Below are 57,671 nucleotides of genomic sequence, written 5' to 3'. Positions count from 1 at the left end.
TCTTGGCTACTCATGGGGCTCTCTGGCGAAGAGGTTGCCAACTCACTGCCGTTGTGGCTGTATTTTTACGTTGTTACGGCTTCCACCGTGGGCTATGGGGACTTCTCGCCGAGTTCAACTGCTGGGCAACTGATCGCTGTGTTTTACCTGATCCCAGGCGGTATTTCGCTATTTGCTGCCCTGATTGGCAAGGCAACCGTCACGGTGGGCAACTTTTGGAGGCAGCAAATGCAAGGAAAAGGCGATTACAGCGACCTTACTGGCCACACGGTGGTGCTAGGCTGGCATGGAGAAACCACTGAAAAGATCATTGATATTCTCAAAGCTGACCGGCAGCTCCCTGATGAAATCGTGCTGTGTGTCACCAAAGACATCAACAACCCACGTCCGGGCGACTTAAAATTCGTCAAGGGTGATAGCTTCGCCAACATGGAGCTTCTCAAGCGCGCCGGCGTTGAAAACGCCAGCCGTATTATTATCTATGACGGCAGCGATGAACGCGTGGCGACTGTGGCGCTTTCCGCTTATAGCCTAAAGTCTCCTGGCTGCCATATCGTTGCCCACTGCGAAAACCCTAATACCGCAGCGATGTTGCGCCGAACATTGCCGGGCATCGAATGCACCGAGGCCCTGGCACTGGAAATGCTAGTGCGTTCAGCCACCGATGCAGGCATTAGTCGCGTCGTGAATGAGCTGCTCGCCGTAAATCATGGTGCCACTCAATATCAAACGCGGCTGCAAGATATTCCTAAAGGCAGCACATTTGGCCAATTATTCGCCCTAGCCAAGGAAGCGCATAATGCCACCTTGCTCGGCGTCACTTCCGTTAGTGGCGAGGCGAATATGCTCAACCCGCCCTCCACCCGTGAGCTAAGCGACGGCGATGTGCTGTATTACATGGCCTATGATCGTCTGACGCCGGCACATTTTTCATCGCTGCTGGCATGACATCCTACCGTTTCATGGAGGTTCATCACCATGCTTGGTTCACTTAAATCACTGTTTCGTGCCAACAGTAAAGGCGTGCAGCAAAAGCATGCCAGCGAAACCGCCCAACGCTCTAGCGGCCTACCCGTCGGAATGACCCCAGACGACTTCAACGGTCTTCGACTTGGCGGTATGGTGTCACTCAATATGCTATCGCTGAAGGCGTTCGACAGCCTGAATTTTGATGCCAGTTGGAGTGGCGCAGCGCAGGAAATAGCCGCGATTGGCGTCGTCGAACTTGGCCAGGGCGAACAGCTCGCGCGCTTTTATCTGGAAAACGACACCTGGATTCAAGCCTCCATTGCTAACGGCAAGGTGTTTGAATACAAACTGTTCGATTTCCTGTCGTCACAACATGTTTCTAATCTTGAATTTGATGGTCTGATCAATCAGCCGGATAGCCAGGCACCCGCTCATCCACTCGGCCAGAGCAGCTTTACGCTGGAAGCAGACGACGACATTCCAGACGACCTTAAACGCTATCAACGCGTATGGGGCGCTGAAAGCAGCGCATGGTCAGCCCCGGTAGTGCTTGAGGAAACGGTGACTCGCGCTAATGGCAGCGGAATTTCCCAAGTCACGCACCACTGCATGCTCTATGAGCGCCAAGATCAGGCCTCAGAGCGCTTTGAATATATCCTACTCAGTGCTGAAGCCGATGAGCTGGAAGGCAGTTATCAATTAGTCACCAGCCTGGGAATCGATATCAGCGCAGTGATTATCGAAGCGCATTGATGGTCACCTGAAAGACTCACTGATCACTATTCCCAGCTTCTGCTCACCACGTACGATTTACCACTCACGATTAACGACTAAAAAAGGAAACGATAATGGGCAATATCGGTATGTACTTGGCAGGCCTGCCAGCGTTTTTCGCCTACCTGATCACCGCCGCCATCCTACTGGTAGCGTTCATGGTCGCGTACAGCAAGATTACCCCGCATCATGAATGGAAACTGATCCAGGAAGGCAACGCCGCAGCGGCAACCGCTTTTGGCGGCGCTACCTTAGGCTTTACCATACCGCTCTATAGCGCTATGGCGAACAGCGTGAGTTTCATTGATTTTATCGCCTGGGGCATCATCGCCTTTATCGTGCAGATCGTTACCTTCTTTGCCATCAAGCTGGTGTTGAAAAGCAAAGGGCAGAGCCTTTCCGGACATATTACCGATGGCCACGTCGCATACGGTATTTTCGCGGCAACTATCGCTATCGCGGTTGGCCTGCTCAACGCAGCGTCCATGATCTGGTAAGGGGAGACTTTCATGCAATCATCTAACCAGCCACCGCGCCGCAAGCGCAGTTCTCGGCTAACCCTGGCCTTGATGGGCGCGGCCGGTACAGCCGCGTTAGCCGGCTGTGGGCAGTCATCTCCGCCGCAGGACACTCTATCGGACGTCAACTTCTCCGAACCTAAGGCCTACCAGAACATAGACGAGTGCGTAGCAGACGAGCTTTACACGCGTACCGCCTGTGAAGCGGCGTTTACGGCAGCCGTTGAAGCGGTTCCGCGCTTTGACTCCTTAGAAGCTTGCGAACAGGTACATGGCGAAGGTGCCTGTGAGCCCCCTCCCCAATCAGCTCAACAGGGGCAAGGTGGCAGTTGGTTTGGTCCCGCGCTGATGGGCTATATGGTTGGCAACATGATGGCCAACCGCAATGGCGCACGGGTACAAAGCCTGTATCAGGAACCGGTCTACCGTACCCGCCAGAATCGCGGCGACTGGAATGCTGCGTCGTCCTCTGCTTCTACACGGGTGGACCAACGTAACCAGGCCTTCCGCTCATCGGTTATGCAGTCCAACCAACGGGCAACTCAACGCTCTGGGTTCGGTTCGCGCTCCAGCGCACGGGGTGGATTTGGCTCCTAAGCTAACCTCCGTTCGCTTACTATCTTTCGACGCACTCACCTGCGCCAGCAAGGAGCCGTTTTATGTTGCGCGTTGCCATTACTGAACGCCCTCAATGGCGCGAACTGGCGCACCAGCTAGGGTTTCACTTCCATACCATAGAAGGGGAGCCCTACTGGACCGAGGATGCCTATTACCAGTTTACGCTGGCCCAGATCGAACAAGACATTGAAGATCCCACCGAGGCGCTACACGAGATGTGTATGGATGCCGTTGACCGGGTCTGCCAGTCTGATGCCCTGCTTCACCAGTTAAATATCCCTGAACAGATGTGGGGTGTTATTCGTGCCTCCTGGCGTAATGGCCAGCCCCACCTCTATGGGCGGATGGATTTTGCCTATAGCGGTAATGGGCCTGCCAAACTGCTAGAGCTTAACTACGATACGCCCACCAGTATTTACGAGGCGGGCTTCTTTCAGTGGCTGTGGCTTGAACAGGTGATCGAACAGCGCCTGCTGCCTGCCCACGCCGATCAATTCAATTCGATTCAAGAACGCATGATTGCTGCTCTCGTCCACATCGGGCAGCGCCTTGAACGCGATCCACCAGCCTCTCCGGCACTGCACTTCGCCTCCATCAAAGCCCATGAGGAAGATCGCGCCACTGTTGCTTACCTGCAGGACTGTGCCCTACAGGCGGGACTGAATGCCCCCTTTATCCATATCGAAGACATCGGCTATCAACCCAACACCGACCACGGCTGTTTTGTTGACCTGGAAAACCGGCCCATCCGCGCACTGTTTAAGCTCTACCCCTGGGAAGAAATGAGCGATGACGCTTTCGGTGAGCTGCTGCCCATGATGCAAACCCACTGGTTCGAGCCTCCGTGGAAAGCCATCCTCAGCAATAAGGGCATCCTGCCGTTGCTATGGCAGTGGCATGAAGGCCATCCCAACCTGTTACCGGCGTATTTTGACACCAGTGATGGCACGTCGCTGACACCCGGCTGGGTGCGCAAACCATTTTTCTCTCGGGAAGGTAGCAATATTGAGCTGATAACCACGAGTGGCCAGTACGAAGCCGTTGATGGCCCCTATACCGACAACCCGCGTATTTTGCAGGCCTACCACCCGCTGCCGCGCTTTGGCGAGCGGCATGCCCTGATCGGCAGTTGGGTAGTCGGTGACAAGGCGTGCGGCATTGGTATTCGTGAAGACGTTGGCAAAATCACCAAAGACTCCAGTTGCTTCGTACCGCACGCAATTGTCTAGAGCTTGTCAGCGTTACTCGCTGGCTTCGGGGCGCATCGCTGGGAACAGCAGTACGTCCCGAATAGAGGGGCTGTCGGTAAACAGCATTACTAAACGGTCAATACCAATTCCTTCACCCGCCGTTGGCGGTAAGCCATACTCCAACGCGCGCACGTAGTCGGCGTCAAAATACATCGCTTCCAGATCACCGGCATCTTTTTCGGCGGCCTGTTCGCGGAAACGTTCAGCCTGATCTTCGGCGTCATTAAGCTCCGAGAAGCCGTTGGCAATTTCTCGGCCACCGACAAAGAACTCAAAACGGTCGGTAACAAACGGGTTAGCATCGTTACGACGCGCCAGCGGGCTAACTTCTGCGGGGTATTCAGTAATGAACGTCGGCTGGTCCAGCTTGTGCTCGGCCACTTCTTCGAAGATCTCGGTCTGAACTTTACCCAGCCCCCAGCTCTCCTTCACTTTAATGCCCAGCTTTTCTGCAACCGCTTGTGCGGCTTCCAGCGTATCCAAATCCGCATCGGTGATGCCGTCGCCATGATCAAGAATCGCTTGGCGTAGTGTTAGGCGTTGGAACGGCTTCCCGAAGTCATAGCTAGCGCCTTGGTACTCGATCGTCGTGGTGCCCAGCACTTCTTGGGCCGCCGTGCGCAGCATGGCTTCGGTCATATCGAGCAGATCACGATAATCCGCGTAGGCCCAATAGAATTCGACCATGGTGAACTCAGGGTTATGTCGCGTAGATAACCCTTCGTTACGGAAATTACGGTTGATTTCAAACACCTTCTCGAAACCACCCACCACCAGACGCTTGAGGTAAAGCTCTGGTGCAATACGCAGATACATATCAATATCCAGCGCATTATGGTGAGTAATAAATGGCCGCGCTGCCGCACCGCCGGGGATCGGCTGCAGCATCGGCGTTTCAACTTCCATAAAGCCGCGAGCTTCAAAGAAGCGGCGCATGGAGCTGATTACCGCCGCGCGAGTTTCAAATACCTTACGCGACTGCGGGTTCATGATCAGGTCTACGTAGCGCTGGCGATAACGCGCTTCCTGATCGGTCAGGCCGTGGAACTTATCCGGCAGTGGACGCAGGCTCTTGGTCAACAGCTGCGCTTCTACCATCATCACGTACAGGTCGCCCTTACCCGACTTGTGTACTGGGCCACGGGCAGCGACGATATCACCGATATCCCACCCTTTGATGTCCTCAAGCACGTCAGCAGGCAAGCCCTTTTTATCTACGTAGAGCTGGATTTGGCCGGCCACATCTTGGATCACGATAAACGGGCCACGCTTACGCATGACGCGACCAGCCACCGATGCTTGATGATCAAGCGTTTCAAGCTCCGCTTTATCCTTTTCGCCCAGCAGGTTGTGTAGCTCAACCGTGAGGCTGTCACGGCGAAAATCGTTCGGGAAAGCACTCTTACCTTGCTCAGCGGCGCGCTCACGGCGAGCCGCAAGCTTGGCACGGCGCTCGGCGATTAGGTGGTTTTCGTTATCGAGAGAAGACGCGTCTTGGTTAGCCATCGGGCACCCTGTTCAATGTTCAAACGCTAAAAAGATGACGAACCCCCTGATTAACTATTGCGCTTGGCCATACTGCGTTAAAAATCGCCTCAAAATGCTCATTTACAACCCGTAAACTGCGCTTTTTCGTTGATTTTTGCCTTGTCTGGTCTGCGCTCATCACATTAATCAGAGGCTTCTTACAAACCCTGCTTCAGGCTGGCGACGATAAACTGATCTAAATCGCCGTCGAGCACTTTGTCGCAGTTGCTAGACTGAACGCCGGTGCGCAGGTCTTTGATGCGTTGATCGTCCAGTACATACGAGCGAATTTGGCTGCCCCAGCCGATATCGGCTTTAGAGTCTTCCGCTTCCTGCTTGGCCGCATTGCGCTTTTGCATTTCGTGTTCCCACAACTTGGCCTTCAACTGCTTCATGGCGAAGTCGCGGTTGGCATGCTGGCTGCGTTGATTCTGACACGCCACCACAATGCCGGTCGGCTCGTGGGTGATCCGTACTGCTGAGTCGGTGGTGTTAACGTGCTGGCCACCCGCACCGCTAGAGCGATAGGTGTCTACCCGCAGGTCAGAGGGATTAATTTCAACCTCAAAGCTGTCGTCAATTTCCGGCGACAAAAATACCGATGCAAACGACGTATGACGGCGGCCGCCGGAATCAAACGGGCTTTTACGCACTAGACGGTGCACACCAGTTTCAGTGCGCAACCAGCCAAAAGCATAGTCACCTTGAATATGCAGCGACGCCGATTTAATGCCTGCTACTTCACCAGCAGAAATTTCGATAATCTCTGCTTTGAAACCGTGGCTCTCCGCCCAGCGTAAGTACATACGCAGCAGGATATTCGCCCAGTCTTGAGCTTCGGTACCGCCCGACCCAGACTGAATATCCAGATAGGCATTATTCTCGTCCATTTCACCGGAAAACATGCGGCGAAACTCAAGCTTTTCCAGTGCCGCTTGCAGACCATCGAGCTCTTTGCGCACTTCATCGACGGTGCCTTCGTCATCTTCCATTTCCGCAAGCTCAAGCAAGTCGCGGCTATCAGCCAAGCCTTGGTCGAGCTCATCGATGGTGGCCACGATGGCTTCAAGCGATGCCCGCTCTTTACCCAGCTTTTGAGCATAGTCTGGATCGTTCCAGACATTAGGGTCTTCAAGTTCGCGGGAGACTTCTTCTAGCCGATCTTTGCGTTCGGCATAGTCAAAGATACCCCCTAAGAACGTCTGTCCGCTCAGACAGGTCCTTGATCTGGTTATGTATCGGATTTGTTTCCAACATGGACGTCTCGGCTAACTTTGCGGTGGAAAAGTCGCACAGTGTAGCGAAATTGGCCGCTAACAGCCATCAACAACGACGCTATCGAAACCCCGTATAGCTGCATGCGTAATTTCTGATGGACGCTCTCTTTCTCTCAATGCTAGTACTTAATTAGGAGGCTTTCACCTAAGTAATAGTTGTGAGTCGCAAATAGCAGCATGAAAATAATAATGGAGTCATTTACATGCAACGTTCCCGCACTCTCGCCATCCCGATGGCACTGGCGTTTACCATTGGCATTACTGCCCCACTTCAGGCGGATACACTCCGCATCGCCATCATGGGCGAGCCAGCCTCTCTTGATCCACATAAAATTAGTGGCACTTGGGAAAATGACGTTGTCGGCGATCTTTTTGAAGGACTTGTGACTGAAGCAGCCGACGGCACACGCATCCCCGGCGCTGCAGAGTCGTGGGAAATATCCGATGACGGCACGGTGTACACTTTCACATTGAGAGACGATGCAAAATGGTCTGATGGCGAACCTGTCACCGCCGATGACTTTACGTTTGCCTTTCAGCGTATTTTAACGCCAGCCACTGCCGCGGATTACGCTTACCTGCTTTATCCGATTAAAAATGCCGAAGCCGTCTATACTGGCGAAGCTGATCCCAGCAGCTTGGGTGTGGAAGCCCTAACCCCCTCGACCTTGCAGATTACGCTTGAGCGCTCAACGCCTTACTTCTTAGACCAGCTTTCTCACTACACCGCCTACCCAGTCCCTAGTCATGTAGTCGAGGCATACGGAAACGAGTGGTCTCGCCCTAGTAACATGGTGTCCAACGGTGCTTTCCAGCTACAAGAGTGGCAGTCGCAAACGCGCATCACAGCAACGCGCAACCCCTACTTCCACGACGCTGATAACGTAGCGCTGGACGAAGTTGTCTATCTTCCAATCGAAGAACGCAACACGGCATTAAACCGCTTTCGAGCGGGTGAGATCCATATTGCCCGGGACTTCCCTACTCATCAGTATGGCTGGCTGATGGATAACCTCCCAGAGGCTGTTCAGGTCGCTCCCTATCTCGGCATCTATTACTACGCGTTTAATGCCCGTGATGGGCATGCAACGGCTGACCCACGTGTCCGAGAAGCCCTCAGTCTAGCGGTTCGTCGCGACGTCATTACCGATCAAATTCTGGGCACCGGCGAGCAACCTGCTTACAGCTTCGTTCCACCAAGCGTTAACCACTATTCAGCACCGACTGCCAGCTTTACCGAGCTTTCCCAGGAGGAGCGTCTACAGCGAGCACATGAACTGCTTCAAGAGGCAGGCTACGGTCCCGATAACCCGTTAGAACTCATGCTGCGCTATAACACTAGCGAAGATCACCGCAAAGTGGCCATCGCCATTGCTGCCATGTGGAAGCCACTCGGCGTAGAGGTGGATCTCTACAACGCAGAGGTTGCGGTTCATTACTCTGACATCCGTCAGGGAGACTTTGACGTCGCTCGGGCAGGCTGGATCGGCGACTATAACGACGCCCAAAACTTTTTGAGCTTATTGGAAAGCGATGTATCGAATAACTACGGCGCTTACAGCTCGCCCGAATTTGATACTTTGATGAATGAAGCCGCCAATACCCAGGACATGGATGCTCGCGCTGAGCTGATGGCCGAAGCGGAGGCTATTGTTTTAGAGGACAGTGCAACGCTGCCCATCTACTACTACGTATCGCGCAACCTAGTCAGCCCCGACCTAGTCGGCTGGGAAAGCACGATTGAAGATATCCATCGCTCACGCTGGATTCGCTTCGACCATTAATTCCCTTCTAATCGGCGCTTTATTAACCACGACTTAATGCCGTTACTTCCTCGGGCTGCGTGCCCGAGGAGCGAGGCCCAATCATGCTCAGCTATACCCTAAAACGCATACTTCAGGCGATCCCTACCCTGTGGGTCGTGATCACCCTCTCTTTCTTTTTAATGCATCTGGCTCCAGGTGGCCCTTTCGACGGCGAGCGCCAGCTTCCCCCGGAAATAGAAGCCAACCTGATGGCCTCATATGGCCTGGACAAACCCGTCTGGGAGCAGTATTTCACCTACATGGGAAACCTACTGCAAGGAGACCTTGGCCCTTCATTTAAATACAAAGACTTCTCGGTCACCGAGCTAGTTGCCCAAGGGTTTCCTGTTAGCCTTGAGCTAGGCCTATGGGCAATTAGCCTGGCGCTCCTAATAGGCATTCCTTTGGGTGTTATCGCGGCGCTAAAGCGCAACTCATCCGTTGACTACATGGTGATGGGCACAGCGCTGGCTGGTGTCGCCATCCCCAACTTTGTCATTGCCCCCATGCTGGCGCTGGTGTTCGGTGTATTTCTAGCCTGGTTACCGGTCGGCGGCTGGAATGATGGTCACTGGAAAAACCTGGTTCTTCCCATTGTGGCGCTCTCAATTCAGCAGATTGCTTACATCGCACGGATGATGCGCGCCAGCATGATCGAAGTGCTGGGCAGCCATTTCATCCGCACAGCCCGTGCCAAGGGGCTCAGTGAGAGCGAGGTGATCTTTCGTCACGCCCTGCGTCCGGCAATGCTCCCCGTGATCTCCTATTTAGGGCCCGCCATTGCCGGCATCATTACCGGTTCGGTGGTGATTGAGCAGATCTTCGGCATTCCTGGCATTGGACGCTACTTTGTCCAAGCTGCGCTCAATCGTGACTACACCTTGGTGATGGGCACCGTGGTTTTTTATGGCGGCCTGATTGTGCTTTTTAACCTAATCGTCGACTTACTCTACTCGGCCCTGGATCCGCAGATTCGCTATGATAATGAATAACACAACGCTGACAGCTCCCGCCGTCGGCAACAGTCTAGCGCGTGACGCTTGGCGACGGCTTCGCCAAAACGGTGCAGCGACAGTCAGCCTCGTGCTCCTCGCCGTCATTTCCTTAGTCTGCTTCGTGGGCCCCTGGCTAACGCCTTGGGCATTGGACGAAGTCGATTGGAACGCTTTTTTGGCGCCACCCAGCATAGAAAGCGGCCACTACGCAGGCACTGACTCTAATGGTCGTGACCTCCTGACTCGCGTTTTCTATGGGGGGCAAATTTCACTCTCCGTCGCTTTGGTTGCCACCCTTGTATCCCTGGTGATCGGTGTGCTTTACGGAGCGATTGCGGGCTACTTCGGCGGTCGCATCGACAACCTAATGATGCGGTTTGTCGACATCATGTACTCACTGCCATTTATGTTTATGGTAATCCTGCTGATGGTGGTGTTTGGGCGCAACATTCTGCTGATCTACGCGGCTATTGGTGCCGTTGAGTGGCTCGACATGTCGCGCATCGTGCGCGGACAAGTGCTCGCCTTAAAGCGCCGTGAGTTTGTTGAAGCTGCCCATGCATTAGGCGTAAGTAGCTTCAAAATCGTCACGCGCCATCTGATTCCCAATGCCATCGGACCGGTGATCATCTATGTCACCCTAACGGTGCCCAAGGTCATTTTGCTGGAAAGCTTTCTCTCTTTTCTGGGGCTAGGCGTTCAAGAACCGTTGACCAGCTGGGGTGTGCTGATTAGCGAAGGCAAAGACATGATGGAAACGGCCCCGTGGATGCTTATTGTACCCTCTGCGTTTCTCGCTATCACACTGTTGTGCTTAAACTTTCTAGGGGACGGTCTGCGTGACGCCCTGGACCCTAAGACGCGCTAGGAAAATGCACGGAGGCTTCATGTCCCAACCACTACTGGAGTTTGACCGTTTACGAGTCGACTTCGACCTCCCCGATGGTACCGTTACCGCCGTCAACGACGTTAGCTTTACCATTTATCAGGGCGAGACACTTGCTTTAGTCGGTGAATCTGGCTCCGGCAAGTCGATCACATCAACCGCCGCCATGGGGCTGCTGCCCGAATTGGCGCGCGCCTCAGGCTGTATTCGCTGGCATGGCGGCGCTGGCGATGAAGACTTGCTAGCGGTCAGCCGCCAGCGCCTGCGGGCCATCCGTGGCAATGAGATCTCGATGATCTTCCAAGAGCCCATGACATCGCTCAACCCAATGCACCGCATTGGGAGGCAAATCCGTGAAGTGCTGCATAAACACACAGCCTTGCGGGGAAGAAGCTCTCACCAGCGGGTACTTGAACTCCTCGCACAGGTGGGCATTCCGGAGCCGGAACGCCGCATCGAGAGCTATCCCCATGAGCTGTCAGGAGGCCAGCGCCAGCGGGTGATGATTGCCATGGCACTGGCCTGCGAGCCCAAACTGCTGATTGCCGACGAACCGACCACCGCCCTTGATGTCACTGTGCAAGCACAGATTCTTGCGCTCCTTAAAGACCTTCAAGCTCGCTACGGCATGGCTATTCTGTTCATCACCCACGACCTTGGTGTTGTCAGACATTTAGCAGATAGCGTTTGCGTGATGCAGCAAGGCAAAATAGTAGAAGCGGGAAAAACTGACACGCTATTTCAATCGCCCCAGCACTCTTACACCCAAATGCTTATCGCCGCCAATCCAAGCGGACGAAAAGAAGCTGTCCCAAACTCAGCCCCCGTGCTTCTGAAAGCGCAAAACATTCATGTTCGCTTTCCTATCAAAAAGCGCCTTTTTGGCCCCAACCGCTATTTCGAAGCAGTGAAAAATATCGACCTAACACTGCGGCGAGGGCAAACCCTAGGCATTGTTGGCGAATCGGGTTCAGGAAAAACTACGTTAGGCCGTGCGCTTCTTCGGCTGGTGAAAAGTAGCGGCGATATCTGCTTCGATGACATCGACGTAGCTCGCCTTGACCGCGCTGGAATGCGGCCGCTAAGGTCGCGTATGCAGGTGGTTTTCCAAGACCCCTTTGGCTCGCTTTCACCCCGTATGACCATAGGTGACGTTATTGGCGAAGGATTACGTGTTCACCAACCGCTGTTACGCCGAGCCGAACGCGATACCCTCGTTATCCAAGCCTTAGAGGAAGTCGCTCTAGACCCTGCCCACCGACACCGTTACCCACATGAGTTCTCGGGTGGACAGCGCCAAAGGATTGCAATCGCCCGAGCCCTGGTCGTCAAACCCGAGTTCCTGCTGCTTGACGAACCCACCTCTGCTCTAGACCGCTCGGTTCAAATGACCGTCATTCAGCTACTACGTGACTTGCAACAACGTCACGGGCTGACTTACCTGTTCATTAGCCATGACCTCGCCGTCGTGCGTGCGCTCGCTGATGAAGTGATTGTGATGCGGCAAGGTGAAATCGTCGAGCAACGTGATACCGCCTCGCTATTCAACGCTCCTCGTCAAACCTATACCCGCGAACTGATGCGCGCCGCCTTCCTGGAAAGCAGTGCATAGCTGCTCACCTACTAACTGGTAGCTAGTAGTTGCAACCCTGTGGGCATTGAACGAAAAAACCCGGCGTAAGCCGGGTTTATAGGTAAAACGATTAAAGCAGACAGCTTATCATCAGAAACGATAGGTAAGCTGAGCACCGAAACCATGGGCTTCGTTTTTATAGTCTGCGGAGTAGTTAGAGGTAATCGGCGGTGTTTGCTGACCGGCAACAGTAAAGCTGTCGGTTTTGCTCTGATCAACCTGGGTGCTACGCTCGGTAAGGTACGAGTAGGCAACGTCCAAGGTTAAATCAGGCGTGGGGCTCCAGCCTGCACCAATCGAGAAAATCCGACGGTCGTCAGAGGGAATACGCACGCTGCGAGTTTCATCCTGGGTGGGCGTAAAGTCCAGCGCTACCCCAGCGCGTAGTGCCACTGTTGGTGTTAACTGGTACTCGCCACCGGTAGAGAATGCCCACGCATTGGAGTAATTCTGCTGTTCGTTGGTAATTTCACCACGCTCGGTGCCGGTGACCAAAATCTGGTCAAAGCGACTCCAGCGTGCCCAGGAAACACCGAACATCAGCTTCAGCTTGTCGCTCATTTCCTGAGTCAACGAGAAGTTGACTGTTTCAGGCGTTGTTAAATCCAGCGCTGCCGTATCTGTTACTGTGCCGATCCCTAGCTGATCCAACACAGGTGAGTTAGCCGCAAAGCTACCTTCCAGATTAAAATCTACTTTTGAGCGGTACGTTAAGCCGAACGTAGTTTCAGGTGCTGGCTGATAAATGACACCCAAGTTATAGCCCCAGGCCTCATCATCGCCTTCCACACGCGAATCCACTTCAGAAAGGCCTAGCGGAGTTGCCACAGGCACCTGACGACGCAGTTCACCCTCTACTCGGTTATAGGTGAGGCCTGCGCCGACAGACCACTGCTCGTTAAAACGATACGAGACCGTTGGCTGAGCCGTCATCACTTTTACTTCGGTGTAGTTGCCCTGGTTACGCCCCTGAAAACCATTTTCGTATTCGGTTTTAGAACCGAATGGCGCGTAGACCCCAAAACCGAATGCCAGCTTTTCATTAACAGGGTGCGCATAGAAGGCAAAGGGAATTAGCGTACCTGGCACCATGTCACCATCGTTGGTGCCCGCCACTGGCAACGTATCTGTCGCCCCCCCTGTCGCTTGTAGGAAAGCAGGGCTACTCTGTGAGGCACGTACATTAGAAATGTCGCTATTTACGTTGAGGAACGTGCCACCTACCGTAATTTGGGCACGATCAAGAAACGACATACCTGCCGGGTTACCGTACACAATGGTTGCATCATGCACATTTGAGCTGCGCCCGGCATGACCATATCCCTGTCCGCTGACGCTCTGCTCATTGATTTGATAACCGCCTGCTTGCGCCTGACTAACAAAAGCAACTGATGCTACTGCGGCCGCCAAGGTGAGCTTTTTAAATTTATTATGCATAGTGGGCCTCTCTTCCCAATGATCCGATGGATACTTCCATCCACCCTCTTTGTTCTAACACCTCAGTTTTCGCCTAATGACCGCTTGGGATCAAGGGCAAACGAGCGTTTTATTTCGGTTTTGACTTATACATTAGTCGAACGAGTGTTTTAAATCAGTGTTTTAGTCATTTCGACTGAAGGTCACAATATCGCTTGACCTATGTGTTACCCATAGGTTTTACACTTAAAAACATCAAAACTTCCACGCAGAGGACGTTATGCAGCCTGGAGAGATGAAGGTCGGCGAACTTGCCAAACGCGGTAGCGTTACCGCAGAAACGGTTCGCCATTACACCCGTGAAGGGTTGCTGGCACCAACACGCCACCCTGAGAACGGTTACCAGTTATTTTCAACTACTGACTTAGAGCGACTGCACTTTATTCAACGAGCACGCAAGCTCGGCTTTAGTGTGGCTGAGATTCGCGACATCCTGGCTCACGCCGATCAAGGCGACTCCCCATGTCCATTGGTGCGCGATCTACTTACCCACCGACTACCACAAATACGGGCACGCATTGCCGAGCTTGAAGCGCTCGCCCAACGCATGGAACAGGCATTAGAGAGCTGGCAGCACATGCCAAATGGCATGCCCGATGGTCATAGCCTATGCCGTTTAATTGAGAGTTTTCCCGAGGAGACACCATGCAATCACGCACCATGCAGCCACAAACACTGAGTCGCACCGTGCCGGGCATGAATTGCCAGGGCTGCGTAAAGCGTATGCGCGAGGCGATTCAAGCCGCAGACCCCAACGCCCTCGTTGAAGGCTTTCCCGCAGAAAAACGCTTGGAAGTTACCAGTACGTTAGAAAACGATTCACTGGACAGCACATTAAGTGAAGCGGGCTATCCACCGGGTGACTCCAACAGCGAGACTCAACCACCGACGGAAAGTGATACTGCGCCAACGGTCGATAACGGTAACGACAAACTGACGGCTGAAAATGAGACGCCCACCAGCGCGCCTCAACAGAGGCTATTGATTAGTGGCATGACCTGCGCAGGCTGTGTGAATAGCGTCGAAAAAGCGTTGGTCAACACCCCGGGCGTTACCGACGCCTCGGTGAACTTTGGCACCCACACCGCCCAAGTAACCGGCAGGGTTGAGCGCGCGGCTCTGATTAACGCTGTGGCGGCAGCAGGCTACCGCGCCGAGCCTATTGTCGACATGCGCGAGGCCGAACGCATTCGTGAGTCCCAAGAGGCCGCAACCTATCGCCAGCGCCTGCGCGGCAGCATGCTGTCATTAGCGCTGGCTATTCCGCTCATGCTGAGCATGTTCGTTTATCACCCGCACCCCATGGGAATGGGCCGTCTTTATTGGCTGGTCATTGGCCTGCTTACCCTGGCTATTTTGGCATTTCCAGGGCGGCACTTTTTTACCAACGCTTGGAAACAGTTCAAGCTCCATCAGGCCAATATGGACACGCTCGTGGCCATGGGTACGGGTACCGCCTGGCTCTATTCGATGATGGTCGTGGCGTTTGCTCCTTGGCTACCAGAGGTCGCTCAAGGCATCTACTTTGAAGCATCGGCCATGGTGGTGGGGCTCATCCTGCTCGGCAATGCCATGGAGTTACGTGCCCGTGGACGCACCAGCAGTGCATTAAAACGCTTGCTAGACCTGCAGGAGAAAACTGCACGCGTGATCCGTAATGGCCAAGAGCAGGAGTTGCCTGTTGACGACGTAGCGATAGACGATCATATCCGCGTACGCCCCGGCGAACGACTGCCAGTGGATGGCATCGTACTCGATGGCCAAAGCTATATTGATGAATCCATGCTGACCGGTGAACCGCTGCCCGTTCATAAAAACGCGGATGACGATGTCAGCGCTGGTACTGTTAACGGCAATGGCAGCTTGGTCTATCGCGCCACTCGTGTGGGCAGCGACACTCGCCTGGGACGCATAACCGAACAGGTCGCCAGCGCTCAAAACTCTCGTCCGCCAATTGGTGAACTGGCCGATAAGGTATCGGGAATTTTTGTTCCCAGCGTGATGATCATCGCCGTACTAACCGCACTGATCTGGTTTAACGTCGGCCCCGCTCCCGTGGTGATCCATATGCTGGTGACCGCCACCACGGTACTGATTATCGCCTGTCCCTGCGCATTAGGGCTGGCAACACCCATTTCCACCATGATTGGGGTGGGTAAAGCCGCCGAGCACGGCGTGCTGGTAAGAAGCGGTGAAGCGTTACAAACCGCCAGCCAAATCACCACCTTAGTGGTGGACAAAACCGGTACTTTGACTGAGGGCAAGCCTCAAGTGACCGATGCGACGGTGCTACATAATGACTCTTCGCAAGTGCTCTCCTGGGTAGCCGCACTGGAAAGTCGTTCGGAACATCCGTTAGCCAATGCATTAACGGCTTATTCAGAAGCGCATAATGCCACCGCTGAAACACTGGATACGTTTGATAGCGTCACCGGTGGCGGCGTGAAAGGTAGCACCCAAGCAGGCGACTCACTGCTGCTGGGCAATGCCCGCCTACTCGAAGAGGCTGGCGTGGACCTAACCCCCGCAGAAGAGAGCGTACGCCAGCTAGAAGCGAAAGCACGTTCATTGGTGTACCTGGCAGCCAATGGCAAGCTAGCTGCTCTATTCGGCATCAGTGACCCGCTGCGTGCTGACGCGGCTGCCGCAGTGAAACGCTTACAAGAAGATGGCTTAACCGTCGTCATGCTTACTGGAGATAATGAACACACTGCGGCCGCCGTGGCACGAGAAGTGGGCATTAGCGAGTTTAGAGCAGGCATGACGCCAGATGATAAACATGCGGAAATTGAGCGTCGTCAGCAGGCAGGAGAGGTTGTAGGCATGGTGGGAGACGGCATTAATGATGCCCCAGCACTGGCTCGTGCCAACGTTGGCTTTGCCATCGGCCAGGGCACCGACATCGCTATGGAGAGCGCTGGGATTACCTTGATGCGCGGTTCGCTACATGGTGTGGCTACTGCTATCGAGCTAAGCCGGGCGACGCTTACCAACATCAAGCAGAACCTAGTCGGTGCCTTTGGCTATAACGTACTGTGCATCCCGATTGCTGCCGGCGTGCTTTACCCCTTCACCGGCATGCTGCTGTCACCCATCATTGCCGGTGCGGCCATGTCGCTATCGTCAATCACCGTGGTGAGCAACGCCAACCGCTTACGGCTTTGGAAAACCGCCCAACAGGAGGCCTCATGAGCCTATTGATCAACCTGGCAGGAATCGGTCTTATCGCCGCTATCGTATGGTGGTTTTGGCTTAGCGCCTGATAAGTCATTTCATCGCGGCTGTAGCATCATGGGTAGGCCGCCTTGTGGGCGTAATGTCAGTCGACATTCAATGCTTACTTGGTGGCCTTTCACTAGTTTAGGCGTGAAATGTTGTGCCAATGTTGCCAAGCAGAGAACACCTTCGTAAAGCCCAAAGCGTTTTCCGAGACAAACACGTGGCCCCACGCTAAAGGGTAGATAAGCAAATTTGTCTGGACGTGGAGCATCTGGAAGAAAACGCTCTGGAACAAAATGATCGGGCGCCTCCCACAATTTACGATGCCGGTGCAGCAGCCAAGGGGATACGAGCAAAACGGTCCCTTCACGCACATCGCGATTGCGCACCTTATCACCTCCTCGCGCTTGCCGGCTCAGCATGGGTACCGGCGGATATAGCCGCATGGCTTCCTCAAATACCGCCATTGTATAAGGCAGCTTAGCGACATCTTCATAGCACGGCGTTCTACCACCGAGCACGTCATCAAGTTCATGCTGCAGACGCGCCATAGCCTGAGGGTCATAATCAAGCAGGTACCAGCACCACGCCAATGCGTTAGCAGTCGTTTCATGGCCTGCCATAAACATGACAATCGCTTCATTACGCACTGCTTTTCGGCCCATCGGGCAGCTATTATCTCCGCCATCTTTCATAGACGTCATAAAGCTCTCAATCAGGCTATGCTGTCCTTGCCCTGATCTGTGCGTATGACGATCAATAATACGGTCAATAATTTCATGCACTTGTTTTGCTGAATAGCGCGTACGTGCTCTTCGCAGTGGATTACCTAGCAAACTTAAAAATGGCAATCCCAGCATATTGGCCATATCTAAATGCTCAGAATGACGCTGATATTCGGTAAAACCAGCCACCACCTGCTCAGCTTCTTCGTCGGTGGTATCATCCCCAAAAATCGTTCGGCCAATGATACGCGCTGTTAAATGAGCCATCTCAGTCAGCATATCAATGGGCGTATCTGATGGATGCTGGGCCCATCGCTTGGCAGTTTCCTCCGCCGAGGCGGTCATGGTGGTACAGAAACCGGGTAACAGAGCGTTGGTTAGCGATGGCGCGCACTGGCGGCGGCGCTGACGCCACAAATCGCCATCGCTGACAAACAACCCATCATCAAGAAGCGGTTCCAGAGCACGGCGCATTTGCGGACTTTTACGATCATAGTTGTCGTGCTGCTCAAGGAAAACGCGACGAACCGTATCGGGGCTATTACACAGAACATAGTCTTGCTTCATCAGCGCCATGCGCGAGGTACGTATTGAGTAGTCTTCCTCCCGCCAGACAGAAAGCAGATTGTGCTGCGCTAGACGCAAGCGATGCACGATGCCTTTACTGGCTGAAACAGGCGTTACCTTGACCGGAGGTTCCAAGCCCTTAGCCCGGTTCAATGCCGCAGAAAGCCCCTGATGGTCATTCGCACTTTTTGTTGTTACTGCTTTGCATAAAACACTATCTTGGTGCATTGTCCCCTGCCCTACTATTTATATGTTTGGAAGCCGACTCTTATTCACGGGACATACTTTTTAACTAAATTTAACGACGTCTACCTTAACAGGAACAGCCGGCTTGGCGCATCGACGGTTAATTACCCTGCTTGATAAGAAATCTCTAGCGACCTGTCTCGTTAGTTCTATTTAACTAACACCGATATACCGCCCTGGTTTGTGATTCAAGGCAATAATCAAATTCAGCGTCAGTGCCCCCAACACGGAGTAACCCACGCGGTCTAGCGGTAGCTGGGTCAGTGCCACCAGCAAAATTAGCCCGTCGATCCCCAGCTGCACATAGCCTGCCCGCAGGCCATGCTTTTCTTGCAGATAGAGCGCGAGAATATTAATTCCCCCAAGGCTGGTTCGATGCCGGAACAACATCAACATGCCTATGCCCATTAAAGCGCCTCCCATCAACGCAGCGTACAGCGACGGAACATTGGCGAACTGTACCCAACCTTGGGTAAGTTCAGAAAACAACGACACGAGACCGATAGCGGCAAACGTGCGCAGCGTAAAACTCCACCCCATGCGCTTAATGGCCAAATAGTAAAATGGTACATTGATGGCAAAAAACCAGAAGCCAAATCCCCACCCAGTCACGTAATTCAGCAGTAATGCCAGCCCAGCGGTGCTGCCAGTGATCAATACCGAATGGGTATAAAATGCCACACCTAAAGCAACAAACAGCGTGCCAAGTACCATGGCCATCATATCTTCATAGTATTTATGCGGATCTTTAGGCAGATCGTCCCGCATGAGGATGTCCTTTTGTAGAATTATTCGAGCACTTCTTCCACGAGACTCTGCAACGTCAGTGTCTTTACAGAGAATCACCGGGAAGGGAGAACGTATTTCCGACGCTCAATGGCTCTTATTTCATCAGCGCCCCAGCGCACTCTCTAGTATATTGGCGGCATTGGCTGCCCCATTTGCTTTCTGCACGGCGCTTGAAAAACGCTGGGCAGATTGACGAAATACGGGCTCATGCATTAGTCGCTCTAGCTGTCGCACCAATTTATTGGGATTAATTCTACGCACTGACATCTGCAAGCCGAATTTTTGGCGCACGCCAATTTGAGCATTGAGACGCTGCTCATAGTGGGCAGGCAGCGCCAGCATTGGCACACCCGCCGCTAATGACTGATACATACTGCCATTGCCACCGTGATATAGCATTGCTCGTGCATGAGCCAAGAGCTGCGAGCCAGGCGCATAGCGCGTAAAACGGAAATTACTCGGGGCAGCATCCATCACCTCTTCGCTTACCTGACCACCGGTGGTCACCATAAAACGGTAAGGCAGCACTCCCAGCGTGGGATACGTGCTGCGCAGGAAGTGCTCTAGCAACCCTGTTGACCCCATGGTGATATAAATATTGGGCGTGCCATCTTGGAGTTCATCAAACCATTCAGGTAACGGGGCCGTTAGATCTGGGGAGATTGGCCCCACCATATGATAATCGCGAAACCGTTTAGGCAAGCTGTAGAGCCCTGGTAAATCAGGCGAAATCATTGGCATGTGATAGAGCATGTCAAAGGCATTTCGGTCTGGCCGCTGATACTTCTGATAAAGTCGCCGTCGGATACCAGACAGTAAATAGCGGTCTAAGCCTTTAGCAGCGTAGTAAGTAGGTGTTGGCGGCGTTAACAGTCTTGCGGCATAGCCATTCATGATGCCAGCACACGGGACGCCGGCAATGTACGCGGCAGTACTGGCACTTACCGTGGCATCACCCACCACTAAATCAGGTTTGGCCTGTTCGATAGCCTGCAACTGGGACTCAATAATCTTGGTTAGAGGCGCCCAATAGCGTAGGTGCACCATATCCCAAAAGGAGGCTTTCCAGCCAAGACGTTGGAAGCGTATCCATATATCGGGAAGATTCGGCTCTCGAGCATAGATAAGAGGGAACCCTGCTTCCTGAACAAGGCTCAAGCGAGAGCTGGGATGGTTAGGATCATCACCCGCGAAAATCACTTCGTGCCCACGTTGGCGCAGTACGTTGGCTATCTCGATACAACGCACTGTATGCGCAAGCACCCACCCCAGAGGGAAAAACAGGATACGTGACGGTCTGGCAGCCACATTGCTACCACTAAGCGAGTCTGACATACCAGGTTTCCTGTCTTATTCAACCATCAAACGATGTTGTCCACTGACTAAAATCCGCGAATAGCAAAGAGAATTAGACAGGGCTGGCGTGCTCTACCATCAACTGCAAGGACTCTCGTCCTCGCCAGCGGTTGCGATTGAGCTTATAGGCGCAGTGCAGCGTGTCGCCCACGCTAAATGAGGGGAGCTCCCCCGGCGTTAACGCCCGGAACCAAATCGCTTTGCTAGTCACCGCGCCCATGGAAAGTTCCATCATCAGGTGAGAACCTTCAGCACCTACTGGGCGTAGTGCTTCAACAATAAAGCGCCCTTCAAATAGTGGCGGGTCAAACTCACGCCCGTAAGGGCCAAGCGCTTCAACTTCGCTTAGCGTTAACAGAGATAGCTGCGACGTAGAGAGCTCGCCATCTGTCCATAGCCGCGGATAAAGCGGTGTATCGCCTAGTTGCTCACCAACGGCCTGTAAAAAAGCAGCTTTAAAGGCCGCTAACTGTTCTCTTGGTACGCCGACACCCGCCGCCCCACTATGGCCGCCAAAGCGCGGTAGCGACTCAGGGGCTAGCTCAAAGGTGCGTTGCAGCGCATCCCGTAGGTGCAGGCCATCAATCGAGCGACCAGAACCAGTCAACATATTGGGCGCCGCCGCGCGGGTCAGCACCAACGCGGGGCGGCCATAGGCCTGCACTAACCGCGAAGCGACAATACCTTGCACGCCAGGGTGGCCATCTTCCAGCAGTACCACCACAGCAGGCTCATTAGCCTCCAGCGACGAAACGGCAAGTGCACGCGCTTCTTCCGCCATGTCCGCTTCAATCGCCTTGCGAGACTGGTTGTCTTGATCAAGCACCTCTAGCTGACGATTGGCGACACTATCACTTTCCGCGAGCATAAAATGTAACGCCGCATAGGGGTCATCCAGCCGTGAGCGAGCGTTAATTCGTGGCCCCATTTGGAACGCCAGCGTTTCAGCGTTAAATGGCACACTATCTGCCCCAAGCCGCGCCGCCATGGCGCGCCAACAGGCAGCGTCCATACGGTTGATCAGCGTTAATCCGTAGTTGACCACTGCGCGGTTAGCCGGACTACCGCCCAGCGAAACACAGTCCGCTACGGTGCCCAGTGCAACGTAAGAAAGCCACGGTGATAGCTTAGGTGTCGCATCAGGCATTGCCCCCCATTCAATCAATACGCCGCGGGCAAGCGACATCAAAAGCCATGCCACCATACACCCAGCGATCGTTTTATCGGGATAGTCACAATCACTGCGTGTCGGGTTAACGCAGGCATAGGCAGAAGGCGGTGGGCCTTCCAACGGCAGCGCGTGGTGGTCGCTGACCACCACATCAATACCAGCGGCTTTCAAGCGTGCAATTCGCGGCTCATCTGAGCTACCGCAGTCAGCGGTAATCACCAGCGAGGGCAGCGGTTTTAAACCAAGTGTGCGCTCCACCAGCGGCAGGCTAATGCCATAGCCATCGTGGATACGGTGGCCAATCAAACTATGTAACTTGTGTTCAGATACGCCAAACAGCTCCACCAACGTACGCCGAATCACCACATGGGAGGTGATGCCGTCCACATCGTAGTCGGTGAGAATGCCGATGGACTCCCCTTCTGCCACTGCCTGGGCAATACGTTCAGCGGCACGGCGGCCATCGGCTAGCTTTTCTGGATGCGCCAAGTAGCGCAAGCTCGGCGCCACCAGGGGTGCGAGCTCGCCCTTATAGCCCGGCAATCGTGAGGCCAATAGCCGTGCTTGTAGCTCGCTTAAGCCTTCCGCTTGGGCACGCACATAGATAGCCTCGTCCAGTGGACGAGGCTCTAAGCGTGGCTGATTGGCGTTCTGCTGCGTGAGTGCGGGTTCGTCGGCCATGACGCCTCAGCGCCGATTGTCAGCGACAAACTGCTGCACGGCGCTCAGTTCAGCGGACAGCACCGTGTAGCGCTCTTCGCGCTCAAGCAAATCATCCATATGAGTGGGCAACGGCACACCCTGGAAACCTGCCTTGACCACGGCTTCAGCGAATTTCGCCGGATGCGCGGTAGCAAGCGTAATCACCGGCGTCGTGGTATCCACTCGTGCGCGCTCTGCAGCGCGATAGCCAGTGGCCGTATGGGGGTCAAGGATCTCCCCAGTACGGTGATGGGCTTCACGAATGACTTCCAGAATGGTCGCATCATCAACGCTATGGCTGGCGAATTTTTCGCGCAGCTTGGCCAGCGGTGCATCGGCAAGCGCCGTAGGCTCTTGCTGGAAGCGTTCTAGTAGCGCTGCCACAGCGGCACCATCGCGGTCGTATGCATCAAACAGCAAACGCTCAAAGTTTGACGAAACAACGATGTCCATTGACGGCGCGAGGGTCGCTGCCAACTCTTTCTTGGAGAAATCATTGGCGGCAAGCGTGCGATGCAGAATGTCGTTGGCATTAGTGGCAATAATGAACTGCTTCACCGGCAGCCCCATCTTAAACGCCATGTAGCCTGCGAAGACGTTACCGAAGTTAGCCGACGGAACGCAGAAGCTCACTTCTCGCTGAGGCGCGCCCAATGCAACACCAGCGGCGATGTAGTACACGATCTGCGCCATGATGCGCGCCCAGTTGATCGAGTTCACCGCCACTAAGCGCGTGCCATTCAGGAAATCCTGATTAGCAAAGCTCGCCTTAACCATTGCCTGGGCATCATCAAAATTGCCTTCGATAGCAATATTGAAGACGTTGTTGGCGAGCACCGACGTCATCTGGCGGCGCTGCACTTCAGACACGCGGTTATGCGGGTGGAGAATAAAAATATCGAGGTTATCGCAGTGGCGACAGCCTTCAATAGCCGCGGAACCGGTATCCCCAGAGGTCGCACCCATAATGACGGCACGTTCACCACGCTTTTTCAGGAAATGATCCAGCAGCCGCCCTAACAGTTGCAGTGCGACATCTTTAAACGCCAGCGTTGGGCCGTGGAACTGCTCTAGCAGAAAGTGATTGGCATCCAACTGCTTTAACGGCACAACAGCGTCATGATTGAACGTGGCGTAAGCTTCTGTCACCAAGCGACGGAAGGTCTCGTCGTCAATTTCACCATTTACAAACGGCTTCATGACCCGAAAAGCAATCTCGGCGTAGGAAAGGCCAGCCATGCTGGCCAGCTCTTCCTTAGAAAACTCGGGCAGCGTTTCCGGCACATAAAGTCCGCCGTCGCTGGCCATTCCAGTTAACACAACCTCTTCAAAGGAGAGCGCGGGCGCTTGGCCACGCGTGCTGATATAACGCATGAGTTACTCCCCTTCGCTCAGACTTTCAACGCGAATACGGGTAACCGGCCCAGCAATATCCGCCATGGACTCGATTTCACGGATAGCATCGTTCATCTGTTTCTCTTTTGTGCGATGCGTCAGCAAAATGATCGGCACCAACTCACCTTCAGTAGCCTCTTTCTGGATCAGCGCTTCAATAGAGATGCCCTGCTCGGCCAGAATGGTGGCAACACGCGCCAACACACCCGGGCGATCCACCGCCAACAGACGCAGATAATACGCTGTGGTAATATCTTCCATCGGCATAATAGGCAGTTGACTGGCATCATCGTCGATGCCGCTAAACGCTAGGTAAGGCACCCGGTAGTGGTGATCCGTGGCGATATCACGGGCAACATCCAGCAGGTCGGCTACGACGGCAGACGCTGTCGGCTCAGCACCGGCGCCAGCGCCGTAGTAAAGTGTTGGACCAACCGCATCACCCATCACAGCAATCGCATTTTTAACGCCGTGCACATTCGCCAGCAGGCGCTCTTTAGGAATCAACGTCGGGTGAACTCGGAGCTCTAGCCCTTGATCAGTCCGTTTAGAGATGCCCAGATGCTTAATCACGTAACCCAGGTTATCGGCCTGCTCGACGTCTTCTGCAGTAATGCGAGAAATACCTTCGGTGAAGGCTTTATCAAACTGCAGCGGCACGCCATAGGCAATTGACGCCAGGATGGTCAATTTATGGGCAGCGTCGATACCTTCCACGTCGAAAGTGGGGTCAGACTCCGCGTAACCTAGCGCTTGGGCTTCGGCCAACACGTCTTCAAACGCGCGACCTTCATCACGCATATGGGTGAGAATGTAGTTACCGGTGCCGTTTATGATGCCCGCTACCCACTCGATACGGTTAGCACCAAGGCCTTCGCGTAGCGATTTGATGACCGGAATACCGCCCGCCACAGCCGCCTCAAAGGCAACAATGACGCCTTTCTTATGCGCGGCGCGGAAAATTTCATTACCGTGAACAGCAATCAATGCCTTGTTGGCAGTCACAACGTGCTTGCCGTTTTCAATCGCCGTTAGCACCAACTCGCGGGCGATATCATAGCCACCAATCAGCTCTACCAGCACATCCACGTTAGGGTTATTAGCCACCTCAAACACGTCAGAGGTCGCATTAATGCCGGTAATATCGCAGTCAGGGTGAATACTGCGGTGGGCAACCTGTTCAATCACAATCGGGCGGCCAGCACGACGGCTAATGTCATCAGCGTTACGTGTTAAGACGTTAAATGTACCGCCACCGACCGTACCTAACCCACAAATGCCTACTCTTACCGGTTTCAAAATACTTCCCCTTTCGTGATGGGCACCCATAAGTGCCGCCTCTTAAATCAGTGTCTCAGCGCTATCGTTCGTCACTGCACGTGACGTTATTCGTCTTCCAAGCCTAACATGCTAACGAGCCGGTCGGGGGGTACAAACCCTGGCACCATTTTCCCGTCGGGCAACACAATCGCAGGAGTACCCTGCACGCCCACAGCCTTACCTAATTCGTACTGATCGGCAACGGGGTTATCGCAGTTTGCCGATGCCGCAAGCGTTTGGCCTTGTTTAGCTTGAGTCATGGCCTCGCTACGGTTATTCGAACACCACACTTGCTCAAGCGTCGTCGCAGCACCACTGCCCATGCCTGCGCGTGGAAAGGCCATATAGTGCACTGCAATGCCGCGCTCGTTAAGCTCAGGCACCGTTTCATGTAGCCGCTCGCAGTATGGGCAGGTAGGATCCGTAAACACAATTACCGTAGCTTTCGGCTCACCCACACCTTGAAAAACGACTCGCTCGCTCGCTGGAATGGCAGCAAGCACTGTAGCCCTTTCTTGGTTACGCGCCTGCTCGGTTAAGTTAACCAAACCATTATCCGCGTTTTGATAGAGGTCCCCTACCAAAAAGTGGCTACCATCGGCATTGGAGTAAAAAGATTCACCACTTTCCAGAACAACGTGGTACACCCCGTCCATTGGCGTTGCGTTTACCTGCTCCACCGGCATTGACTGGCCGTTAACTTGCAAGTTCTCCGTCAGATACTCGGAAACGGAGTCAGCACTGGCAACAGCAGGCAGTAAACACCCCGCAAGCGCCAGCCAGGGAACACAGGATTTAGCAACTAAAGACATACGTTGATGCATTGTATCTTCAACCTCGCGGATGGTGTTCGGCATGCAATTGCTCCAGGCGCGCCTGGGCAACATGCGTATAAATTTGCGTTGTAGATAGGTCGCTATGACCTAACAACAGCTGTACGACCCGCAAATTAGCACCATGATTCAATAAATGAGTCGCAAATGCGTGGCGTAACGTGTGAGGCGACAAGGGCCGAGTAATACCCGCAGTGATAGCGTGGGCTTTAATGCGGTGCCAAAACGTTTGCCGCGTCATGGCTTTATCTGCTCGCCCAGGAAACAGCGCGGGCCGTGTAGGATCTTGCATCAGCGCAGGCCGAGCCGTCTTCACATAATGCCCTATCCACTCGGCAGCCTCTTCACCCATTGGCACCAGCCGATCTTTATCGCCCTTGCCTCTTACGCGAATAACCCCTTGGCGAAGATTGACCGCATCGCCAGTCAATCCAACCAGCTCCGACACGCGTAGCCCGCAGGCATACAACAGCTCAAGCATGGTGCGGTCGCGAACTCCAAGCGAGGTGCTGATATCAGGGGCGAGCAACAGGCGCTCAACCTCTTCCTCTTCCAGGGTATTCGGCAAGCTAGGGCGTACCCGCGGCAGCGCCACATTGGCCAATGGGTCGCTAGCGATATGCCCATAAAGCCGTGCCCAACGGTAAAAACTGCGCAGCGACGAGAGTAGCCGTGCATTACTGCGTAGTTGATAGCCCTGTTCTCGACGTAATTCCAACCACTCGCTAAAACGCTCTGATGAAGGAGTTAACAGTGTTTCTCCCGCACTTTCGAGCTGCTGTTGCCAAGCAGTTAAGTCATGCCGATAAGCCGCTAACGTATGGTCGCTTGCCCCTTGCTCTAACCATAAGGCATCTAGATAGGCATCTATCACGCTCATAGGCTAACGGTCTCTTGACGGTGGTACCACAAACAAAAACCCCGCCCCGCAAAGCGGTGACGGGGTCTTGGTATCCGAGCGCGACGCATGTCAAAAACAGCGTGCGCCCGTGAAAAAGTGGCAGTTAAGCCAGCTTTTCCTTGATACGCGCCGACTTGCCGCTGCGCTCGCGCAGGTAGTACAGCTTGGCTTGACGAACGTCACCGCGACGCTTGACTTCAATAGAGTCAACCAACGGGCTGTAGGTCTGGAAAGTACGCTCAACACCAACACCGTGAGAAATTTTACGTACGGTGAAAGCGGAGTTCAGGCCACGGTTACGCTTACCGATGACCACACCTTCAAACGCCTGCAGGCGCTCACGAGTACCTTCCTTTACTTTAACCTGAACGACGATGGTGTCGCCCGGTGCAAAGGCCGGAATCTCTTTGCCCATTTGCTCGGATTCGATCGCCTGGATCACCTTGTTCTTGCTGCTCATTTTCATACTCCTAAATAACGTAATGGCTTGCCACGCAGTTGTGGAAGGGGCAAACCGTGATCCCGGCGCTCGAAGCGAGCTACGCGGGAGTCGTTATGGGTGACGCAGGTGCGTAGGCTAAGTCTCGTAGACTAACTGTCTCACAGACTATCTGCCTAATTTGCCCTGCACCGCCGCTCGGTTCTATGCAATTGAAGAACAATCACTTAGTTGACAGAGCGTGTTCCTCGATAAACTCGTCTAGAAGCCGCTGTTGCTCGGCATCAAGCGTACGCCCTGCTAATAAATCAGGACGGCGCTGCCATGTACGGCCTAACGACTGTTTTAACCGCCAGCGCTTGATGGCCGCATGATTACCGCTTAACAGCACATCAGGCACTTGTCGCCCGTCAATCGTCTCAGGACGGGTATAGTGCGGACAGTCTAACAAGCCATCATTGAACGAGTCTTCGATAGCGGAATCCTGGTGACCCAACACACCGGGTACCAGCCGTGCCGCCGCGTCAATTAGCACCATTGCTGGCAACTCACCACCGCTCAGCACATAGTCACCAATTGACCATTCTTCATCAATGTCACTTTCCACCACGCGCTCATCAATGCCTTCATAGCGCCCAGCGACCACTACGAGAGGGCCTGCTGAGGCGAGCGCTTGAACACCCTGCTGATCCAACTTACGCCCTTGGGGCGAGAGATAGATCACGGTCGGCGATTGTCCCGTCGCTTGCTCTGCTCGTTGCCGAGCATCAAAGATAGCAGCACGCAGGGTGTCTACCTTCATCAGCATACCGGGGCCGCCGCCGTAAGGGCGATCGTCCACGCTGCGGTGGCGGTCGGTGGCGTAATCGCGCGGATTCCAAAACTCCAGGGCAATACGCTGTTTCTCTACCGCTCGACCAACCACACCTTGTTGGGTAATCGCATCGAACATTTCTGGAAACAGCGATACCACGCCAATCCACATCGCGGGAGCATCCATTAAGCTGCTTTCTTCACCGTTTGCTGCAGTAACAGTTGAATCAGTTACTGTGAGCTCGCTCGACAACTGCTTACTCAAACCTGTTTTCAAAACTCAGGATCCCAATTCACGACCATACGGCCATCTTCGAGGCTGATTTCAACAATTACATCATCGGGTAAGAAAGGTAGCAGCCGCTCACGCTTATCAATTGCGTCGTTATCACCGCGCACCACCATGACATCGTTTGCGCCGGTTTCAAACAGGTAACTGACCTGCCCTAACCGCTCGCCTGACTGAGTGAAGACAGTTAAGCCTTCAAGCTCATGCCAGTAATACTCATCATCGGAAAGCGTAGGCAGTGCCTCTTTCGGCATCAGAATGTCCGTTTGCGCCAGCGCTTCGGCTGCCGTTCGGTCATCAACACCTTTTAGCTGCACCACAAGACCCTTGCCTTGCCGACGTCCCTGAATCACGGTCATGCGCGTGAGGGATTCCCCTTGGCGCACCCACCATTCTGGGTATTCCATGATGCTGTCTATGGGATTGGTATAGGAGTAGACCTTAAGCCAACCTTTAATCCCGTGAGGGCTAGTTAGCTTACCAAGCACCACATGTGCGTCGTCTGTATGGCTAGTTTCAAAACGCGTCATCGACGACCGCTCCAACAAATTACAACGACAACATCACCTACTATCACTTACTGACAGTCACGCATTAACCGGCTTAAGCCTGTTTACGCGCTTCTTTAACCAGCTCAGCAACACGACCAGACAACTGGGCGCCTTGGCTCTGCCAGTGAGTAACACGCTCAAGATCAACGCGCAGACGCTCTTCTTGACCACGGGCAACCGGGTTGAAGAAGCCGATACGCTCGATGAAACGGCCATCACGGGCGTTGCGTGAATCAGTAACAGTCAGGTGATAAAAGGGACGCTTTTTGGCGCCACCACGTGCCAAACGAATGGTAACCATACGATAACTATCCTTCGGTTGAGGTTACGAGAGTGTGCAATAGCGCAGATCGCTAACAGAACACTCGTCATACTATTTTCTCGGCACTGCAGACTAAAATCAGTGATTTGCTGCGTACCATCAGGTTCTTCACTGGCAGATGGTTAGGCGATGCTCGCGCATTTTTGCCAACACCCACGCATGAAGAGGCCGCATTCTACGCAAATGCGCTCTGCTTGGAAAGCCTGACAGCCAGAAAACTCTTAAGCCGTCAACCTTGCCAAGCACGTTACAACGTTGCTAACAATGGCTTAACGCCAGGGAAGACCGCCGGGGCCACCCATACCGCCCATGCCACCCGCGCCGCCAGGACCACCCGGCCCGCCGCCGCCCATCATGCCAGACATGCCGCGCATCATTTTCTGCATCCCGCCTTTTTTGCCTGCTTTTTTCATCATTTTCTGCATCTGCTTATGCTGTTTTAGCAGGCGATTCAGGTCAGGTACTTGCAGGCCAGCACCCGCTGCAATACGGCGTTTGCGCGAACCATTGATGATATCGGGCTTGCGGCGCTCTTTGGGGGTCATTGAGTTAATCAACGCTTCCAGCTTGCCAAGCTCTTTTTCCGGACCAGGGCCTTGTGCCATTTCAGCCATTTGCCCCATGCCGGGCAGTTTGCCAAGCAGGCCACCCATGCCGCCCATTTTCTTGAGCTGCTGTAACTGATCACGAAAATCTTCCAGATCAAAGCCATCGCCCTTCTTGACCTTACTGGCCAGCTTAGCGGCTTTGTCTTTATCCACCGTGCGCTCGGCTTCTTCGATCAGCGACAGCATATCGCCCATACCCAGAATCCGTGATGCCACACGGTCCGGATGGAAAGGCTCTAGGGCATCTACTTTCTCACCAACCCCCATAAACTTAATGGGCTTACCAGTGATATGGCGTACCGAAAGAGCTGCACCACCACGGGCATCACCGTCAGCCTTGGTGAGAATCACCCCGGTAAGCGGCAGTGCATCGTGAAATGCTTTCGCCGTATTCACCGCATCCTGGCCGGTCATGGCATCGACCACAAACAGCGTTTCTTCCGGTGAAATTGCTTTATGCAGCGCCTGGATTTCGGCCATCATCGCTTCATCGATGGCCAGCCGCCCGGCGGTATCGACTAATACGACATCATGGAACTGAATTTTGGCGTGTTTGATTGCCGCTGTGGCAATATCCACTGGCTTCTGATCGGAACGAGACGGAAAGAAATCCACCTGAACTTCTTTTGCCAGCGTCTCTAGCTGATCAATCGCCGCTGGACGATAAACGTCGGCGGAGACCACCAGCACTTTTTTCTTTTCGCGTTCACGCAGATAACGCGCCAGTTTAGCAACAGAGGTGGTTTTACCCGCCCCTTGCAGGCCTGCCATCAACACGACTGCAGGTGAGCCTTTTAGGGATAAACCTTCATTGGCTTCGCCCATGATCGCTTCCAGCTCTTGCTGGACGATTTTAACGAATTGCTGGCCTGGCGAGAGGCTCTTTGAGACTTCCTGGCCAACAGCACGTTCACGAACACGCTCAATAAATGCCTTCACCACCGGCAAGGCGACATCTGCCTCTAACAGTGCTTTACGCACTTCGCGCAGGGTGTCTTTGATATTGTCGTCAGTTAGCCGCGCTTGGCCTTTGATCGACTTCAACGTCTGGGAAAGACGCTCACTCAGATTCTGAAACATGGGGCCTCTGCCTCCGTCGTTGTCGCCGGGCGGTCACACCGGACGAATGTAGGATCGATTATACGCGCTCGCCGCGCGAGTCTCCATGGTCGTCAACATTGGTTATCGATGGCTGTGCGACGCCGCTATGATTGGTTATAGTAGGCAGACTGTTCTAGCTTGAACGATTTAGCACCGCTGACTTTCACAGCGTTGATTAAATGACACTGGATTCAACAACGCGCTGCAAGGCGCACGGATAGCATCATGCAGGCGCTCCCTTTCGCCACGATCGCTTTTATACTTTATGTCGCCGCTGCCATCTGGCAGGGCATGACTTTATTTCGTCGCGTGCCACCACGCCAGGGCATGGTGCGTCTACTTGGTGCGCTTGGGCTTTTACTGCATATCCCAGTGGTCGTGGAGCTTGTTAGCTCAGCCCCAGGTCTACTGCCCGGGTTCACAACCAGCGCAACGCTTCTGATGGCCGTGGCCGTCAACGTTGTGCTCGTCGCCAGCCTGTTTAAGCCGGTGCTCAACGCTGGCATCGTGCTATTCCCTCTCGCGGGTATCGCGCTTATTTTTGCCACTTGGTTACCGAGCCAGGGGAGCCAAAGCGGCTTAACGCTCGGCATTTTACTGCATGCCGTCAGCTCTGCGCTGGCGTTTGCCGTCTTGGCAATTGCCGCGATTCAAGCGGTGCTGGTCGGCCTGCAGAACCAAGCACTGCGCCATCACCATATTCGTGGCATTGTGCAATCACTACCACCACTCACCACCATGGAAAGAGTGCTGTTTGAACTGGTATGGTCGGGCATTATATTGCTGACACTTTCGATCATCAGCGGGCTGATCTTTCTCGACAATATGTTCGCGCAGCATTTGGTGCATAAAACGGTACTTTCGCTGGGGGCGTGGATTATTTTCACCACACTTTTAGTGGGTCGATATCGTTTTGGCTGGCGTGGCATGCGCGCTGTGCGCTGGACGCTTGGCGGGTGCATACTGCTACTGCTGGCTTACTTTGGCAGCAAGTTTGTCCTGGAAATCTTGCTCAATCGCTAAACCTATACTCACCGCATTATCAGCACTGATTTAATTTGGCGTTGATAACAGTGGCCTTGACAGGCCACTTCCATACTTCTAAAAATCGAGCCTAATACGCCATAAAGGAACTTTCGACTTGAGCGACGACTTCCCCCTGGGGTTACTGTTCGGCCTGCTAGCCATTTTGATATTGCTGTCTGCCTTTTTCTCCAGCTCTGAAACAGGCATGATGTCGATAAACCGCTATCGACTAAGCCATCAAGCTAACAGCGGTGATCGCCGCGCAAAGCGTGTCATGCGTTTATTAACGCGCCCCGATCGACTGATTGGCGTTATTTTAATTGGCAATAACTTCGTCAATAACTTAGCCGCCTCGATTGCTACCATCATTGCCATTCACTTCTTTGGTGACGTCTCTGGCCCAGCTATTTCAACGGCGCTACTGACGATTACAATCCTTATTTTTGCCGAAGTAACACCGAAAACCTACGCAGCCATCAAGCCTGAGCGGATCGCTTACCCTACTTCCCTGGGCCTGGAGCCACTGCTCAAACTACTTTACCCACTGGTATGGCTAGTCAACGTCATCTCAAATGGCCTATTACGCCTAATGGGCGTTAAAAGTGTTGAGAACGGCGGCGACAGTTTAACCCGCGATGAACTGCGCACTGTAGTTCACGAAGCAGGCACGCTAATTCCCTACCGACACCGCGCTATGCTGCTGTCGATTCTTGATCTTGAGAATGTCACGGTTAACGACATCATGGTGCCGCGACACGAAGTTCTTGGCATCGACCTTGACGACACGCTGGAAGATATTCTGACCCAGATCCGCACCAGCCAACATACCCGTCTACCGGTCTATAAAGGCGATATCAACAATATTATTGGTATGCTGCATCTACGCAATGCAGCGCGCTTTTTATCGCGTAGCGAAGTCACCAAAGCAGCGATTGTTCAAGAAGCACGGGAGCCGTATTTCATTCCCGAATCCACACCGTTACATACACAACTGCTGAACTTCCAAAAGCAGAAGCGGCGTATTGGTATTGTGGTGGATGAGTACGGCGATGTGGAAGGCTTGGTAACCTTAGAAGATATTCTTGAGGAGATTGTCGGGGAATTCACCACCGACGTCTCAGAAGATGATGAAATTCATCAGCAAGATGATGGCAGCCATGTCATTGAGGGCACTGCCAATATTCGTGAAATTAACAAAATGCTTGGCTGGCAATTGCCCACTGACGGCCCTAAAACCCTGAATGGCTTAATCCTTGAGCACCTTGAGGCGTTTCCGGAAGGGCCTGCCTGCTTGCAGATTGGTAATACGCGGATGGAAATTTTAGAAATCCGTGACAACCTGATCACTTCAGCACGCTGCTGGCAAAAGTTGCGCCTTGCACGCCGAACGTAGCGACTGACCGTCTAACCAACCTAACGGCGGGTGATTTCGCTATCACCCGCCGCCTTCAGCGCCCTCACGCGGGCCTCCAAATAGCGACGCAAGGCAATATCCTCTACCTCATGAACCAATACCGGCGGCCCGAAGTGTAAACTGACCGGCGCACGAAAACGTGACGGCCATTTTTTAAGTGCCTTGCCACCGTAGTGTGATGTCCAAGACCCCCACAGCCCTGCCAAGCCAGCCGGAATGACGGGCACATTATCGCGGGCAAGAATGGTTTCGAGCCCGCGCCTAAAGGCGTGGATATCGCCATCTGGGGTGATACGCCCTTCAGGAAACACCATTACGACATCACCTTCGCGAAGCGCGTGGCTCACCTCATCCAGCGTTCGACGCAATGCACCAGGGCTATGCCGCTCTGATTCAATCGGAATCGCGCCCACAAGCTGGAACCACCACTTTAGCCAGCGAGATTCAAAGATGGGCTGATCCATCACAAACCGCAGCGGCCTGGGGCTACCGCCGCCTAACACCAACGCATCCATAAAGCTGACGTGGTTACAGACTACCAGGGCAGCGCCGCGCTTAGGTACGTTCTCTTGGCCATGCACAGAGAACCGATAACACACTCGCATAACGACATAAATGACGCGACGCAACGCGCAACGCACCATTTTCAACCACCACGTCACGTCGCCGCCTCCCGGTGGCGCAGGCCAGCCAGCACCGTGCTCATTAGCTGATCCAGCAGCTCATCCACCTTCAACTGCTGACCTTGCCAATAGCCTAAGCGCTCGTTTAATCCAAGCTGCACCAAGCCGTGTACGCTCCCCCAGAGAGTGCGCCCAAGGCGTCGCGCTTCAAGATCATCCAATGCTGGCTGATACCGTTTCAACGACGTTTCCACCTGAGTGAACAGCGCTTCAATAAGGTCACTCTGGCGCTGATCCAGCTCGCCTTCTTGGGCCAGTGGATAATCAAATAGCAGCTGCCAGCGGTAGCAGCCTTGCTCAGCGAAGCGCCAATAAGCGAGCGCTAGCGAGCGCAGCCATGGCTCAGGATCATCTTCTGCCAGGCTAGTAATGGTATGCTGTAAGCGTGCCAACGTTTCAACGTTGACGTGCTGCAATAAGTTATTAAAGCTGCCATATAATTTAAGCAGCGTACTTGGCGCGCAGCCCACTTCTCTGGCCAGGGCACGCAGTGACAAACCATGGACTGGCTGCTTAGCCAACCACTCATCACAAGCGTGCATGACCTGCGCGTGGAGGGCATCGGGCGCATGCTGTCTAGGACGGGCCATGGCGATCTCTTAAGGTCAACGGCAAACAGGAAGAATGCCTCATCGCGCTTTAGCGTGAGCAAGGGATACGCTAGGATACCTTACATCGAACACTGTTTTCGACACTAAAACACGACATTTAACCTATTGTTGCGCTACCCCGCCATTTTGCACGCTCACTACCCCCCATTTCGCATAAGGAGACAGGCATGACGGGACGCCTTCACGTGCAGCGCCTCACGCTATCACGCCTTGTGCCCTCGCTGACTGATTCTGAACCACTTATCGAATCGCCTAACTTAGCGCCCAGACAGCCTGTATCGGCAATACGCCTTGAACAGGGACGCTTGCGGCTTCAGCCATTATTTTGGGGACTAACGCCTCCTTGGCTGAAGGTACTCGATCACGCGCCCCATTGCGCTAGAGCAGAAACGCTTAATCAGCGCGCCATGTTTAACGAGGCGTTTAGTGCTCGCCGCTGTGTCATTCCAGTCAGTGGGTTTTACATCTGGAAGATACAAGCACACAGCAAGCAACCCTATCTCGTTACCCACGTTAACCGAGGGCCACTGTTACTGGGTGCTTTATGGTGCCGTTACCACACAACGCTCACCGCATTTACTGACTCGACGGCGCTGATCAGCGTACCTGCCAACGCCTGCCTTTCTTCACTGACTGACCGATTACCTGTTGTCATCCCTCCAGAAGCGTTAACGCGCTGGCTGGACCCGACGACCGACCTTGAAGCACTCAATGCGCTATTAATACCTGCGCCATTGGAACTGTTGGGCGCTTTTCCGGTATCAAAACATGTTAACAATCCTGCCTATCAGTCATCGTCCTGCGCCCACCCGGTGGGGCCGATGCTGCGCTGGGCTGTGCCATAGGAACCGTAATGTTACGATCTAATGAACCTCTGCCTAACCGTTACGCTGCACGGCAGGCCGTCATCGGCGTCGTGATTGGCGTCGCTTGGTGCACTCCTTTTTTCGCCTTCGCTCAAGACACCCCTGTAAAGGACGCCATCACGCCTATCGTCAGCCCATTTGACGAGCGCGATTACCGCGTACTGACGCTGGAAAACGGTCTTCAAGCGCTGCTTGTTAGCGACCCAGAAGCCGATAAAGCCGCCGCCTCAATGAATGTTCGTGTAGGCAGTGCTCAAGACCCTGACGACCTGCAGGGGCTAGCCCACTTTTTAGAGCATATGCTGTTTTTAGGCACCGAGCCGTACCCTCAGTCCGATGCCTATCAGCGCTATATTTCTGATAATGCGGGCTCCCACAACGCGTTTACTGCCCAACAAGACACCAACTATTTTTTTGATGTTGAGCCTTCGGCTTTGCCAGGCGCGCTGGATCGCTTTAGCGAATTCTTCCTTTCACCGCTATTTAACGCCGACCACTTAGAAAGCGAACGGAATATTGTTCACTCTGAGTACATGGCACGCATTCGTGATGAATCCCGCCGTGAAAACGATGTATTGAATCAGCTACTAAATCCAGGCAACCCCACGACGGGCTTTGCAGTAGGTAGCCGTGACACCCTCGCTAACCCACCCGAGGCTGAAGCTACTCTTCGCGAGCGGGTGATTGATTTTTATCATCGCTACTATGATGCCAACGTCATGAACTTGGCCATTGTTGCCCCCCAGCCGCTTGATACCCTTGAAGCACTGGTAGTAGAACGCTTTGCCCCCCTTCCAGATAATGGCCTAAGCGTTCCGACCATAGGCGCGCCACTGATCGATCCAGACACGCTGCCCCGCTACATTGAGCGCCAGTCATTACAGGATCGCCGTCAACTACGTTTCTACTTTCCGATTCCCGATCCCACCGATGAATACCGTACGAAGCCGACCCAACTGATCTCTCACCTAATTGGCGATGAAGGCGACGGCAGCTTGCTGGCAGCGCTACGCAAAGCGGGTCTTGCGGATGCACTTTCAGCCGGCGTAGGCCGAGGAGACGGCAATGAGGCGCTGTTTACCATCTCGATTAGCTTAACGCCAGCCGGAGCAGAGCGGCTGGACGATATTGAGGCCACTCTATTTGCTGCCATTGAGCAGATGCGCGAGGAAGGGTTAGCTGAGTGGCGCTACGAGGAACAAAAAAACCTGAATGAACAGGCGTTCCGTTTTCAGCAACATGGCGCACCGCAGCAGGAAGCTACCCGCTTAGCCATGAGCCTTTCTCGTTATCCGGTAGATGATGTGCAGTATGCGCCTTACCGGATGGATGGCATGGATAGTGAGCGGCAGCAGCTGTATCTCGACGCACTAACCCCAGATAACATGCTGCGCTTCTACTCTGCACCGGACGTAGAAAGCGACACCGTCTCACCCTGGTTCAACACCCAGTGGAAAGAGCAACCACCCGCTCAGCCAGGTCAAGCACTAGGCGGCCTAGCGCTACCTGAGCCCAACCCCTTTATCGCCAGCGACCTTACTCTCAAAGCGGGGCAAGATGAGCGCCCAGAGGTGTTAATTGATGCGCCTTCATTTACCGCATGGCACATGCAAGACAGCCGCTTTAACACGCCAAGCGTTGAGTGGCGGGTAAGCCTCCAGCACCCCAGCGCCAGCTATTCGCCGGAAGAAGCGGTACTCACACGCCTCTTAGCGAGTTGGCTAAATGACAGCCTAAACGAGTCGTTATATCCAGCCTGGCTGGCTGGTCAGTCGTTCAGCGCTTACGCTCACGGACGTGGTATGACGCTGTCGTTTTCAGGCTGGCGCGATGGACAAACGCCTCTGATAGAGCAGGCGATTGAACAGCTTAAGCGCGCCGACATTTCCCCCAGCGCCTTTGAACGTGTGCGCTATCAACTCCAGCGCGAGTGGCGCAACGCCCCCCAAGCATCGCTTTATGGCCAGGCAAGCCGTGCACTGGGCGAAGCGCTTCTGACACCCCAATGGTCAACGGCTGAGTTATTTGACGCCAGCCAGCGGTTAGAGCGTCACCACTTAGAAAACTTCCGCAAACGGTTTTTAGACGCGCTTTACATCGATGCAATGGCCGTTGGCAATTTGGATAAAGAGCTGGCTCGTGAGCAGGCCAGTGTAATACGCGGAGCGTTATCACCGCGTCTCACTCGTGAGGATATCCCCGAGCTTGAAGCGCTACAGGTGAGCAATCAGCCTGAGGTGCTTCACCCGCACAGTACCCGCGAAGAGTCGCTTGTGTTGCGTTATTTACAGGGTCGCGACAAATCCACTGAAGAGCAGGCGCGCCTCAGCGTATTGGCGCAATGGTTGGATACGCCCTTTTATCAGCAACTACGTACCGAGGAGCAGCTTGGCTACATCGTTAATGCAGGTTACTCCCCGCTGCTAGAAGCGCCGGGGATTGCCTTGGTGGTTCAGTCGCCGGATGTTGAGAGCAGCATGATCGCCGAGCGCATGGACGCCTTTATGGCGGCAGCGGGCGAGCGCCTGAATACGTTAACCGAGGAGGAGCTAGCGCCGCATCGTCAAGCCGTTCATTCTCGCTTGACCCAGCGAGACACGAGCCTACAGGGCATGGCAAACCGCTACTGGCAAGCCACAGCACTGGAGGACGTGCACTTTGATCGCCGTGAACAACTCGCCACACTAGCGTTGGATGTTAGCGTACAAGAACTGCAGGCACTGTGGCCGACGCTTCAATCACACCAGTTAGACATTCGCTACAACCCTGGCGACTCACCAAGTGATATCGCCCCCTACCGAGAAGCACGCGTGCCGTTTACCGACGCACGCTAAGTGCTAATTTGCGAAACGAATTAGCTAGACTCACCAGCTCAGGCATCAAACGCCTGAGCTGGCATCATCGACTCAACGTACATCACCAACTCTTCCAGCACTTGGCGCTCGCGATCCGATAGGATCTGCTGGTTATAACGCTCTATCTCTCGCGCAAAGGCTTTCAGCGTAAAACCCGACAAGGCCGGATCATTGATACGCGTCCAGCGAAACGCATCCCACTGCTCGCGCTCTTCGCCCTCCAGCGTGTCTGGATAACTACGCGCACGGTAGCGAAACAACATTTCCTCCAGGCGAGGATCTTGAAAGGCAAAGCGCTGGCCGACTAAATCCCAGGGATCCATTGCCAATGCTCGCTCCATTTGCTGGCGATCAGCCGCAGAGAAAAAGCTGCCGGAATAGAGCATTAAGTCAGGGTCTTGAGGCACATCTTCGTAGGCTGCGTTAAATACCTCAGCTACTTTTTGCGCCACACCGCTAGCCTCTCGCAACGTTTTCCAATGGCCGCGACAGGCATCAATATCAATCGTTAACCGTTCAATGATCGTGCCGTATTCACCTTTATGGGGGCCATCCACATCTTTTAACACCGTCGCTGGAAAGATGACTGGGCAGCGATTAATGTGGATCACTTTCAGCGGTATACGCACTTCCCCCTCGGAAAGGTCCTGCTGGCTTACGAACACACGTTCTCTGATTTGCTCGGCACTCATGGTCAGCAAATCACTAGGATCAACGCTTAAATCGTAAACAATAACGCCATTAGGATTCGTCGGATGCTCGGCCAGTGGCATGACTAATGCACTACAGCCACGGCTGGCAGGGTAACGACGGGAAATATGCAAAAGCGGTTTAGCGCTAGGCAAGTCTAACTGCTTGGCCACTGCACGCTTGCCACGCATGCCCAGTAAATAGTCGAATAATTTTGGGTTTCGGGCTTTTAGCAGACGCGCCAGCGCAATGGTGGCACGTACATCAGCCACCGCATCATGAGCACCTACATGGGCAATGCCATTGGCCGCCGTTAAGTGCTCAAGTTTGAAGCTAGGCGCACCATCTTCCCGCTGCGGCCACTCAATGCCGTCGGGGCGCAAGGCGTAAAACGCGCGCACCACATCAATCAAGTCCCAACGGGAATTGCCGTTTTGCCATTCGCGGGAATAAGGGTCAAGCAGGTTGCGATAAAACAAGTGGCGGGAGATTTCATCATCAAAGCGAAGGCTGTTATAGCCCACCACGCAAGTGCCTGGCTCACTCATAAAGCCTTGGACCTGGCGGGCAAACTCCCCCTCAGGCAAGCCTTTCCGCTGCGCTTTTTGCGGTGTAATACCGGTAATGAGGCAAGCAGCAGGGTGAGGCAGGTAGTCATCAGCAGGTTTGCAGTAGAGCTCTATCGGCTCACCGATTTCATTAAGCTCGGCGTCAGTGCGTAATGCGGCAAACTGAGCGGGCCGATCGCGACGCGGATCAGCACCAAATGTCTCATAGTCATGCCAGAGAAAACTGGCAGGGGCAGCATTAGGTGGCGCCATTGATGAAATCTCCTTGAGCATAGCTTCCCGCCTACAAGCCAACGAACCACTTGCCGAAGCGGGTACAAAAGCCCAAGCCTAGCATAACCGCAACGCCTCTCGCCGCCCCTCTTAGCGAATAGCCATGCTTAACGACTGGCTATGCTGCTTCCATATGCAAACGTCAACCTTTCGGTAGCGTAACGTTGAGCTCCAACACTGAGCAATTGTCTTCGCTATCAAGTGAAATTTGAATGGCATCATCATCGACCTGTACATAACGACGAATGACTTCCAACAGCTCGCGCTCGAGCAGCGGCATATAATCTGGCTGACCGCGCTGGCCGCGCTGATGCGCCACGATAATTTGCAAACGCTCCTTAGCCACCGAGGCGGATTTCTTGCGCTCACGCTTCAAGAACTCCAGCAATTTCATCGCCGACCACCCCCGAACATACGGTTCAACAATCCCTTACGCTGTACTTCATGAAAGCGCAGAGGCATATCTTCACCTAATAGGCGCGATACAGTATCTGAATACGCCTGACCTGCATCGCTCGCCGCATCGTGAGTAACGGGAACACCCTGGTTCGATGCACGTAATACCGCTTCGGATTCAGGGATTAAGCCAAGCAGATCGATAGACAAGATTTCACGAATATCATCAAGGGTCAGCATGTCCCCAGACGTTACGCGAGAAGGGTTATAGCGCGTAATCAGCAGATGCTCTTTAACAGGGTCTAAGCTTTGTTCAGCGCGCCGCGTCTTGGAACCAAGCAATCCCAAAATGCGATCAGAGTCACGCACTGAGGAAACTTCAGGATTCGTGACAACAATCGCCTCGTCAGCGAAGTACATAGCGAGTTGAGCCCCCCTCTCAATACCTGCGGGGGAGTCACACAAGATAAAATCAAAATCTTGTTTGAGCTGCTCAAGGATTCGCTCTACGCCTTCCTGCGTCAGTGCATCTTTATCACGCGTTTGAGAGGCTGGAAGAATAAACAAGTTTTCAACGCGTTTATCGCGAATCAGCGCTTGGTTAAGCCCTGCTTCCCCTTGGATAACGTTTACCAAGTCATAAACAACGCGGCGCTCACAGCCCATGATTAGGTCGAGGTTACGTAGACCAACATCGAAATCAATGACGACTGTTTTTTTACCGCGCAGGGCAAGTCCTGTTGAAATAGCGGCAGCGCTGGTGGTCTTACCAACCCCCCCTTTACCGGAGGTCACTACAATAATTTTGGCCAAGAGTTACTTCCTTCTTGAAGTCGTTCATCGCGAGCGCGTTTAAAGGATCGCACTGCGCATAACGGGAACATCAATGTCAACAACATGACATACTGTAACGTATAGCGCTTGCGACGTCGCTAGGCATTAAGCACCAACACACGCTCATGCGTTTGAATTAACCCAGCGGCTTAATTTCCAGCTGCTCTTTAGCGAAATGCACCTCTGCAGCACGGCCAAGCAACTGTGAATCAATATCTTCTAACCGTTTGTAATTGCCTGCCACAGAAAGAAGCTCTGCTTCCAATTCTCGACAGTAAATACCCGCCTGGGTATTGCCATGAATACCCGCCAAGGCACGTCCGCGAAGCGCTCCGTAGACGTGGATACTACCAGCCGCCAGGACTTCAGCGCCCGCATTTACTGCCCCAATCACCACTAGATCGCCTTCTGATGCGCTTACCTGCTGGCCAGAGCGCACCGTACCGCGAAATAAGCGTGTTGCTACCGCAACCACTTCCTGGTCGGCAGCTTCCACCTCATCTATGGCGTCATCAGGGGTAGCAGTAGTATCAACGCTCTCTAATAGCCTAGACCGCCCTTCTTCAACAGGGGCAAACCAGCCTAGCCCTAATGCCCAGGCAGATTGACGTACTGGCTCAGCTCCGCCACGTACGGCGACCGGCAGTAATTTATGATCGCGACATACCGCGCAAATGCGCTCAAGCGCCAAGTGAGGTTCATCGAGTTTTTCCACGCTCAGCACAACCGGTGTATGCTGAAAGAACGCGGGGGATTGCGACAACTTGCCAGCTAGCTGACTTCGTATATGTTCCGGGTCAGCACTGCTCAATTCCATGACGGTCATTGGCAGCATGCCACCTTTAAAGGTGAAGGCAATGTCGGCACTATTGGCGTTGAGGCTCATGGCCGAACTCCATGTCATGTTCAGGTAAGATAAAGGTAGCGCAATCTCGCGCAGGGTGTTGTGAAGAAGTATTAATCATCACAGCGCCTACAGCAAAGCTAAGCGACAGCGCCGATGACTGCAACTATCTGTCATCGGTAGTTGATTTTTTTTCACGCTACGCACCTCTCTGCAGGATGATCCATGCACGGACTGTTAAGACGCCTGTTCGCTCCTCGGTGGCAGCACCCTGATCCCGAGGTGCGTCTCAAGGCACTCGACCAGCTTGACCCTCAACAACCAGAACAGCAACAAGCGCTAAAGCAATTAGCACAGGATAAAGAGAGTAACATCCAGCTTGCTGCTCTACTGGCCCTTGATGACTTAGCGGAGCTTGTCAATGCGCTTCCAGAGCATCGTCAAGACGAAGCTTGGTTTAACGCGGCTTGCCAGCGCTTATGTGGCTCACAGGGCCACACCGACCTGCAAAAACGGCAGGCTATTGTGGCAGAGCTATCGGAGCCTCGGTTGCTCAACGCCATTGCACTTCAGGGAGACAACCTTAATCTGCGGCTCGCTGCGTTAGAGCAATTAACCGTTGAAAGCGACTTCGTCCACCAAGCCTGCCATAACGGCGTGGCAGCGGTGCGCCATCAAGCGGCTCAACGAATTGAAAGTGAAGAGAGCCTCAAAAAGCTATTAAAAGAAGCGCGTCGTGACCGCCAGGTCATTCGTCTGGCGCGAGAAAAGCTCACCCAACTGCGCAATGATGCTGAGTGGCTAGCGGATCAACAAGCCCAGCGTGAGCATCTGCTTAAACAGTTAGAACAGCACGCCAGGGCTCCCTGGGAGCCGCTGTATGGTGGTCGCTTCCGTCATTTGGAGCGTGAGTGGCAAAGCCTTTCCCACCCGCCCAGCGTGACGCAAGAGCAGCGTTTTCATCAGGCAGCGCTTAGCTGCCGAAAAACACTGCATCATCATGAAACGCAAGAACAAGCGCGTCAGCAGAGCATTGCTCATCGCAAAGAGATTGAACGAACTCGCGATCAACTGCTTGAAGGCATTGAAGAAACGTTAGAGGGCCTGGCACATGCAGAGCAGCTAACAGTTCAGGATATCGATAGCCTACGGGCTCAACGCCAACTACTCGGCCAGCGTTGGCAATCCCTGTCAGATCAACACCCGCCTGGCGAGAGCGTTCAACAACGCTATAGCCAAGCACTGAAACGCTATGAAGTATGCATGGAAGCATGGCAGCGCTGGCAAGCCATCAGCGCAGATATAGAAACGGCCATTGCCAACCAAGATAACGTGACCATTGCCAAGTACGTTAAGCAGTGTGCTTGGCCTAAACACATAACGCCTCCAGAGCTACTCAAGCATGCACAAGCGTTAAAAGATGCTGACGTTTCTACCAAACCCACTCCTACCGCGTCACTTAACGCGCTTAGTGCCGACGTGGATAACTTTGAACACTTGTTAGAGCGTGGTGCCTTTAAAAGTGCCAGCCGCCTCTATCAACGCCTCAAGCCCTCCATCGACGAACTGACAGGGGAAGACGCCAAGCCGCTAAAAGCACGCGTGAAACAGCTAGGCGCACGGTTAGCAGAACTACGTGATTGGCGCGGTTTTGTGGCCGGCCCTAAACGCGAGCAACTCTGCGCTAGCATCGAAGCGCTGGCTGACGATCAACACATGGCAGACGTTGCTCTTGATCGCCATCATCGCCAGTTGGTAAAAGAGTGGAAATCGCTCGGCGATGCCGCTGCTAATCGCGAACAGTCGGCACGCTTTCGCGCGGCCTCTGATCGCATTCACGAGCGTTTGACTCCCTGGCGAGAACAGCTTAATCAAGAGCGTGATGCCAACCTAAAAGGCCGTGAAGCACTCTGCGAACAACTTGAAACGTTGCTTGATCAGCCAGCAGAGGATGCCGACCCCGATGTATTGCGCGAGATCCGTGACAAAGCCCGCCACCAGTGGCGTCACTACTCTCCGGTTCCTCGAGACCAATCAGAAACCGTTGGCCGTCGTTTTGGAGCTATCCGTCATCGCCTCCAGGCGCTTATTGACCAGCGAGCAGAGCAGATCGCTAGTCAAAAGCGCATGCTTATCGAACAAGCGAAAAGCTTACAGGATGACCACGAATCACCCTTAGCCGCCCGCATAGCGAGCACAAAGCAGCTACAGCAGCAGTGGCGCGCGCTGGGTCGTGCTCCAAAAGGCGAAGAGCAAGCCCTATGGAAAGCCTTTCGTCATACCTGCGATCAGCTCTTTGCTCAGCGTGACGCCCACAAGCATGAACAGGCAGCTCGCCAACAACAGAAGCTCGATCAGTTGCAAACATTAATTGACGAAATGGATAGCTGGCAGCCGACGCAAGCCGAAGAATCTGCCACCCTTGCGTCTTATCTAGAAAGCATTAGCCAGCTTGAGCCGTTGCCACGTAATCGACGAAGTGACGGCATGCAGAAACGCCTTAGCGGCATTGTAAGGGCTAAACGTGAGCGCTTAAGCCGCCTGGAAATTGCTCATACAGTGCAGCAATGGCACAGCGCCTTACCGCTGGTAAATGCGCATATCGCCGCAGACCAACAAGCACTAGCCGGCGAAGAGCCACAAGCAGTTGATGCGAAAGAGGTATTGAGTGACGGGCTGCCTGCTATTTTTATGAAGGCTCACCAGCAGCGCAATCATGCGCGGCTCACCACTTCCACTCCCCTCTCAGCCGAAAAACTTGCTGAGCTAGAAGATGGACTGGCTCGCCTGAGAGTGCATTTGTCTTTGCTAGCGTTAGGTAGCGTCAAGCAGCGTGATGAACCTCTCCGCCTGGCGATTCAAGTAGAACGGCTAAATGAAGGGATCAATAACGAACGTAGCCGACCAGATGAGATTATCGGCATATTAGCAGCACTTATGGCGCTTGGCCCCATGCCTAACCAATTGTGGCGCAAGGAAGCAGAAGAGTTTGACAATCTTTTTAGTCGCCTAGCGCGAGTGCCTCACCCTTAAGCCCTTTATATAAGTACGTTACACAAGTACTTCTCCCCCCCCCCCCAACACTAGCAACGGGAGGCGAATAGCCTCCCGTTTACGCTTTTCCGTGATTGAATAAATCTGCTTATCGCGTTGGGCGATTAGCCCATAAACTGACCGCCGTTAATATCAATATTGGCGCCAGTAATAAAGCCTGACTCTTTATCTGCTAAGAACGTTACCAAGCGACCGATCTCCTCCGGTGTACCGTAACGCTTCACTGGAATGGTTTCACGAATGGCTTCACGCACCTGCTCGGGAATTTTCATGATCATATCGGTGGCAATGTAGCCAGGCGACACGGTATTCACCGTAATGCCTTTGGTTGCCGTTTCTTGTGCCAGCGACATGGTCAACCCATGCATACCTGCTTTGGCAGCCGCATAGTTCACTTGCCCGAATTGACCTTTACGGCCATTGATAGAAGAAATATTGATGATGCGACCGTAGCCCTGCTCCAGCATCATTTCAATAACGCTGCGGCACGTGTTGAAGACGCTATTAAGGTTGGTATCGATCACTTGATACCACTGCTCATAGGACATCTTCTTCATGGTGCCATCGCGAGTAATGCCAGCGCAGTTAACTAACACGCTGATAGGCCCATATTTTTCTTGGATTTCGCGAGCACCTTCTAGGCAGGCATTGTGGTCGGAAAGATCAACACCCGATAATGCGATGTTGTTGTAACCAGCGGCTTGCTGGGTTTCCAGCCAGGTTTTGGCTTTCTCAGGATTGTGATATCCCGCGACTACCAAATAACCCGCATCCGCCAATGAATGGCAAATTGACGTTCCGATTCCACCAGTTCCACCTGTTACCCAGGCGACGGGGGCTTGATTGGTCATTGACTACCTCCCTGATATGACAAACGGCTTGGACGCTAAGCATTATGGTGATGTCGCAAGCCATTCTTAATAAGCGCCGTAGCGCTTCAGTATTCACAGCACGTCGTATTGTTAGTTGGACGACATACTGACAGTAAGCTTTTTGTTATCCCTATTGGAAGCATAGCTTTACTCTTCCAATGTTGCAGCACGATGAAGGTCGTGCCTAACAATATAAGCGTTTTATGCAGGGGGTTGACTTCGCGCTAAAAATGCGTAGAATACGCCACACGTTGATGCGGGGTGGAGCAGTCTGGTAGCTCGTCGGGCTCATAACCCGAAGGTCATCGGTTCAAATCCGGTCCCCGCTACCAAACATAGAAAAAGCCGTTACCGAAAGGTGGCGGCTTTTTTGTGTCTGAATTTTGTGAAGAAAACGCGCAAAGACATCAACTTAGCCCTTCATCATTCCACGCAGGTCATCGGTTCGCTTTTGTTTTAACGTCGGCGGTCCCCGCTACCAAACATAGAAAAAGCCGTTACCGAAAGGTAGCGGCTTTTTTGCGTCTGAATTTTGTGAAGAAAACGCGCAAAGACATCGACTTAGCCCTCCATCATTCCAAGCAGGTCATCGGTTCGCTTTTGTTTTAACGTCGGCGATCCCTGCTACCAAACATAGAAAAAGCCGTTACCGAAATGAACTGCACCCCAAAAGTTGGACACTCATCCAACGATTGGGGTGTTTTTTACAATGAAGCGTTCGAACTGTTAGTAGTACAAAGCTACAAAGAAGGATTATTAGGAGAGACTTCGCACCATAACCACTAAAATCATTAATGGGCAGACCACACGGATATACCATGGCCACAGCCGCCAAAATAGAGTGTTCTCGATCTCCGGAGCGCCTTGACACAACTCTTTAAGCTTAGCATTTCGAGACATTAGCCAGCCTACATAGAGGCAAACTAAAGCGCCAATCACCGGCATGCTATTAATGGTGAGGCCGATCACTAAACCAAACAACAGATCAAAATTAAGCAGGATGAGCGTCGATCCTGCAAACGCAATGCCGCCAATCAGAAATGTTGAAAAACGACGTGACAAACTGCCTGTTTCCTCCAGGGTCGATACTGGCACCTCCAGCGCAGGAAACATTGATGTCAGTGCCGCAACCGCTAATAACCCAAAAAACAGCACTTCCATCACGCCACCTATGACACCCAACCGAGCAAACATCGCCGGCATCACATCGAACAGCAACGTCGCAGAGCTGGTCAGCTCCCCCTGCTCATTCAAAACCTCAACTCCAACAGCCTTGGCCACATAGAGCGACGGAATAATCAAAAGGCCCGCGATAAACGCCACACCCATATCAATAAACATCACCTGGGCCCCCACTCGGGGTAAGTTCGCATTGCGACTCAGATAAGAACCATAGACCACCATGGCACCAATGCCGATGGACAGTGAGAAGAAAGCCTGCCCCATGGCATCTAGCATCAGCTCGGCATTAATTTGTGAAAAGTCAGGCAATAGATAAACAGTTAACCCTTCTATCGCCCCGTCGAAGGTGAGAATAGTTAAAATCAATACCAGCATGGTAACGATCAATAGAGGCATCAGACGTTTGGTCCAGCGCTCAATGCCGCGATTAACCCCCAGTAGCACCACGCAAATCGTCATGGCCATAGCCACCAATGCCAACCACCAATCGCGTCCGATGCTACTCTCCGCCAACCAGCTCTCCACCGTGCTCATTCCAAGCACATGTGCTACAGGCCCTAATGCTTGGCTAATTAGCCATCCTGTAACAATGGCATAGAAGGTCAAGCCTAACGTAGCCACACAGATGGCTCCCAGGCCAATCAGTTGCCCCGCTCGTCGCGGCACTCCCTTTCCTCCCAGCTGCCCCATGGCATTTATAACGCCACTTTGGGCATAACGTCCTAAAGTCAACTCCGCCATCAATGCGGGGTAAGCGAGGACAAAGGCCATCCCGACATAGATCAACAGAAAAGCGCCACCACCGTTATTGGCGGCCATTGAGGGAAAGCTCCATACATTGCCAAGGCCCACCGCCGCGCCCGCAGCAGCCATTAAAAAGCCGAAACGGCTTTTGAACTGGGCACGACCACTAGGAGCAGCTTTATTATCTGCATTTTCAGTTTGAGATTTTGTCATTGGAATTATCTCATCACGTTAAGAAATCAGCTCAAAAAGGTAGTGCCTCGAGCCGTTCGAGAATGTCGAAATGATCACAATTGGGCAGCGGACATAGCTCTGCCGCCACACCCGCTGCTAAAGCGCGCTCATATAGCGCCTCTCCCTGGCTACGAAAGCTCGGTGGATCAAATTCACCATGCACAAGCATCAGTGGCGGCAGGCCCTGCAAGTCATGGCATAAAGGACTAAGCCGTTCAGCCTGTGCGCCATCCAACTGAAGAGGTTCATCGATATAGGTTCCTGCCAGTGGGCGCAGATCATAAATACCGCTGATCAACCATAGAGCTTCAATCCCCTCCAGACGTCCATTCCCCAGGCAGCTCATGATAGCCAGTTGAGCACCGGCACTATGGCCTCCCAGGTAGATACGACCATTTAGCCCAAGGGTGCTGGCTTCACGTTGCAAATACCTCACGCCCTGCTGGCAAGCCGCCACCATGGTCTCGATATTGACCTCTGGGGCCAGTGGATAGTCCAGTGAGGCAAAAGCCCATCCTCGCGACAGCCATGACTCAGCCATGAAATCAGTCGCCATCGCGTCCAGCTGCTGCCAATAGCCACCATGCAAAAAAACCATCAACGGCCAGGGACCCTGGTTTTCGGGAAGAAAGAGATTGAGTCCCTCCAATGCGTGGGCTCCGTAGACCAAACGCCTCGGCTGATGACGCGCCCGTAAACAAGCCCCTCGTTCAGCTTGGCGATCCAGAGTCGCTTCGAAGTCCCGTGCCCAAAGGCTCGGCGAATAGGCCCGTCCTCGGGCGTCACGTTCCTCGCAGAAACTCACCTTAGGTGACCTCTGAGCGCACTTGGAAACGAGGCTCTAGATATTCACGGTGCTCCACCACCTCACGGAAATGGCGTGCGGCCTGCCAAACGTCTTCATAGCTAAGATAGAGAGGAGTAAAGCCAAAGCGCATTAACCCAGGCTCCCGGTAGTCACCGATTACACCCCGAGCAATTAACGCCTGGACGATGGCATAACCATGCTCAGGGTGAATTAATGCCACCTGACTACCGCGTTCAGCATGAGGCGGGGTGATGTCTTCAATACCCTCGGCTTTAATGAGATCGGCTAGGCAGTCGCGGAACAAATCCCCCATGGCTAAGCTTTTTTGCCGCAGGGCATTCATATCGACCTCCTGCCAAAGCCGAAGTGAGGCTTCTAGGGGAGAGTAAATAAGTGCCGAGTGGGTGCCACTGCGAAATCGAGTGATGCCCTGAGCCGGCACATAGTCACCATCGAAGGCAAACGGAGCAGCGTGGCCGTGCCAGCCGGAGAGTGGCTGCCAGCCGCCATCCTGATGATCTTGGTGCACATAGATAAAGGCAGGCGCTCCAGGCCCTCCATTGAGGTATTTGTAGGTGCAACCAACTGCGTAGCGGACGCCACAACCGTTCAGATCAACCGGTATCGCTCCAGCGGAGTGAGCCAAATCCCAGATGACTTCGGCGCCCTGCTTATGCACTTCAGCGGTAATAGCAGCCATATCGCGCTGGCGCCCGGTGCGATAATTGACTTGGCTCAGCACCACGGCGGCTACTTGCTCATCCACATAGTCCGACAGCGCTGCCCCCTCGGGAAGAACCCGATGCTCGAAACCGGCAAGGCGGCATAACCCCTGTGCGATATAGCCATCGGTCGGGAAGTTGCCACCCTCGCTTAAAATCACTGGGCGTGAACGTTCTTGAGAATCAGCGATGTAGCCTAATAACTTAAATATATTAATCGAAATGTTGTCATTGATAATGACCTCTCCTGCCTGAGCACCGATCAGCGGTGCCAGTAGATCCCCTAAGCGTTCAGGCGCATCAAACCAACCTTGGTTCCAGCCTTTAATCAGCTCATCACGCCACTGGTCCAAGGTGGCTGCCAACGCATCTCTGGCAACTGCTGGCTGGGCACCTAGAGAATTACCGTCCAGGTAGATCATGCCCTCCGGAAGGGCAAAGCGAGCCTTAAAACCGGCCAAAGGGTCACGGCGATCCATTTCATGCACGTTATCAAGGGTTGGTGTCATCGTGTGCTCCAGGTAATTGAGTTGGATACCTGTGCAAAATTCTAAAAGGAATACGTGGGGAAAGGTTTGCGTAATTCAGCGATAAAGGGCCAATATGTGCAATATTTTTGCACTAAACAAAGGATAAATACATTGGAAAACTTAGATCGCTTTGATCGACGAATTCTTCACGCTCTACAGCGTGATGCGCGCCTGACCCTGACCGCTCTGGCCGAGACGGTAAATCTCTCTCCCAGCCAGTGCTCACGACGTATCGTCCGACTGGAGGAAAATGGAGTTACCCAGGGGCACGCCCTGCGCCTCGACCCGGAAGCGTTAGGGCTTAAAGTCACCGCCTTTATTTTTCTCTCGATGGATAAAGCCCGCATGGCTTCACCCAGCGACGCTGTGGCAGAGTTATTAACAAGGGATGAAGTTATCGACTGCCACGCAATTACCGGCAACCACGACTTTATTCTCAAAGTCATGGTGGAAGATTTGAGCGAGCTATCGCGCTTTCTTTCCACCGCAGTAACCAGCCTGCCCGGGATACGTGACATTGCCACTCAGGTGGCCATGAATACCCTCAAGGTGGGTGGCCCACTCAAGATTATGATCTAGCCGGCAGCCAGACGCCTGGAGCAGTAGGAGTGTCTCCAGGCTCCTCTTTCCACTTTTTCAACCCCCTCGCTAACACATCATTCGAATTCCTTTAAATAAGCCCTGAGCCAATCCCCCTTGTCACGCTAGTCAGCCGCCCAGTATTACCTGAAGGAATACCAGAGCCATATTTTTTTATTCAATAGTCATGACGAATTGAGGCTAGCATCGCTTTAGAAAAATCAGACCACCCACCAGAGGAGTATTAAAAACACTTTTATCTCCAGTAAAAAACAATACATCTAAAAGTTAGGGCGCCTACTTCGTCACAACACTCACAATAAAAAAGGCTAACAATGAACAATAAACCTTCTAGAGTTGATTCAATTATTTCCAACAGCGCATATCGATATAAGCTAGCCATAATGATCGCACTCCTATCGAGCCCGGTGCTCCAGGCAGCCGACCATGGCCCGGTCAATATTATTGACCCTCATGTAAAGAGCCAAGCATCGCTGGCTCTAGGGAAGGAAACTCCCCATCCCACTTCAGACAGCTATGGCATAGACCCACAAACAGGTCGCTTTACCCACCCAGTGGCTACTCCCTTCTCACACGATAACCATCCTTTCGAGGGACAACTAGATGAGTGGGATACCCGTAGCTATATTCATAACATGGCAATTGAGGCTTACTATCCGATTACGGTGGAGCCCTTTCACACTTGGCAGAACATAGTCGACTTCGACGGAAAGCGCTTTCTTTATCAGTATGTTAGGCGTGATCTAAAGATATTTGATATCACTAACCCAAGAGACGTTCAACTTATCTATACCAAGGGGGCAACCTGGGATGAAAATGGTCCAAGTGAAGAGATCAACCCCTACCCCGAAAATGACATGTTCGGTGCCGCTTCTATTCAGTGGAGCAGCAGCCTCGGTAAGTACATCATGGTCCAGGCCTTCGAAGTCAGGCGCTTCGGAGTTCTCGAAGACAAATACCGACAACCGGAGGAAGTCGAGGAGATAAGAAACTCTGATCACCTCAAAGGTTTCAAGGTATACGAGATGAATGGCCCACTTCCCGAAAACTGGGAGCTGATCGCCACTCGCACGACAGATATCAACAACCCCGATGCTCCTAATGGTCAACAGGAAGGATCCGGGGTACGTGATATTCCCACCTACTTCGGTGGTGATGTGATGTATGTCGCTGCCGCGCCAAGTGATAGCCATGCACTCACCGAATACCCCAACGATCTTTACAATGCCGGCTACCAGTCCTGGGATATGTCTGACCCCAGCAACCCAAGGCTACTCGATGTACTCACCGTACCTGGGCAGATCGTTGGTGATCCGGAGCACGAAGCGGCTTTTCTGGCCAACCCCAGAGCCGGCAACCGTAGTTCATGGATGGGAGCGCGCATGTCACTATTTGTTCCCACCCCCGTCGAGGAAGGCGGCCAATATGGCTATGCCGCCATGGGGGGAATGGGGCTATATGTTGTGGACATTACCGACTCGGAGAATATGCGTGTCGTTGGCCACCTTGATTTCCCAGTCAGCTTAGCGGGTACCGAGGGAGACAACATTGATGTCTCACAGGTAGAGGCGACAGGATTAATCTATTACAGCGGCTATCCATTGGCAGAGGATTGCTATGAAGCCTACAAGGATATCTATGCGGTAGATGTCAGCGACCCTACCAACCCACATATTCGACATCTACTTCCTCGCCCGACACCACCAGCCGAAGCCGAATTTACCGATTTCTGTCAGCGGAAAGGTAGCTTTGGCCCGAAGAGAACTGGCTATTACACCCAACCGGGTTCATCTCGTGAAGGCATCCTTCCCTATGCCTTTTACAATGCCGGCGTTCAGGTTTTCGATGTTAGCAACCCCGATGAGCCATCTATCGAAGCCTATTTTGTACCCCCTTTCGCCCCTGACAGTGTCGTCGATTACGCCATGGGCAACTTGGCGCATGGCGTATATGTCGAATACGACAGAAATCTTATCTGGCTCTTTACCAACCATGGGTTCTATGCCCTTTCCACCCCACTTCTTGGGGAGCCAAGCTTTTCCCCTCCCGAGACCTCCTGGCCTTCTCGCGATTAACAAAAATTAAATAATCACAAAAATATTGAGAATGGATCGCGGCAGCGAATACCACTCCGCTGCCGCGTACCTCTTCCTATCGGAGAAAATCATGCGAAAACTCCTACTCGCGCTTCCCTTCGTGAGCGGATATGCCTGCGCCGACATTAAAGTTTCCGGAATACTGGATATCGCCTACGAGGTAGCAACATCGGGAGGGAAAACCGTTGAGCGATTCACCGGCGCAGGGCTAAGCGCCAATAGAGTTCAATTAAAAATTCAGAAAAATCTGAGCGATGATATTTCCATTTTGGGCATTTACGAGGCCATGTACCGACCGCACTCAGACGATGACATAGGTCAGCGCGAGGCATTCGCTCAGATAATTTCCCAACGTTTTGGAACACTGAGCATCGGTCGTCAAGATACTCCTTCAGCCAATGCTTATGGCTATGCAGACCCCATGTTCGGTAACGAATATAGCTTGGTCAATAATGTCGCTGTCTTCTATGCCCCATGGCGTGAAGACCGCTCCTTGATGTATATCAGCCCTCGCATTGAAGGGTTTCAGTTTAGAGGGATGGCAACCCAGGGAGAGCGAGACGGGAGCCGAAACGGTCGTGTCTATAGCATATCTCTGGATTACTGGAATGATAGCCCCTGGTATTTCTCTATTGCTATGGATAGAAAGTATCAGAGAAACCTATGGGATCGGGACACTATAGAGCAGTCCACAGATATCTACCTGACGTCGGTATACTCTATAGAAAACACCGATTTCACGGCCATTCTTCATCGTTACTCTGGGTATTATGCCTATGCACCTTGGGTAGACTTCGAATCAAGTGGTAATGACCTTCAGTTGGGCATAAGGCACAATTTTGGAAACAAGCACAATATAGCCGCGAGCCTGATTTACAAAAACGATGACAACAATGATGTACTTAGTGATGCTGCCGGAATAAACCTTGGCTACATTTACAATTACAGACAGAATATTGACCTATATGGTGTATATGGTTACATCCATCACCAGAGCAATACAGATATCAGATACCCGATCAGCTGGAACCTTGACTCTCCTCTAGCGGACGAGAATCCACAAGGAGTTCAACTTGGATTTCGCCTGAAGTTCTAAGTCTCCTGCCTCGGGTATAAAACATCTTATTAAATTCCAATAACGAGCGGCATGAGGTAATACTCATGCCGACTTTGCATCTTTGCAGTCATATCTAGAAGTGAATCGAGCACGATATTCCCAGAGTACACTCACTCTGTGGGAGGCATTGGCCAAGAGTAAGGCCCCAGTAGCACACCGATAGCCGCCATCATTAGGTAAAGCCAATACGGCTCTAAGGAGTGTAGACAGGAGAATCGTTAGCGAACAACGCACAATAAAGCAAAGCGCGTTGTCGTTTCGAGAGCAAGGCGGGAAAGACTAGAGCAGCGCCAGGGTCAGCCAGGGCTGCCAGGCCAGGAGTACCAGCGCGATTAAGCTCATCGCCAAGAACGGTAATAGCGCACGAAAGATCTGCATCGGTGGCACGCCGGTCATGGAGGAACTAATAAACAGCCCCGCCCCTACCGGCGGCGTCAGAAGCCCCAGCACCAGGGTCAAGGAAACCACCACGCCGAACTGGTAGGGGGTGATATCAAACTGCTGGGTGGCGATAGGTAACAGAATCGGCACTACCAGGATGAGCGCAGCGATACCGTCGATGATCATTCCCACTAGCAATAGCACACCGATTACTAGCAGCAGAAAAATAAAGGGATCCGTGGTCAGTGAGGCGATCCAAGCGGCAGCCATCTGCGGCAGTTGCTCATAGATGATCACCCAGCCGAAGACACCGGCAGCAGCGATCAACATAATCACCAGGCCAGCATTAAAGGCCGTACGCCGCAGAATATCGGGTAAGCGCGCGAAAGTTAGGTCGCGGTAGACATAGCGGCCGATCAGAAGGGCCGCCAGGGAAGCGAGGGCTGCCGACTCGGTAGGTGTGGCCAAACCGCTTAGGATGCCACCGATGATGATCAGCGGAATCGACATCGCCGGCACTCCCATCAGCAGGTAGGCGCGCGCTTGGTCACGGCTTGGCCAGTCACCTTTGGGATACTGTTCCACTAAGCCGATGACAGTGATGGCAATAAAGAACAGTAGCCCCATCAACAAACCAGGCAAAATGCCAGCGACGAACATATCGGCGATGGGCACCTGGGCGATCACTCCATATAGCACGAAGAGCATTGATGGAGGGATAATCGGTGACATCAGCCCACCTGCAGCGGTAATCGCGGCGCTAAAAGGTTTGTCGTAACCCTCCTGCTCCATGGCAGGCACCATGGCCCGTGACATGATGGCGATCTGCGAAGCCGCCGAGCCAACAATGGCCGCCATCATCATATTGGCCACCAGGTTGATATACACCAGCCCCCCGCGAAAGCCACCGACAAGGATTCGCGCCAGATCTATTAGCCGCCGAGTTAAACCTCCTTCATTCATCAGCTCACCTGCCAGCATAAAGAGTGGAATCGCTAGCAAACCATAGTGCTCGATGGCACCGAATAACTGTTGGGGATAAGAAACGAACAGCAGGGTGTTGCCGGAAGCGACGATATACCAAGCAGCGGTTAACGCCAGCACCAGAGCAATCGGTACCGCTCCCAGTAGCAATAAGGTAAATACAGCGAGCGTCATGCCAGACTCCTTTTTCCAGACAACAGCCCCTTCAGGCTATCGATCAAGTTAACCAGCCCGTGCAGTCCCAGCGAGATCGAGAAGACCGGTATACAGAGCCAAGACAAGTATTTGGGCAGCCCTAGGGTTCTAGTTCGCTCGGAGTAAATGAAATTAAAGCTTTCCGCCTGGAAGGCACTGGTATCGAAGCCCACCCTCCATAACGTTAGCGGGTCATACCAGCGCCAGCACAGCCACAGCATCAGTGCGGCAAACAACAGCACAATGGCATCTACTGTGAGTCGGGAAAGCACCTGAAACCGGAGTGGAAGCGAATCAGTGAGTAGTGTCACCGCGATGCCTTCGCGGCGCTTGAGCACTACCGAGGTAGTCAAAAAAGTCATCCATACCATGGCATGAATGGCCAGTTCTTCGACCCAATAGAGCGGGCTGCCTAGCGTCCGGGTCACGATATTGAGCAGAATCAGCCCGGTGACAGCTGCCGCCAGCAGCGCCGCGACAGCGACCTCGAGCCGAGCCAGTCCATGGGAAATTTGCTTGAGCATAGATGGCTCCAACCCCAGGCTACCCTGGGGCACTTATTAACACGTCAAGAAGAATTACTCAGCCTTCAGCTGAGCAGCCGTTTCACGCAGCTCCAATAGGACCGGAGCCTTATCAGCCCAGATACCCTCCCAGCGCTCAACAGCCTCCTGGAAGAAGCTTTGGTCAACCTCGACCACGCGGATGTCTTGCTCGCGTAGCGAGGCTTCCTGTGCTGGCTCACGCTCTAACACGCTGTCAATGACGCCGCTCAGGTGCTCTTGCATAGTGGTTCTGATCAGTTCCCGATCGGTTTCTTCAAGCTCACGCCAGACGCGCCCAGACACTACCCCTACCATCGGAAACATCATGTGGTTGGAGATCAGCAGATGCTCTGCCTGATCATAGAATTTAAGTGCCTCGATAGCCTCGAAATCCATATCGATGGCATCTACTTGACCGTTTGCCAGAGCGTCGTAAACATCCGGTAAGGGCAGCGGTGTTGGCGCTGTTCCAGCCGCTAAGTAGAAGTCACGAATCGGCTCGAAGGGGGTGATGCGCAGCCGCAGTCCCTCGAGATTCTCAGGCGAGTCGATGCTATTACGGCTGAGGATTTGACGCATGCCGGACATGCCATAGCCAATGCCGACTAATCCCGTTTGGGCTGGCAGTAGTTCAAGCAGGTCGGTTGCGGTATCGGAGCGAAGCAGGCGCGCGGCATGTGCCACATCCTCTACCAGGTAGGGTGCATAGAGAGCGCCAAAGTCAGGCGCTCGGTTAGACATTTCGGCAATGGTTAGAAAGGCCATATCCAGCGATCCCGCTTGCAGCTGCTGCACCATTTGTGCCTCGTTTCCCAACTGCTGAGAAGGAAAGACGCTAACGCTATGCTCGCCGCCACTAGCAGCGGCCAGATCATCGCCAAAGGCTTCGGCTGCTTGCGTCCAAAGATGGGAAGGCGGCGTAATCATGCCCAAGCGAAAATCCCGCGCCTGAGCGCTCCAGGAAACCATGGTCAGGCCAATGGCAAAGGTAGCAGATACCAGTTTGTTGACGTTATTCATGAGGATATCTCAGCTTTTTTATGTTGTTAGAATCACGCCTGGATCTATCCCAAACGCGGCAGGTGGATGCTTAAGAAGTCTAGCCAGGGCAGCTATTATTTATAAATCAACCATTCCTCCTCAGATATTGATTTATGGAATACCTGAGGCGTATGCGCTTTCTGTACGGGCGCTAAATTCCAAAAAAGTCGCGGGCATTACCGGCCAGGATTCGCGACTTATCCTCTGCCGCCAGTGTTGGGTGTTCACTAACGCCTGCGCCAATAGACTGCTCTCCCAGGGGGAAAGGAGCATCCGAACCGAGCATCACCCGATCACTGCCCATCACGTCGACTAGCAAACTCAGCGCGCCATCATCGAAAACCGCCGAGTCCACATAGAAGCGTTTTACATAGCTGGAGGGCAGGCTGGGACAGTCTTCGCGCACGATGTCGCGATGGCGCCAAGCGTT

Annotated in this window: 49 protein-coding genes and 1 tRNA gene (2 of these 50 only partly in view); 20 read left to right on the top strand and 30 right to left on the bottom strand. The window is 53.4% G+C overall.

What is annotated here, in order from left to right; translation table 11 throughout:
- The 5 genes from ACN06F_RS02400 to ACN06F_RS02380 form a co-directional block, all read left to right on the top strand.
- Positions 1–948 carry the 3' portion of an ion channel gene (locus tag ACN06F_RS02400; RefSeq protein ID WP_038481025.1) on the top strand. It extends 99 nt beyond the left edge of the window, so the window shows 948 of its 1,047 coding nt (coding positions 100–1,047); its start codon lies off the left edge, out of view; it ends in the stop codon at positions 946–948.
- Positions 949–978: 30 nt separating this feature from the next.
- The gene (locus ACN06F_RS02395; protein ID WP_038481022.1) at positions 979–1,722 is read left to right on the top strand and encodes a DUF2491 family protein; all 744 of its coding nucleotides are present in this window, start codon (positions 979–981) and stop codon (positions 1,720–1,722) included.
- 95 nt (positions 1,723–1,817) lie between these two features.
- Positions 1,818–2,240, top strand: coding sequence for a DUF350 domain-containing protein (locus ACN06F_RS02390; protein WP_009724104.1), 423 nt, complete (start codon positions 1,818–1,820; stop codon positions 2,238–2,240).
- Positions 2,241–2,252: 12 nt separating this feature from the next.
- Positions 2,253–2,858 carry a DUF1190 domain-containing protein gene (locus ACN06F_RS02385; protein ID WP_287706785.1) on the top strand — a complete coding sequence of 202 codons (606 nt, stop codon included), beginning with the start codon at positions 2,253–2,255 and terminating at the stop codon, positions 2,856–2,858.
- 62 nt (positions 2,859–2,920) lie between these two features.
- On the top strand, positions 2,921–4,108 hold the full coding sequence (locus tag ACN06F_RS02380; RefSeq protein ID WP_433924595.1) for a glutathionylspermidine synthase family protein: 1,188 nt from the start codon (positions 2,921–2,923) through the stop codon (positions 4,106–4,108).
- 12 nt (positions 4,109–4,120) lie between these two features.
- Here the strand turns inward: ACN06F_RS02380 and lysS are convergent, their stop codons facing one another.
- Both lysS and prfB read right to left on the bottom strand, forming a co-directional pair.
- The gene (lysS, locus tag ACN06F_RS02375; protein ID WP_038481011.1) at positions 4,121–5,635 is read right to left on the bottom strand and encodes a lysine--tRNA ligase; all 1,515 of its coding nucleotides are present in this window, start codon (positions 5,633–5,635) and stop codon (positions 4,121–4,123) included.
- A 179-nt stretch (positions 5,636–5,814) separates the two neighbouring features.
- A protein-coding gene (prfB, locus tag ACN06F_RS02370) for a peptide chain release factor 2 (RefSeq protein WP_174412712.1) occupies positions 5,815–6,913 on the bottom strand; the annotation gives its coding sequence in 2 pieces (ribosomal slippage) (positions 5,815–6,837 and positions 6,839–6,913; 1,098 coding nt in all).
- Between the two features lie 223 nt (positions 6,914–7,136).
- Here prfB and ACN06F_RS02365 point away from each other — a divergent pair.
- The 4 genes from ACN06F_RS02365 to ACN06F_RS02350 all read left to right on the top strand — a co-directional run bounded on the left by ACN06F_RS02365 (position 7,137) and on the right by ACN06F_RS02350 (position 12,231).
- Positions 7,137–8,717 (top strand): peptide ABC transporter substrate-binding protein, encoded by a 1,581-nt coding sequence (locus tag ACN06F_RS02365; protein ID WP_038481005.1) that lies wholly within the window; start codon positions 7,137–7,139, stop codon positions 8,715–8,717.
- A gap of 83 nt (positions 8,718–8,800) precedes the next feature.
- Positions 8,801–9,730, top strand: coding sequence for an oligopeptide ABC transporter permease OppB (gene oppB / locus ACN06F_RS02360; protein WP_038481002.1), 930 nt, complete (start codon positions 8,801–8,803; stop codon positions 9,728–9,730).
- A complete protein-coding gene (locus ACN06F_RS02355; RefSeq protein ID WP_038480999.1) occupies positions 9,723–10,601 on the top strand; it encodes an ABC transporter permease subunit in 879 nt (292 codons plus the stop codon). Before oppB ends, ACN06F_RS02355 begins: the two co-directional genes overlap by 8 nt.
- 19 nt (positions 10,602–10,620) lie before the next feature.
- Positions 10,621–12,231 (top strand): ABC transporter ATP-binding protein, encoded by a 1,611-nt coding sequence (locus tag ACN06F_RS02350; protein WP_038480996.1) that lies wholly within the window; start codon positions 10,621–10,623, stop codon positions 12,229–12,231.
- A gap of 111 nt (positions 12,232–12,342) precedes the next feature.
- Here the strand turns inward: ACN06F_RS02350 and ACN06F_RS02345 are convergent, their stop codons facing one another.
- Entirely contained in the window at positions 12,343–13,689 is a 1,347-nt protein-coding gene (locus ACN06F_RS02345) for an OmpP1/FadL family transporter (RefSeq protein WP_038480993.1), read from the bottom strand.
- Positions 13,690–13,963: 274 nt separating this feature from the next.
- Between ACN06F_RS02345 and ACN06F_RS02340 the strand changes: the two genes are divergently transcribed.
- Both ACN06F_RS02340 and ACN06F_RS02335 read left to right on the top strand, forming a co-directional pair.
- Positions 13,964–14,407: a MerR family transcriptional regulator gene (locus ACN06F_RS02340; protein ID WP_038486497.1), complete on the top strand. Its 444-nt coding sequence runs from the start codon at positions 13,964–13,966 to the stop codon at positions 14,405–14,407.
- The gene (locus ACN06F_RS02335; RefSeq protein WP_433924594.1) at positions 14,374–16,920 is read left to right on the top strand and encodes a heavy metal translocating P-type ATPase; all 2,547 of its coding nucleotides are present in this window, start codon (positions 14,374–14,376) and stop codon (positions 16,918–16,920) included. The genes ACN06F_RS02340 and ACN06F_RS02335 overlap by 34 nt, the downstream gene beginning before the upstream one ends.
- Before the next feature lie 80 nt (positions 16,921–17,000).
- On the opposite strand, the gene ACN06F_RS02330 is transcribed toward ACN06F_RS02335, so the two are convergent.
- The 13 genes from ACN06F_RS02330 to ffh all read right to left on the bottom strand — a co-directional run bounded on the left by ACN06F_RS02330 (position 17,001) and on the right by ffh (position 31,054).
- Positions 17,001–18,467, bottom strand: a complete 1,467-nt coding sequence (locus ACN06F_RS02330) for a cytochrome P450 (protein ID WP_038480990.1) — start codon at positions 18,465–18,467, stop codon at positions 17,001–17,003.
- 171 nt (positions 18,468–18,638) lie between these two features.
- Complete coding sequence (locus tag ACN06F_RS02325; protein ID WP_038480987.1) at positions 18,639–19,253, bottom strand: YitT family protein; 615 nt, start codon at positions 19,251–19,253, stop codon at positions 18,639–18,641.
- Positions 19,254–19,376: 123 nt separating this feature from the next.
- A complete protein-coding gene (locus ACN06F_RS02320) occupies positions 19,377–20,609 on the bottom strand; it encodes a glycosyltransferase (protein ID WP_433924593.1) in 1,233 nt (410 codons plus the stop codon).
- A 73-nt stretch (positions 20,610–20,682) separates the two neighbouring features.
- A complete protein-coding gene (locus ACN06F_RS02315; RefSeq protein WP_038480982.1) occupies positions 20,683–22,482 on the bottom strand; it encodes a single-stranded-DNA-specific exonuclease RecJ in 1,800 nt (599 codons plus the stop codon).
- Between the two features lie 6 nt (positions 22,483–22,488).
- Positions 22,489–23,877, bottom strand: a complete 1,389-nt coding sequence (gene thrC, locus ACN06F_RS02310; protein WP_433924592.1) for a threonine synthase — start codon at positions 23,875–23,877, stop codon at positions 22,489–22,491.
- 3 nt (positions 23,878–23,880) lie between these two features.
- Positions 23,881–25,197, bottom strand: coding sequence for a homoserine dehydrogenase (locus ACN06F_RS02305; RefSeq protein WP_038486493.1), 1,317 nt, complete (start codon positions 25,195–25,197; stop codon positions 23,881–23,883).
- A gap of 86 nt (positions 25,198–25,283) precedes the next feature.
- Positions 25,284–26,075 carry a DsbC family protein gene (locus tag ACN06F_RS02300; RefSeq protein ID WP_095602804.1) on the bottom strand — a complete coding sequence of 264 codons (792 nt, stop codon included), beginning with the start codon at positions 26,073–26,075 and terminating at the stop codon, positions 25,284–25,286.
- On the bottom strand, positions 26,050–26,931 hold the full coding sequence (gene xerD / locus ACN06F_RS02295) for a site-specific tyrosine recombinase XerD (protein WP_433924591.1): 882 nt from the start codon (positions 26,929–26,931) through the stop codon (positions 26,050–26,052). The genes ACN06F_RS02300 and xerD overlap by 26 nt, the downstream gene beginning before the upstream one ends.
- 124 nt (positions 26,932–27,055) lie before the next feature.
- On the bottom strand, positions 27,056–27,412 hold the full coding sequence (gene rplS, locus ACN06F_RS02290; protein WP_009724084.1) for a 50S ribosomal protein L19: 357 nt from the start codon (positions 27,410–27,412) through the stop codon (positions 27,056–27,058).
- A 202-nt stretch (positions 27,413–27,614) separates the two neighbouring features.
- The gene (gene trmD / locus ACN06F_RS02285) at positions 27,615–28,376 is read right to left on the bottom strand and encodes a tRNA (guanosine(37)-N1)-methyltransferase TrmD (RefSeq protein ID WP_038486491.1); all 762 of its coding nucleotides are present in this window, start codon (positions 28,374–28,376) and stop codon (positions 27,615–27,617) included.
- Positions 28,377–28,477: 101 nt separating this feature from the next.
- Entirely contained in the window at positions 28,478–29,023 is a 546-nt protein-coding gene (gene rimM, locus ACN06F_RS02280; RefSeq protein WP_038480970.1) for a ribosome maturation factor RimM, read from the bottom strand.
- A 73-nt stretch (positions 29,024–29,096) separates the two neighbouring features.
- On the bottom strand, positions 29,097–29,345 hold the full coding sequence (gene rpsP, locus ACN06F_RS02275; protein ID WP_009724081.1) for a 30S ribosomal protein S16: 249 nt from the start codon (positions 29,343–29,345) through the stop codon (positions 29,097–29,099).
- 290 nt (positions 29,346–29,635) lie between these two features.
- Positions 29,636–31,054 carry a signal recognition particle protein gene (ffh, locus tag ACN06F_RS02270; RefSeq protein ID WP_009724080.1) on the bottom strand — a complete coding sequence of 473 codons (1,419 nt, stop codon included), beginning with the start codon at positions 31,052–31,054 and terminating at the stop codon, positions 29,636–29,638.
- A gap of 246 nt (positions 31,055–31,300) precedes the next feature.
- On the opposite strand from ffh, the gene ACN06F_RS02265 reads away from it, so the two are divergent.
- Positions 31,301–32,098 (top strand): cytochrome C assembly family protein, encoded by a 798-nt coding sequence (locus tag ACN06F_RS02265; RefSeq protein ID WP_038480965.1) that lies wholly within the window; start codon positions 31,301–31,303, stop codon positions 32,096–32,098.
- A 118-nt stretch (positions 32,099–32,216) separates the two neighbouring features.
- Positions 32,217–33,494: an HlyC/CorC family transporter gene (locus ACN06F_RS02260; protein WP_038480964.1), complete on the top strand. Its 1,278-nt coding sequence runs from the start codon at positions 32,217–32,219 to the stop codon at positions 33,492–33,494.
- A gap of 20 nt (positions 33,495–33,514) precedes the next feature.
- Here ACN06F_RS02260 and ACN06F_RS02255 read toward each other — a convergent pair whose 3' ends face one another.
- Positions 33,515–34,159: a 1-acyl-sn-glycerol-3-phosphate acyltransferase gene (locus tag ACN06F_RS02255; RefSeq protein ID WP_232482760.1), complete on the bottom strand. Its 645-nt coding sequence runs from the start codon at positions 34,157–34,159 to the stop codon at positions 33,515–33,517.
- Between the two features lie 14 nt (positions 34,160–34,173).
- A complete protein-coding gene (locus ACN06F_RS02250; RefSeq protein WP_038480958.1) occupies positions 34,174–34,788 on the bottom strand; it encodes a TetR/AcrR family transcriptional regulator in 615 nt (204 codons plus the stop codon).
- A 188-nt stretch (positions 34,789–34,976) separates the two neighbouring features.
- Here ACN06F_RS02250 and ACN06F_RS02245 point away from each other — a divergent pair, with 188 nt between their 5' ends.
- Positions 34,977–35,654 (top strand): SOS response-associated peptidase, encoded by a 678-nt coding sequence (locus tag ACN06F_RS02245; RefSeq protein WP_038480955.1) that lies wholly within the window; start codon positions 34,977–34,979, stop codon positions 35,652–35,654.
- 8 nt (positions 35,655–35,662) lie between these two features.
- On the top strand, positions 35,663–38,509 hold the full coding sequence (locus ACN06F_RS02240; protein ID WP_433924590.1) for an insulinase family protein: 2,847 nt from the start codon (positions 35,663–35,665) through the stop codon (positions 38,507–38,509).
- Positions 38,510–38,547: 38 nt separating this feature from the next.
- Here the strand turns inward: ACN06F_RS02240 and sbcB are convergent, their stop codons facing one another.
- The 4 genes from sbcB to minC all read right to left on the bottom strand — a co-directional run bounded on the left by sbcB (position 38,548) and on the right by minC (position 42,178).
- On the bottom strand, positions 38,548–40,041 hold the full coding sequence (gene sbcB / locus ACN06F_RS02235) for an exodeoxyribonuclease I (RefSeq protein WP_433924589.1): 1,494 nt from the start codon (positions 40,039–40,041) through the stop codon (positions 38,548–38,550).
- 163 nt (positions 40,042–40,204) lie between these two features.
- Positions 40,205–40,456 (bottom strand): cell division topological specificity factor MinE, encoded by a 252-nt coding sequence (gene minE / locus ACN06F_RS02230; protein WP_038480946.1) that lies wholly within the window; start codon positions 40,454–40,456, stop codon positions 40,205–40,207.
- Positions 40,453–41,271 carry a septum site-determining protein MinD gene (gene minD / locus ACN06F_RS02225; protein WP_009724070.1) on the bottom strand — a complete coding sequence of 273 codons (819 nt, stop codon included), beginning with the start codon at positions 41,269–41,271 and terminating at the stop codon, positions 40,453–40,455. Before minD ends, minE begins: the two co-directional genes overlap by 4 nt.
- Before the next feature lie 157 nt (positions 41,272–41,428).
- On the bottom strand, positions 41,429–42,178 hold the full coding sequence (minC, locus tag ACN06F_RS02220) for a septum site-determining protein MinC (protein ID WP_038480943.1): 750 nt from the start codon (positions 42,176–42,178) through the stop codon (positions 41,429–41,431).
- A gap of 183 nt (positions 42,179–42,361) precedes the next feature.
- Between minC and ACN06F_RS02215 the strand changes: the two genes are divergently transcribed.
- The gene (locus tag ACN06F_RS02215; RefSeq protein ID WP_433924588.1) at positions 42,362–45,169 is read left to right on the top strand and encodes a DUF349 domain-containing protein; all 2,808 of its coding nucleotides are present in this window, start codon (positions 42,362–42,364) and stop codon (positions 45,167–45,169) included.
- Between the two features lie 125 nt (positions 45,170–45,294).
- Here the strand turns inward: ACN06F_RS02215 and phbB are convergent, their stop codons facing one another.
- Entirely contained in the window at positions 45,295–46,041 is a 747-nt protein-coding gene (gene phbB, locus ACN06F_RS02210; RefSeq protein ID WP_433924587.1) for an acetoacetyl-CoA reductase, read from the bottom strand.
- Between the two features lie 276 nt (positions 46,042–46,317).
- Between phbB and ACN06F_RS02205 the strand changes: the two genes are divergently transcribed.
- Positions 46,318–46,394 (top strand) — tRNA-Met (locus ACN06F_RS02205).
- 424 nt (positions 46,395–46,818) lie between these two features.
- Here the strand turns inward: ACN06F_RS02205 and ACN06F_RS02200 are convergent.
- The 3 genes from ACN06F_RS02200 to kynU form a co-directional block, all read right to left on the bottom strand.
- Positions 46,819–48,201 carry a sodium-dependent transporter gene (locus ACN06F_RS02200; protein WP_038480934.1) on the bottom strand — a complete coding sequence of 461 codons (1,383 nt, stop codon included), beginning with the start codon at positions 48,199–48,201 and terminating at the stop codon, positions 46,819–46,821.
- Between the two features lie 31 nt (positions 48,202–48,232).
- Complete coding sequence (locus ACN06F_RS02195; RefSeq protein ID WP_254281457.1) at positions 48,233–48,871, bottom strand: alpha/beta hydrolase; 639 nt, start codon at positions 48,869–48,871, stop codon at positions 48,233–48,235.
- Between the two features lie 157 nt (positions 48,872–49,028).
- Positions 49,029–50,261 (bottom strand): kynureninase, encoded by a 1,233-nt coding sequence (gene kynU / locus ACN06F_RS02190; protein WP_198350074.1) that lies wholly within the window; start codon positions 50,259–50,261, stop codon positions 49,029–49,031.
- Positions 50,262–50,393: 132 nt separating this feature from the next.
- Here kynU and ACN06F_RS02185 point away from each other — a divergent pair, with 132 nt between their 5' ends.
- From ACN06F_RS02185 to ACN06F_RS02175, 3 genes are all read left to right on the top strand, one after another.
- Complete coding sequence (locus tag ACN06F_RS02185; RefSeq protein ID WP_038480924.1) at positions 50,394–50,861, top strand: Lrp/AsnC family transcriptional regulator; 468 nt, start codon at positions 50,394–50,396, stop codon at positions 50,859–50,861.
- Positions 50,862–51,265: 404 nt separating this feature from the next.
- On the top strand, positions 51,266–52,957 hold the full coding sequence (locus tag ACN06F_RS02180; protein WP_120387293.1) for a hypothetical protein: 1,692 nt from the start codon (positions 51,266–51,268) through the stop codon (positions 52,955–52,957).
- A 91-nt stretch (positions 52,958–53,048) separates the two neighbouring features.
- Complete coding sequence (locus ACN06F_RS02175; protein ID WP_038480918.1) at positions 53,049–54,074, top strand: porin; 1,026 nt, start codon at positions 53,049–53,051, stop codon at positions 54,072–54,074.
- A gap of 300 nt (positions 54,075–54,374) precedes the next feature.
- Here ACN06F_RS02175 and ACN06F_RS02170 read toward each other — a convergent pair whose 3' ends face one another.
- The 4 genes from ACN06F_RS02170 to ACN06F_RS02155 form a co-directional block, all read right to left on the bottom strand.
- Positions 54,375–55,634, bottom strand: a complete 1,260-nt coding sequence (locus ACN06F_RS02170) for a TRAP transporter large permease (protein WP_095604646.1) — start codon at positions 55,632–55,634, stop codon at positions 54,375–54,377.
- Entirely contained in the window at positions 55,631–56,179 is a 549-nt protein-coding gene (locus ACN06F_RS02165; protein ID WP_198350076.1) for a TRAP transporter small permease, read from the bottom strand. The genes ACN06F_RS02170 and ACN06F_RS02165 overlap by 4 nt, the downstream gene beginning before the upstream one ends.
- A 54-nt stretch (positions 56,180–56,233) precedes the next feature.
- The gene (locus ACN06F_RS02160) at positions 56,234–57,220 is read right to left on the bottom strand and encodes a TRAP transporter substrate-binding protein (protein WP_038480909.1); all 987 of its coding nucleotides are present in this window, start codon (positions 57,218–57,220) and stop codon (positions 56,234–56,236) included.
- Between the two features lie 172 nt (positions 57,221–57,392).
- A protein-coding gene (locus tag ACN06F_RS02155; RefSeq protein ID WP_433924586.1) for an amidohydrolase family protein crosses the window boundary here: on the bottom strand, positions 57,393–57,671 show its final stretch. Its footprint extends 708 nt past the window's final position; only the last 279 of its 987 coding nucleotides appear in the window; the start codon falls outside the window, past its right edge; its stop codon occupies positions 57,393–57,395.

Source organism: Vreelandella sp. 21, assembly GCF_050995515.1.
GTDB classification, from domain to species: Bacteria; Pseudomonadota; Gammaproteobacteria; order Pseudomonadales; family Halomonadaceae; genus Vreelandella; species Vreelandella alkaliphila.
This window is presented reverse-complemented; position numbering and strand designations above follow the sequence as displayed.

Coding starts and splice junctions, on each gene's coding strand:
- ACN06F_RS02330 (WP_038480990.1), bottom strand. CDS start 18,467: ATGCACCAAGATAGTGTTTTATGCAAAGCAGTAACAACAAAAAGTGCG.
- ACN06F_RS02315 (WP_038480982.1), bottom strand. CDS start 22,482: ATGGCCGACGAACCCGCACTCACGCAGCAGAACGCCAATCAGCCACGC.
- ACN06F_RS02245 (WP_038480955.1), top strand. CDS start 34,977: ATGACGGGACGCCTTCACGTGCAGCGCCTCACGCTATCACGCCTTGTG.
- phbB (WP_433924587.1), bottom strand. CDS start 46,041: ATGACCAATCAAGCCCCCGTCGCCTGGGTAACAGGTGGAACTGGTGGA.
- minC (WP_038480943.1), bottom strand. CDS start 42,178: ATGAGCCTCAACGCCAATAGTGCCGACATTGCCTTCACCTTTAAAGGT.
- ACN06F_RS02390 (WP_009724104.1), top strand. CDS start 1,818: ATGGGCAATATCGGTATGTACTTGGCAGGCCTGCCAGCGTTTTTCGCC.
- kynU (WP_198350074.1), bottom strand. CDS start 50,261: ATGACACCAACCCTTGATAACGTGCATGAAATGGATCGCCGTGACCCT.
- ACN06F_RS02160 (WP_038480909.1), bottom strand. CDS start 57,220: ATGAATAACGTCAACAAACTGGTATCTGCTACCTTTGCCATTGGCCTG.
- ACN06F_RS02385 (WP_287706785.1), top strand. CDS start 2,253: ATGCAATCATCTAACCAGCCACCGCGCCGCAAGCGCAGTTCTCGGCTA.
- oppB (WP_038481002.1), top strand. CDS start 8,801: ATGCTCAGCTATACCCTAAAACGCATACTTCAGGCGATCCCTACCCTG.
- ACN06F_RS02340 (WP_038486497.1), top strand. CDS start 13,964: ATGAAGGTCGGCGAACTTGCCAAACGCGGTAGCGTTACCGCAGAAACG.
- ACN06F_RS02365 (WP_038481005.1), top strand. CDS start 7,137: ATGCAACGTTCCCGCACTCTCGCCATCCCGATGGCACTGGCGTTTACC.
- trmD (WP_038486491.1), bottom strand. CDS start 28,376: ATGTGGATTGGCGTGGTATCGCTGTTTCCAGAAATGTTCGATGCGATT.
- minE (WP_038480946.1), bottom strand. CDS start 40,456: ATGAAATTGCTGGAGTTCTTGAAGCGTGAGCGCAAGAAATCCGCCTCG.
- ACN06F_RS02350 (WP_038480996.1), top strand. CDS start 10,621: ATGTCCCAACCACTACTGGAGTTTGACCGTTTACGAGTCGACTTCGAC.
- ACN06F_RS02380 (WP_433924595.1), top strand. CDS start 2,921: ATGTTGCGCGTTGCCATTACTGAACGCCCTCAATGGCGCGAACTGGCG.
- ACN06F_RS02240 (WP_433924590.1), top strand. CDS start 35,663: ATGTTACGATCTAATGAACCTCTGCCTAACCGTTACGCTGCACGGCAG.
- sbcB (WP_433924589.1), bottom strand. CDS start 40,041: ATGGCGCCACCTAATGCTGCCCCTGCCAGTTTTCTCTGGCATGACTAT.
- ACN06F_RS02335 (WP_433924594.1), top strand. CDS start 14,374: ATGCAATCACGCACCATGCAGCCACAAACACTGAGTCGCACCGTGCCG.
- ACN06F_RS02320 (WP_433924593.1), bottom strand. CDS start 20,609: ATGTCAGACTCGCTTAGTGGTAGCAATGTGGCTGCCAGACCGTCACGT.
- ACN06F_RS02215 (WP_433924588.1), top strand. CDS start 42,362: ATGCACGGACTGTTAAGACGCCTGTTCGCTCCTCGGTGGCAGCACCCT.
- ACN06F_RS02355 (WP_038480999.1), top strand. CDS start 9,723: ATGAATAACACAACGCTGACAGCTCCCGCCGTCGGCAACAGTCTAGCG.
- lysS (WP_038481011.1), bottom strand. CDS start 5,635: ATGGCTAACCAAGACGCGTCTTCTCTCGATAACGAAAACCACCTAATC.
- ACN06F_RS02175 (WP_038480918.1), top strand. CDS start 53,049: ATGCGAAAACTCCTACTCGCGCTTCCCTTCGTGAGCGGATATGCCTGC.
- ACN06F_RS02200 (WP_038480934.1), bottom strand. CDS start 48,201: ATGACAAAATCTCAAACTGAAAATGCAGATAATAAAGCTGCTCCTAGT.
- ACN06F_RS02325 (WP_038480987.1), bottom strand. CDS start 19,253: ATGCGGGACGATCTGCCTAAAGATCCGCATAAATACTATGAAGATATG.
- ACN06F_RS02255 (WP_232482760.1), bottom strand. CDS start 34,159: ATGGTGCGTTGCGCGTTGCGTCGCGTCATTTATGTCGTTATGCGAGTG.
- rimM (WP_038480970.1), bottom strand. CDS start 29,023: ATGACGCGTTTTGAAACTAGCCATACAGACGACGCACATGTGGTGCTT.
- rplS (WP_009724084.1), bottom strand. CDS start 27,412: ATGAGCAGCAAGAACAAGGTGATCCAGGCGATCGAATCCGAGCAAATG.
- ACN06F_RS02180 (WP_120387293.1), top strand. CDS start 51,266: ATGATCGCACTCCTATCGAGCCCGGTGCTCCAGGCAGCCGACCATGGC.
- xerD (WP_433924591.1), bottom strand. CDS start 26,931: ATGAGCGTGATAGATGCCTATCTAGATGCCTTATGGTTAGAGCAAGGG.
- ACN06F_RS02250 (WP_038480958.1), bottom strand. CDS start 34,788: ATGGCCCGTCCTAGACAGCATGCGCCCGATGCCCTCCACGCGCAGGTC.
- ACN06F_RS02300 (WP_095602804.1), bottom strand. CDS start 26,075: ATGCCGAACACCATCCGCGAGGTTGAAGATACAATGCATCAACGTATG.
- ACN06F_RS02165 (WP_198350076.1), bottom strand. CDS start 56,179: ATGCTCAAGCAAATTTCCCATGGACTGGCTCGGCTCGAGGTCGCTGTC.
- ACN06F_RS02170 (WP_095604646.1), bottom strand. CDS start 55,634: ATGACGCTCGCTGTATTTACCTTATTGCTACTGGGAGCGGTACCGATT.
- ACN06F_RS02345 (WP_038480993.1), bottom strand. CDS start 13,689: ATGCATAATAAATTTAAAAAGCTCACCTTGGCGGCCGCAGTAGCATCA.
- ffh (WP_009724080.1), bottom strand. CDS start 31,054: ATGTTTCAGAATCTGAGTGAGCGTCTTTCCCAGACGTTGAAGTCGATC.
- rpsP (WP_009724081.1), bottom strand. CDS start 29,345: ATGGTTACCATTCGTTTGGCACGTGGTGGCGCCAAAAAGCGTCCCTTT.
- ACN06F_RS02265 (WP_038480965.1), top strand. CDS start 31,301: ATGCAGGCGCTCCCTTTCGCCACGATCGCTTTTATACTTTATGTCGCC.
- thrC (WP_433924592.1), bottom strand. CDS start 23,877: ATGCGTTATATCAGCACGCGTGGCCAAGCGCCCGCGCTCTCCTTTGAA.
- ACN06F_RS02395 (WP_038481022.1), top strand. CDS start 979: ATGCTTGGTTCACTTAAATCACTGTTTCGTGCCAACAGTAAAGGCGTG.